This window comes from Haloquadratum walsbyi J07HQW2, assembly GCF_000415985.1.
Lineage (GTDB): Archaea > Halobacteriota > Halobacteria > Halobacteriales > Haloferacaceae > Haloquadratum > Haloquadratum walsbyi_B.
In genome coordinates this window covers 1,007,729-1,065,399 of record NZ_KE356561.1, presented here as the reverse complement: position 1 = coordinate 1,065,399, position 57,671 = coordinate 1,007,729, and the positions used below count along the sequence as shown (strand labels likewise).

Sequence of the window (57,671 nt, the reverse complement as noted above, 5' to 3'; positions counted from 1 at the left end):
CCTGAGCTGAGGATTGCGTCGGCATTGACCTCGGCGTCCAGAACTAGAACTACGTCTACATGAGTGACGGTGATAGTGAAAGTGTAGACTGGCTTGACCTCTCCGGGGAGTACAAGCGATTGCGTCGAGACCAACGCAGTCTCTCTCGGGAAGAGCGAGACAGCACCAACTGGGGCTGGGAGAAACAGCGACAAAACGTAGCCAAAGCAAACTGTCGGATGAAGAGGAAAGTAAAGTCAAAGATTTCCAACAGAAGCTCTCCACATGGCTCGGCAACAAGTACGACGCCGTGTTTGTGGAAGACGAGGACCTGACCGTTTCAGGGATAGTTCAATCTAGCGGGAACGCTCAGAACAAGCAGGATGCTGCGTGGCGTGGATTCATCGACATGCTAGAGTCAAGACAAGGGCGACCTGTACGGCACCCACATAATGCAAGTGCAAGTGGATCCACGTGGGACAACGAAAGAGTGCGCTGAGTGTGGTATCGAGACCGACAAGCGGTTGTGGGTTAGGGAACACTCGTGCCCGAGTTGTCGGTTTAACTCGGATAGGGAAGGGCAAGCGACTTGAACGCGTCATGTAATGTTCTGTCTCTGTCTCGTGGTCTTCGGGAATTAGACTGAGACTTAGGTCTGGGACAGACCGAAGTTACGCCTGTGGAGACTGCGACCGTGGTGAGGACTCTGTTCAGGAGTCGGTGTCTGCAAGTCGCGTCATTGAAACAGAAACAGGAAGCCTTGGAGTCTGAGGCAGTTCACAAAAATAAGTTGCTTTTATTGACGAACAAATATCAATCTCTGCTCTTATCCTCTGATATACTCAGTCAATGTATCGTATAAACAGTAATGCAGAATTCAATTATTGAACTAAAATAATTATAGTATAATTAAATGATCGTTGTGATGAATATATCATCTATCCTATCACACGTAATATATATTATATTTGTAACTATAATAATATATTAATATAATCTGTTATATTTTCTTTGCATACGGTGCTTTATTTTGAAACAAAAACGGGAAGATTCGCTGAAATACAACGAACTGTTAAGATGGATGCCACCGTGAATCGCCATATGGATGAGACAGTCGAAGATATTACGACACTGATCGGTAATAAAGTGTACTCAAATAGCGGTGTTTTTGTCGGCAAGATTGAAGATCTCCGCGTTGACCTCAAGGATCGACGGGCGATTACTGGACTTGCGCTTACGCAACTTAACGATGAGTTGTTTAGCGATCAGGTCGAACCTGGTACAGGCGTCATTGTCCCCTACCGATGGGTACGGTCGGTTGGAGATATTGTCCTCGTCACTGACGTTGTCGAACGACTGAAAGATAATGAAGATGATGAGGATGATAACACCGTCGTCGCATGATGTAGACGATGAGATGCTAAACTATCCCATCATACTCAGCAACGCATTACGTTGCTTTCTGAGAACAGAGATTTTGTCTCTGTGACCCGATTCGTACCCACAACAGTGTGTGATAACTCGCAATCACCGGTTGTCATGACGAGCACGGCTTCATAGAATCGAGAAATTCAACTCCTGCGTAATATATGTATGCTCGGCTTAGTGTCAGTGTTGATCTTTGTGGTCTGATTAATATCATCGAAAACCATACAACATTTTCTTACTCGCTCCCAGCTCGACGAGATGACATCATATATTGGGCTAGCCCTCACTCAGAATATTCGCGTTATTCTGTGATTGGACACAATCCAGTTCTCCAGCAATTGTAGCGCCTTACTCCCAATTAATTTCCATTAGTACTTTCGGACCCCTCAACACCCATCGCTTCAAGTAATTTCCGTCGGACAGCTTCCTCAGTCAGTTGCAACAGCGTGTCGCGATTTCTATCGCTCGTTTCAATCCCGGTAAAAATGCCGAGTGAGATCTCAACATCCCCCTGTGTAGAGTGCCCACCAGTTTCGCCAATGTCTGCAAATGCATCTTCAAGTATCTTTTCGATATCCATACGAACATCTTTCGAGCGTGCTGAAAGGTAAATTCGATTATCAGCGATACCAAAAACAGCTGTTGTAGTGATTCCTTCGAGTTTAAGTAGATGCTGTGCTGCCTGACCTAATGCATCTCGGTCACGAACAAAACCTGCGTTTGATACAAGATGACTCCCTTGGACCTCGCGATTTTGAATCCCTTCTGCGAGGATATCGAGTGTCTCCGGTGACATAGACGGCGATTCAACCTGCTCAAGTGTATCATGGTCCGCAAATGGATACAGATATGCTGCAGCTGTGAGATCTGCGGGCGATGTTTCACGTTTGAAATCAAATGTTTCTGACCGTATTCCATACAGAAGTGCTGTTGCAACCACGTCACTCGGACTCATATCGAATTCCTGAAGATATTTTGTGAGGATAGTTGACGTAGCCGACATATTCGGTCGAATATCACTAAATTCAGCATCAATTTGTTCCTCCGGTTCGGAGTGGTCAATGACGATGTCGACTGTCGTGTCTAATCCGGGGATTTCGAGATCAGCATGATCAACGAGTGCAATGACATCATATGAAGAAAACGTCTGGTTCTGTGACCCTGATGTCAGTTTAATTCCAAGGACATTCACAAACGCCCGATTTTCTTGATGCCCAATATCACCATCATACCGGATTTCCGCTTCAGCATCATGAGCTTCAGCGATTGCTTCTAATGCTGCTGCTGATGCAATTGAGTCAGGATCTGGATTTTTCTGTGTTAAGATTGCAACGGAGTCTGTTGATGACTCGAATATTGTCGCTAACTGATTGGCTTTATATTCAAGCTCACCCGATTCAAGTGAACGGAGTGCTGAATTGGCAATCACTTCAGAAGGATTGATGACAGCATCTGCACCGAGTTCAGCAAGCTCATCTTCTGTTACTGGGTCAGATGCTCTCGCAACAATAAACTGATCACCATTCTGTTCACGAATTGCTGCAACCGCAGCCTTGTTAGCCTCAATATCCGACGCAAGAATGAGAACAACATCGCGATCAGCTACAGCCTCTCCCACAGTCGAATCAGAAATATCAGTCTGTTGTGCATTCAAATCCTGATCGCGTAACGACTCAACACGGCTCTCATCCTTATCAAGAATGAGAACATCTCTGCCCTCCTCGATGAGTTCTTCGGCCACCGCGTAACCGACACTCCCGCACCCAAGAATAGCATACGCGGACATCGATGAGGTAGTGGCCTCTGTGCTCATTATGCAGGTCATTCTGGTCGGCCGCCACTTAACAGCACCCGTTCGGATTGACCCAATGTGGCTGTGTTTTCGTGATTATGCACATAAATAATATATTTATTAACAACCGATAATTCACCTGTATAAATTTTTACCCTCTGATATCACACATATTTGTATTTTGACTATGTGAGTCAAATTCCTGTCAGTATTAATCGACAACGCATAGGTTTCAGTATATACCTACCCATTCGTCAGTGCTATCGAGTCTATGAATTTATATCCGAATAAACACAAAAGTTAGTGTGCCTCTGCCAATGGAAGTTGCTATTGTCCAGCATAATCCCATGGTTGGCGATGTGTCTGGCAATTGCACTCAGATTATCGAAGCATATAGACAGGCTACCGATGCAGGTGCGAAATTAGTCGTCACACCAGAACTCGCATTATTCGGGTATCCACCTCGGGACCTCCTCCATCGACGACGGGTGCGTGATGCAGAGCAGACTGCGCTTGATGATCTTCGTCGTGTCACCGAAGAAGGACCCCCACTAATTGTTGGACATACCGCTTCTGCAAATCAAACGAGCGGTCCACCACTCACAAACAGTGCTACAGTCTTTGATAATGGGGAAGTCACTGGGCAGTACAGCAAGCGTCTTCTCCCGACATATGACATCTTTGATGAACATCGCTATTTCTCACGGGGCACCGAACCAGAAGTCGTACATATCAAGGATACAACAGTCGGGATTACAATCTGTGAAGATGCCTGGTATGATCATGAAGTGACCGGTCAACGGCGTCATCAAACAGACCCAATCGCACCATATGAAGACGAAGAGGTCGACTTACTTGTCAATTTATCTGCAAGTCCATACCGAGTGAACAAGCCTTCATCACGTCAAGAACGATTTGGACGCCACGCTGAGCGTATTGACGCACCAGTTGTCTTTGCCAATCAAGTCGGTGGCAATGATGACATTCTATTTGATGGCACGTCATTCATACTTGATGCCGACGGCTCTCCAATTGTTTCCGCAACGAGTGGTGAACCACGCGTATTAATCGGTCAACCGAAAAATAATTCTGCTACAGCATCAATCCCATCTGAAACAACACAACTTCGCCGGATGCTTGAGTTGGGAATTCGAGATTATCTCGACAAGACTGGATTTGACGACGTCATTATCGGGATCTCCGGTGGAATTGACTCATCAGTCGCGGCTGCCCTTGCTGCTGAAGCTATTGGACCAGCGCATGTCCATGGTATAACTTTACCGAGTGCGATTACCGCAGAGAGCAGTCGGACAGATGCAGAGCGAGTAGCTCAAAACCTTGGGATACAGTTCAATGAAATCGGGATTGAACAACTCTCGAAGTCTCTGCTCGACGCAATCAATGGGATCACACCAGGCGATGATACTCGAGGGATTACACGTGAAAATGTACAGGCTCGGGTTCGTGGTCTGTTATTGATGGGTGTCGCGAACGATCTCAATGCACTTGTATTGACTCCTGATAATAAAAGTGAAGCCGCAGTTGGCTACTGCACACTCTATGGTGATGCGGTTGGCGCGATTGCACCACTTGGCGATTGTACAAAGCGTCGTGTATATGCGCTCGCAGAGGATTTTAATACGGATCTACCAACGTGGACCGACTCTGCTCCAATTCCCTCTTCGGTCTTGGAAAAAGCGCCGACGGCAGAACTTGCAGAGGGACAGATTGACGCGGACGATATTCCACCATACGAGGTTACTGATGCTGTTGTTAAGCAGTATGTTGGTAATAAGCATAATTTAGATCAGATAGTGCAAGAAACCACTGCAACAAAACAACAAGTAAAAACGGTCATAGAACATATCACCAGGTCAGAATTTAAGCGACACCAAACGCCGCCAGCTCTCCGAGTCACAACAAAGGCTTTTGATAGTGGATGGCGATACCCGATTGCGGCATCATACGCTGAGATTCTTACAGATAGCTAAACACGAAATACTAATCATACTGATATCACAAAGCAAGATCAAAATATCAGACGCCACCGTCCTGGTTGGTTGGTTCGCTACAATAAAAAAGACGAATTGACTGCTCTATGTCATGGTTAGTTCATATCGATAAAGTCAGGCTCCAATCGTTTATTCTCATACTCGGATTGAAGATGTGAACGAAATGTGCTAATATCGACATCTTGTTGTTCACGCTCTTTCCGATCACGAACCGAGACAGTCTCAGCTGAAGCCTCATCCTCGCCGATGATGAGCATATATGGTACCCGTTCTTCTTGTGCTGCACGGATTTTCCGTCCAAGTGTCCACGCACGGTCTTCAATGCTGACACGGAAGTCACTGAGTTCATTTTTGATCCGATGTGCATAACCAAGTTGATCATCACTGATTGGCAGGATCCGGACCTGATCAGGCGCAAGCCATAGTGGGAACTTCCCGTTGAAGTGTTCAATCAACACCATGAAGAACCGTTCATATGATCCATACAGCGCACGATGAATCATCACTGGTTGGTGGTCTGCATTGTCTTCACCGGTGTAGCTCAACTCAAACCGATCAGGCATATTAAAATCTAATTGCACAGTCGGTCCATCCCACTGTCGACCAAGGGCATCCTCAAATGCAAAATCGATTTTCGGTCCATAAAATGCCCCATCGCCGGGTTCAAGATCGTACTCAACATTCTGTGATTCAAGAACAGATCGGAGTTGCGTCTCAGCGTCCTCCCAGATTTCATCACTTCCAACTGATTTTTCTGGTCGTGTTGCAAGCGCAACATGTGCCTCTAATCCAAATGTATCGAGAACCGAGTAGATAGCATCCATTACATGTCTGACTTCTTGTTCAATCTGCCCCGGTTGACAGAAAAGATGCCCATCATCGATAGTGAACGACCACACGCGAGAAAGCCCAGACAGTTCTCCGCGTTGCTCTTTTCGATAAACCTTCCCGTCCTCAAAGTACCGAACAGGTAAGTCACGATATGACCATGAATGTTGGTTGAAAATTGTTGCATGCCCAGGACAGTTCATTGGTTTCAGCCCGTACTCTTCATCACTAATGTCCAATAAGAACATATCATCAACGTAGTTCTCATAATGCCCTGATTTCTTCCAGAGCTCTGTTCGAAAGAGATGCGGTGTTTCAACGGGCTCATATCCGGCTTCAAGATTTAATGACCGTGCGAATGATGAAAGCTCATTGAGTATTTTCTTTCCATCTGGATGATACAACGGAAGGCCTGGTCCAGTGACATCCGGGATAGAAAACAAATCAAGCTCTTGACCAATCTTTCGATGATCACGCTCTTTGGCTTTTTCACGACGTTCAAGAAATGATTCAAGTTCTGACTCAGATTCGAACGCTGCTCCGTAGACTCGAGTCAATGTTTCATTATCCTCATCACCACGCCAATATGCTGATGAGATATTCAACAACGTGATTGCACCAATTTTTCCTGTTGAGTCAATATGTGGACCTTGACAGAGATCTTCAAAATCATCTTGAATATAAAATGAAATCGGATCTTCGCCGGCAGCCTCCGTCTCAAGAATATCACGCTTGTAAGGATTATTTTCATACTTCGAGAATGCTTCCTCTCGCGACCGATACTCCTGTTCGATTGGAATGTCGGCATCAATAATTGTCTCCATTTCACTTTCGATCGCTTCAAGATCGTCCTCATCAAGATCAACATCCGCGATGTCATAGTGGAATCCATCATCAGTTGGTGGACCGATAGTCAATTTTGCGTTCGGGTATTCACGTTTAAGCGCCTGTGCAAAAACATGCGCCGTAGAATGCCGAAGAACACGCTGATACTCATCACTTTCTTCGGTAACAATGACGACGCGTGCATCATCATATACAGACGCAGTGGTATCAACGAGTTCGCCATCGACTACTCCTGCAACCGTATCACGTCCTAATCCGGGACCAATTTCGTAAGCCACGTCCTCCACAGTGGCATCTGTTGGCACAGATAATTCGGAGCCATCAGGAAGCGTGACCGTAATATCGCTCATACCGATTAGAAATATGAGGTCACGAATAAGTGTTTTTGAGTGGCAAATTAAATTAATTTAGTAAAACACGAAATCGAAAGATGTCATAACTTCTATTTAATTGACGTAGATATATTGATATTTTCTTCTTACATTATGAAAATTTTGAGTCGTGGAAGTCTCATTTCATAGTCCCACTGAATGACTGCTCAGCGTGATTCTGAACGGTCTGTTGCGAGATGTGATCATAATTCGTTGATAATATTCGACTCAAAGATACAATAACCTCGTGTGTGCATGCAGGCGCCTCGAAAAGGAGATATATAATATGATCCAGTTTGGACGGGCTACTCCAGGGTACAGAGCAACAGTCATTAATTGCCGACACCGATGAACCCAGTATGCAATTTGATAGGCAGGCAGGCGTCTTCTCTCATATTACTACACTCCCTGGTCCGCATGGAATTGGTGATCTCGGACCGGGCGCACGAAGCTTTCTTGATTGGCTTGAAACGGCTAATCAATCGGTATGGCAATTCTGCCCACTCGGTCCAACAGCAAGTATTCATGATGATTCTCCATACCAGTCATACTCTGCGTTCGCTGGGAATCCACTGATGATCAGTTTGAGTGATCTTGTTGCTGAAGGATACCTCACGGCTGAAGAACTTGAGCCGGTTCCAGACTTCTCACCTCATGAAGTTGCATATAAGGCAGTACGAGAGTACAAGCACGACCGTCTTCGGATCGCTGCTGAACGATTTCAAGAATCTATTGGCGGGATTGAGATCAATGCTGATTCCGCCACCAGTTCCAGTACCGATGATCACACAGCAACTGAGGTCACTATCACATTGGGCGAAGCTATCGACCCAACCCAGCGTATGCCGGATGCGGACCAGACGGACCTGGATGCCACGGCATTCAAATCATTTTATGATCGAGAGAGTCATTGGCTCACCGACTATGCGCTATTTATGTCGCTTCGAACATCGTATGATGGTGCTTGGGTGGACTGGCCGTCGTCGATCCGGCATAGAGACCCAGATGCACTCACTGCTCATTATGAATCACTAGATTCAGAAGTTCTCTATCATCTGATCATACAGTTTATTTTTGATCAGCAATGGCAGTCACTTCAGGCAGCAGCTGCTGACCGTGATATTACATTTGTCGGTGATTTACCAATTTATGTTGCGCTTGATAGTGCAGATGTCTGGGCAACGCCTGAGATATTCCAATTGACAGATGATAATGAACCAGCAGCCGTCGCTGGTGTCCCACCAAGCGACGGCGATGATGGTCAGCGTTGGGGAAATCCAGTCTATGATTGGACATATCTTCGCGAAACAGGCTATAATTGGTGGCTTAATCGACTTGATCGACTTTTTAATCTCGTCGATATAACCCGTATTGACCATTTCAAGGGATTCGATGAGTATTATGCGATCCCTGTCGATGCTGATTCTCCTGCTGCAGGTGAGTGGCACTCAGTGCCTGGATATGACTTCTTTGAGACTGTCAGTGATCACATTGGGTCACTTCCATTCATCGTTGAGGATCTTGGATTTCTCGATCAGGCACTCCATGACATCAGGGAACATTTTGATTTCCCAGGGATGCGAGTTCCTCACTACGCTGATTGGTGTCGGGAAGGCGATATGTATCAGCCAATGCATTATCCTTCTAAAAGTGTCGCGTATTCATCAACACACGACACCAATACCATCAGTGGGTATTATAACTCACTTCCACAGTCACAGCGCGATTGTTTACATTACAATCTTGGAATTGATGGCTCAGAGATTAATTGGTCAATTATCGACGCTGTCTGGCGCTCAGACGCCAAAATCGGATTCACAACATTGCAAGATGTGCTCGGACTTGATTCACATGCACGATTTAACGAACCTGGGACAGCAAGTGGAAACTGGCAGTGGCGATGTACTGACAGCGGACTTGATACAGATCTCGCACGTCGACTTGCAGGGTTGACAATTGAACATGTGCGTGATTGAGCAATCATAACAGATACGTTGACAAACAGTGAATGCCCTGTCATTTTATTAACGGTTACAACAAGTGCCACAAGAGTCAATCTCAAGACAGTTCATATCTGCTGAGCCACAGGAACTGCCAGACTGAATATGAATTTTTTATATCTTAGATTACAGCTACGCGTTATGTCCATATTGCTGGATTGACATCCTCCTCCGCGTAACCGCGGAGGAATCCCACGGCACTGCACCGCTTGGGTTGGGATATTAGGGTTTGCAGTCCACCACCTCTATCCGAGGTTGGAATCCTCGGGAGAGGTCGTGAAGGGAGACTCCGGGCTGTGCCAACCAGCCGAGCCGGTACTCCTATCTCCACCCAAATCGGGTGCAGACTCGGAGTTACTTTGATCGATGTCGAGACGGATATTCTCCGCCCCCGCCCCGTTCACGTCTGCGTTGAACGCCGCCTCACACTCGTGACATATGTACAAGCCACGCTCGATGCGCTGGCTGTCGTCTTCTCTACCGCACATACAACACGTCTCGTCTTACTCGTGTCGCGCTCCGACACTTCCACAACTTCAATCCCCTCAACCTTCGCCTTGTACGTGAGTATCGACGTGAATCGGTCGAATGCCCACGCCGTGCAAGTCAAGCTTCCCGTGCTTCCCCCAGTTTGTCGACTCGCCGTTCTCTTCCTCACGGACACCACTGAGCTCCCCAATATTGAGTTGCCCAACCTTCTTCTCAACACACTGCTCGATGATGTGCTTCCCTAAGGAGTGGAAGAAGTGGGTGCGGCGCTCCGACCACTTCGCGTGTAACCGGGTCGGGTGGACCGTTCGCCACCCGAGTCGTCACACTTGGCTATTTTCGTCGGGAAGTAGTAGCCATCTTGTTTGAGGCGGTTGCCGGGGTACAGGTACAGGTCGGCTTCCTCGGTGCTGTACGCGACAGCGGCGAAGTTGCAGATACCGAACCGAGGTCAATCCCCGCTGTCTCGGTGCCGGGTGCGTCGGGAGTGTCGATGTTTTCGTCTGTGCAGACGAGGTGGAGTTCCCAGCGTTGTTTTGCCTTGTCGGAGACGGCACGGACTTGTTGCAGGTTGTCGACGGTGACGCCGGGGCGTGTCTCGTATTCGACAACGACAAGGATGTATTCCCACGCTTTCGGGTGTTGGTTGTGGTGTGGGCCCTTCGAGAGGCGAAGGCGAAGGCGGTTGTTCTTGGTGTCGTGTCGTGTTTGATGCCGTTCTGCTTCCACGTGACTGTTGAACGAGGGTGTTCTTCGTGGACGCGGCGACCCTGTTGGTCGTAGTAATTTTTCTTGCGGTAGCCGGGCGGGTTCGCTCGACTGTCAGAGTTCCTCTTACTGTCCCACGACACGAATTGAAGGCTTCAGCGAGTTCCTCGAGAACCCGCTGACTGGACTGACTGTGCAGTCTCTTGTACTTGTTGTGAGTCTTCACCTCGTCTTTGAGGTCTCCGTGGTCAGGAATTTTACCCGTTTCATCCCACAGTTGGCGGGAGTGGTAATGAGCGACGTTCCAGCGTAGAGCTTGCTGGCACTCCACCCGTGCCGTGGCTGTCAAGCGACTCTGCAACCTGTCCGTGGTTGCAGATCTTCGCTTGATGGGTACGGTGGACTTCTACCATTCTGAACGCCTGTATAATCATTTATACTCGCTTCAGGATTAACTTGTGGTGTTTGAGAACGGTGGAGGTGGAATATCCCGTCCAGCCATCGGCGGTGGTTGTGGAGGAGTTGTCGGATTCATCTCGCGCCTAAAGGCGCGGGTATTCTCCTCGAAATTCTATAATCGAACGAAACGCCAATACACATCGCGGGTTTGAATATCTTCAATGGATCATTCTGGGTTTGAATCGGGTAGCATTGATCTTCAGGATATTGCTGGACCATTTGATCTTCAAGCAACGCTCGAAAGCGGGCAATCTTATCTGTGGGATCGTAGTGATGGTGGGATGTATGATTCAATGTCAGTCAGTGGTGGTCCAAAGTGGTATGAGACGGTTGCACCACCAATTGACGGCATAACTGATAGTTCAATTATCATTCGTGTCCGTCAGCGTGAGGGTCAACTTGAGTGGGAAGCCACAGAAGACCCCGTTGATCTCTTAGAACACTTGCTCCGTTTAGATGATGATCTTGCGTCGATATATGATTCTTTTCCTGATGATGAACTAATCAAAACAGCTGTTGAGAGTTTCAGCGGACTGCGTCTTGTTCGCGACCCTCCGTTTTCAACACTTATTTCATTCATATGCTCCGCGCAAATGCGGGTGTCACGTATTCACCAGATGCAGATGTCAATGGCTAACACATTCGGGACCACACATACTGTTGCTGATGAGTCGTTTACCGCATTCCCAACGCCATCACAACTGGCAGCACAATCGGAGTCGGAGTTACGTGATCTCAGCCTTGGTTATCGCGCACCGTACGTCCAGCGAACAGCAAAGATGGTCGCAACCGATGAGGCACACCCTGCAACAGCCGGGGAATATAATTATGAGAAGGCTCGTGAGTACCTTACACAGTTTATTGGTGTTGGAAACAAGGTTGCAGACTGTGTTTTATTATTTTCTCTTGACTACACAGAGGCCGTGCCACTTGACACGTGGATTCAAACAGCGATTGCTGAACACTTTCCAACATGCGATCGCGATGGATATATACAGACATCGCGAGCAATCCGCGACCGACTTGGCAGTCAGTATGCGGGATACGCACAAACATATGTGTTTTATTATCTTCGTAGTGGTGGAGAGGTTTAATTACCTGATATAGCGAATCTTTGATGACATGTGCGGTCGTATGATATCATGATATGGACTGTAGTGTCGTCGTCGAGGCTGCTGTCCCGGTTTATGATGTCGAGTCAGCTGATGAAGCTGTGCGCATTGCTATTTCAAAAACCGGAAAGATGTTGAATCCTGATCTCAGCTATGTCGAAATTTCAATGGGCTCACGATCCTCACCTTCGGGTGAAGAGCTCCCTTCAGCATTTGTGGCTGCTGATGAAGCACTTGTAGCGCTTGAACTTGAAATGACCGTGTTTAATGTTGAACGCACTGAACACGCATCTCGTATTGCCCGGAAAGAAATCGGACAGCGTCTTGAAAATATTCCACTAAAAATTCTCCATGTTAGTCCGATGGCGGATGAAGAAAAAGAAAACGAGAATGAAAAAGAGACTACGGAAACAGAATCTGAGAGTGAAACTGACATTTCATCTGATGAGTCTACAGGTAATGTGAGCGATGATTCGGATGATGATAATCTCATTCCAGAATTTGATGAACTCGTTGAAGACTCCTGAGGATTGTGCGTATGTTACTCAAATATTAATTGCAGAATTTTGATGATACAGAAAAACTGAGGCTGTCCTGTTTTACCTCTGATGAGTGTAATAAGAGCACATCGCTAGGCGATGTATATGAAAGAGACGTCGCTTGAATTTGGTCAGTCAGCAGTTGGGGCGACTCGGTCCGGTTCGGATTCGTCCATTGGAGCGGTAATTCCCTCGATAAGTTTGAATACGGCCGCTTTATGATCTGTCTTAGATTTATGTATTGATGTTGGTCGAACACCAAGTTCGTCATATGCGGTGAGTGGAATGTCTGTATCTTCCCATGCCTCGACCTGTGTATGTACCTCCGCAAGCAGGCCGTGAAGGTGGATGAGTTCCTGCTTTTTCATAAGCAAACTTGTGTTAAAACCGGAGGGATATATTACTATCTTGAGTCACGTTATCATACATCCCTCAGATTCGACCGCTCTTGTGGGTGTATCGGATATTCTACATGGATGTTCATCTGGTTTCTAATACTGACCTATCTGTGATAAATAGTAAATCCCCAACATTAGTCCATACACGAGATGCAGATTTATTAACTACTATTCGACAGATATAGATTATAACAATCAACTGGATTGTGCATCTATAGATACTAGATTCCCCGAAACAGGAAGTCGATTCAAATCACTCATTGTACGTATTTCCATTGAAACCGCTCAGATAGGCAGCAAAATTCCGAAACAATATATTGAACGGAGTAATGTGGTATTTGTCACAAATATGAACCATCAGATACGCATTTTCTCGACTAACAGGATTCAACTGTTGTCGAATGTAGTAGTTGTGTCGCGGTCATACCAGTTGTAAACCCATATTGATATCAAGACGTATTATCTCTGCTAGATAACGTGTATGACCGTATAGCAGATTTTCAAATAAAAAACCGGCTCACTATGTTCCAATCAAATCACGCAAGGACGCCAGCACCGTCTGCTTCGAGAAGCTCCTTATATCGATTCCTGATGGTGACTTCTGAGACGTTCGCAACTTCACTTACCTCATTTTGTGTTACCTTCTCGTTAGTCAGCAGTGCAGCAGCATACACCGCAGCTGCGGCGAGTCCAACAGGTGACTTTCCTGAGTGAATCGCTTCTTCTTTAGCATTCCGTAGCAACTCACGTGCCTGTCGCTCAGACTCATCCGATAAGTCGAGATCAGACGCGAATCGTGGGACGTACTGTTCTGGATCTGCAGGTTCAATTTCAAGTTTGAGTTCCCTGACAACGTACCGATACGTCCGTGTCAATTCCATCCGGTCAACTCGAGAGACGCGTTCAATTTCATCGAGCGAGCGTGGCGTTCCAGCCTGCCGGGCAGCAGCGTATAATGCTGCAGTCGCGACTCCTTCGATTGAACGACCAGGTAGGAGATCTTCATCAAGTGCCCGACGGTAGATTACAGAAGCCGTCTCACGAACACTTTCTGGAAGCCCAAGTGCGGAGGCCATTCGGTCTATCTCGCCGAGTGCCTGTTTAAGATTTCGTTCTTTTGAATCTCGCGTTCGGAAACGTTCATTCCATGTTCGAAGTCGCTGCATCTGTTCACGTTGGCGGGCTGATAATGCATTTCCATACGCGTCTTTATCTTGCCAGCCAATATTTGTCGAGAGACCCTTGTCATGCATCAATTTCGTCGTCGGGGCACCGACGCGAGATTTTTGATCTCGCTCGGCACTGTCGAAGGCACGCCACTCTGGACCACGGTCAATTGAGTTCTCGTCAACGACAAGCCCACAGTCAGAACAGACTGTCTCGCCGCGTGCTTCATCTTGAATCAGATTTCCACTACACTCAGGACAACGATGCGTTTCCGTCTCTGTTTCTGTTTCGACTTCTGATTCAGTTTCTGGTCGTCTTTTTGTCTCTGTAGTCGAAGTCTCCTCGCTGTCGACCGTTTCTTCATCGTGCTTTTCCGATTCTCGCTCGGTGTACTCTCTTGTGCGTGTGTCACTCATAATGGGGACGGCGGTCATGTGCTGGCCGGTCAAAGAATACAGGAGAGCCTGAGCAGTAGACCTTATGATATGTAGCATACTAAGATATTTAAACTATTCGTCGGTGTGAGGAACAAAAATCGGGACACAAGACAGTGTTCAGCGCTAATAACCGAATATTTCCAACATCATACTGCGTGTTTTTCTTTTCAACTAGTCAATATGATTATACACTTATTCAATGCAACTGCAATCTTCATACCATTATGTAAAATCCCCTCAAGCGGAAGAGCCATCAAATACACCACAGCTACTATCGATGAAAATAAGCAGTGATTGTACATCATCCAAGATAAGATACGTTGACCGGATGTTCCTTTTTATTGAGATCGAGTGTTACCGTGTTCCATACGTCGGTCACGAACCGATTCACGCTATGCTTCAATAGCGGATTGGTACCATTCACGATGGCGTGATTGCGAATATGATCTTGCGGATTTTCGTAGCTCGTCTTCAACATCATCAACTGTTGGAAGTGATGGGATATCATCTATAAATCGCTCTGGACCAACGCTAATCGGCTCTGTTTCCGTTATATGTTCGTCTTCCGGTCGAATTACGTAATTATCTTCGTTATTATCTTTTTTCTCACTCGTTCTGGTATTTGTATCAACATAGACCATATGAAGTCGTGCTCGCATCCGTCCGGTAAACGGCGGCGTAACGCAAAGAGCAGTGATCTGTTGATCGCGGATAGTCGCCTCAAGTGCAGTTATAAGACATTCTGTTGTGACTGCAAGTGCGGTAATTCGTGTTGGGTCTGTCATCACATTTTACCAGTCAGTGTCGCTGACTGTGTCCGCATCTGGGCTAAGGCTACCACCACACTCCGGGCATGTGGCCCGAAATGCACTTGATGACACACGAGAACCGCAATCAACACAGACGAATGGTGGTCGTTGGCTCATATTAATACAATTACTGTTGGAATAAGTGTTAACTCTTATCATGATTTATCATACTGAATACAGATCTTGACACTGATTAAGTACTACCTACAAATTTCGATGAATAACACATAATTACTGATATTATCCCAAAGATCGCTGTGTACTGTGTAATATTAGTAATTACTACGCTGTTGTGAGCAAATCCGCCTGAATTATCTGTTCACTGCTTGAGCAAGGGAACTTAGCCCATGAGTTATTAATCAATATATGAGTGAGGAACAGTCCGATAACCCAGCATGGTTTAGTGATATTGATCCTACAGATATCGGTGCAGCAGCAACAGCCATAGCTGATGGAACAGCGGACCATCCACGGAATTGGTCAATGCAAGCCGTTGAATCAGGAGTTGTTGAGGATACCACCGCGTATTATCAATTATTACATGATGCTGCTATCAAAGCGACACAAACTGCTATTGAATCATATGAAGCTTCAGACGATCGGCAACTTCGGCAATGTCTCACAGCGATGGATGATGTCAAACGAACAGCAAATGAACTCACTGAACGACTGGTTGAGTGGGGTGGTTCACGAATCAATAGCTCCGACACGGAACTTGACAAGGTCCGTGAGCTTGCAGATATGACTGCGTCGACACCTGCAGAAACGCGACTTATATCACTCGCCACTCGAGTTTTGATGCTGCATGAAGAGGGGGATGACCTTCGAACATATATCGAGACACATGCTGCAACGGTCGCACCAAATCTGACCGCGATGGCGGGACCGATTCTTGCCACACGACTTATTGAACTTGCAGGAGGACTTGAGTCGCTCGCACGACAACCTGCAGGCACTATTCAGGTCCTCGGCGCTGAGGACGCATTGTTTGCACATCTCGAAGGGCGCGCCTCTGCACCAAAACACGGTGTGATCTTTACTCATGAGTACGTTCGAGGTACACGACCAGCAGATCGAGGATCAGCTGCCCGAGCCTTCGCTGGTAAGCTTGCACTTGCTGCACGTATTGACCACTATTCAGGGACGTACAAACAGCCGATTCATGATGAACTTACTAATCGAATTGAGACGATTCAGACTCGAGCGGGAGATGATGCCGAATGAGTTCACCATCACTTCCGGAGGGCATTCAACGACGTCAGTTTGATCATGAATCTAGGCTCTCCACGCAGGGAGAACCCGTGTACGGGGAGCCACGTGATACCGATGGATGGCGTCTTTGGGATGCTGGGCGGTCCAAACTTGGCGCAATGTTTGAACTTGATATTGACACCGGGTTCACGGGTGGGGAATCAATCCTATATCTTGGTGCTGCATCAGGGACAACTGTTTCTCACGTTGCAGATTTTGCCGGACCGACATACGCTGTAGAATTTGCCCCTCGGTCCGCGCGTGACCTTCTTGATGTTACGACAACCCGCCCGAATCTGATTCCGCTTCTATGCGACGCTCGCCGACCCGAAACATACGCACACGTGGTTGAAGCTGACGTTGATTATCTTATTCAAGATGTGGCTACACGAGGACAAGCGACTGTTGCGTTGCGCAACCGACAGTTTTTGTCACCTGATGGAAAGCTAATCCTCGCGATCAAAGCTCGAAGTGAAGACGTTCTTCGTGACCCTGAAGATGTGTTCGATACGGTCATTTCAACACTTCGTGAGGGATATTCCATTCAAACTCGAAAGCGACTTGACCGATTTCACGATGATCACCTAGCTGTTATTGCGACCCCCCGAACGGACAATATTTAAAATTTTGACTGGATAATTTATAAATCGCTTTCTATGTTATTAATATTGTATCGAGAATGATTGAATAGAGGGAGCAATCGAATATTCCAAGATTTGTAATAAACTGCGTTCAGACCAAACCTCGAGTCAGTACTATAGTTAACGTGGTTATGTAGCTGTGTTATGACAACAAAATCAGATATTCCGATTATCGGCGCATGAATATAATCTGATTTTTATAGGTTAATCTTGCTTTCGCCCGCGACATATTTAATTGGGGACCACGAATCATATATCGATGGACGTAGGCTCGGCCGATGCCTTCGACCGGATGGGTACCCTCGGCGTTGAAGAGGAGTTTTTCGTCGTTGATGATACTGGACGCCCAACGGCTGGAATCACAGAATTAGTTTATGATCATCCACCGACGGGAGTGCTCGCGGACCGACTAGATCATGAGCTATTTCAGTTCGTCATTGAAACCCAAACCCCGCTTCTTGAGGATGTGTCTGCGGTCAGTGAATCTGTTCAGGCTGTTCGTGATGCACTTGTTGAGCATGCTGCGGACCATGGCTATCGAATTGCGGCGGCGGGATTACACCCAACGGCGAAATGGCGTGAACGCAACCACGCACAGAAACCACGATATCAATCACAGTTAGACAGGATCCAATACCCACAGCATCGAAACACAACTGCTGGATTGCATGTTCATGTCGGTGTTGATGACCCTGATGCCGCAACATGGATCGCAAATGAGCTTCGCTGGTATCTCCCCCCGCTTCTTGCGCTGTCTGCAAACTCGCCGTATTGGAACGGATTTGATACCGGATTAGCGTCTGCCCGAGCAAAAATATTCGAAGCGCTTCCCAATACAGGAATGCCAACACGGTTCGAGGACTTCGAGGCATATCACCAACTTGAAAAGCGAATGGTTGAGACAGGATCAATCAAAGATCGTGGCGAATTATGGTATGACGTCCGACCGCACACTGGACATGGCACTGTCGAAGTTCGTACACCAGATGCACAGGCTGATCCCTCGCTAACAGTTGCGATTGTTGAATACATTCATGCACTCGTCATGGACTTCGCCGCTCGATATGCAGACGGTGAATCTAACACTAAAGTCCGACGTGAGATACTCGACGCAAACAAGTGGCATGCAATGCGATATGGTCGTGATGCAGAGTTCATCGTTCCTGGGTCTACGGAAACAGTCACGCTTTCGGAATTTGTCGATCGTGAAACCAACCGACTCGGTGTCGATGGACTCAATACATTACTCGCACGCGAGAACGGGGCAAAAAAACAGCGTCGACTTCACGCGGATGAGGGTACTGATACCTTTCTCGAATCGCTGTGTCTTGATAAAAGCCCATAGGAGCCCACATCTTCCGTTAATTAAATTCGTAACTTATAGATTAGATATTTAACTCGTATATTCTCAATTGGTATTTGATGAGTGTATAGCCGAGAGAGTGTATGATCAATAATTGGGTTGGATTCTATCTCGTTGACTACTGTATCATTTCGGACTCAGTCTTCCTCTTTATTGAGTAAATGAAATCTATAAGGAACAAAATGATATGAACGTACACCATATCCTTTGTATGATTATTGACTGTGCTGAAAGCCAAGTGAGAAGCGGGTATATCAATTATATCCAAAATTCCCGAACAGAAGAAAATATACTCCCATATTTTTAGCCATGGCAGATTATTTACCGATTATGCATGTGGCGCTGGGTGGGACCTTTGACCCGGTTCATGACGGTCATCACGCCCTTTTCGAACGGGCTTTTGAGCTAGGGAATGTCACTGTTGGACTTACAAGCGATGAACTCGCCCCAAAAACGAGGCAAGTAGATCGGTATGTCAAGCCTTTCATCGAACGGCGTCATTCACTCAGTGCAGAACTGAAACCGCTTGCGGAAGCACATGATTGTGAATTTGAAATTCGCACATTAGAAAAACCAACCGGAATTGCCACTGAGCCAGGATTTGATATTATTGTCGTTTCTCCAGAAACACAGACGGGTGCTGAGCGAATCAATGAGATTCGTCAAGAACGCGGTCTCGATCCTCTCAATATTGAAGTAGTAGAACATGTATACGCCGATGATGGCAAGCGAATCTCTTCAACCCGGATTGTTCGTGGTGAGATTGATCGTCATGGGCACTTGACACCTAATCAAACTGGGCGGTCATCAACCCGACCGACAGATAACTGCAGCACCGAGTGATCAACATTCAATATGACTCTGCCTTGTCTGGCGTCCACCATCTGATGCACTATCTGGCGAAGTCAGTCTTATCCATTATGCACGCTGATATGGCTCTCACCACGATGGTGGTCGAAATCCAGCCGTCTTGAGGACTGCTTTCCAGTGTTGTTGGACACTGAGCCTCGTGACGTTCATTGTGTCTGCAACCGTGGTTTGAGACCGCTCTGACCCTGTGATGAGTGCTCCAGCATACAGACTAGCAGCGGCAATAGCCTGTTTTGAACGATCATTATCTGGGGCTTGTGAAAGAAATAGATCCTCAGCAACAGTTTGTGTCTCTTCATCGAGATTAAGCGTTGCCGCAGCGGTTCGAATTTCCTCAAGCCACGACTCATTCTCGACTTGGTCACGAGCACTGTACATATCTCTTATATTGTATTGTGCATCAAGCAATAAGAATAGAGTGTCGCTGAGTCTCTGAGATCTCATTCGCTAGAACTACACTCTCGTCTTTATGCTCAGTCAAAATTGAAACATTAAATTAAAATCCAGATTGTTCCATATGTTTAATTCCTACGAGCTCACTTTGTTCGCTTCTTGAGTAAGGGCGTTTAGTACCCTACTTTTCAGCTAAACTGGTGGGAATTCATATTACTACCACTACCATTATTAGATATTACGATAACAACGACACTTTGATTTGGGCGGTGAGCGATTATTAACTGTGCGCGGGTAGCCAAGTGGTCAAAGGCGCAGCGCTTAGGACGCTGTCCTATAGAGGTCCGCAGGTTCGAATCCTGTCCCGCGCATTCATATAATTTATTTTTTGACCAGCAGAGATATAAAACACTCAATGCTGAGATGTTACACCCATAACGATTTATAAATACATTACATATGAACGTCATATGGCGGTGCCATCTGACCTTGTAGATGATATTATACTCGATATCCAAGGTCTTGTCATGTTTTCACCAACTGGATCACGATATGAACGTTTCGCTGATGCGGATCTTGAGTATCCAGTCATAGTTGTTGCTCCGGAAAATGATGTTGATGCTGCCGCGTATATTGAATTGCCAATCAAATTTGATGATGCCCGTGATCGGATTCGTTTTGGAATTGAAGGGGCAATAGAATCCGGAATCGTGGCAGAAGGAGACACCGTTGTTTGTAATCTCGGCATTTTTGAGGACGGTCTTGACTCTCTCGTGCGCGTTCGTGTTGGCGAATCACTCCGATCAGGTATTTATGATTTATTTGTAAACTCTCGAGCTGATTCAAGCGTTATTCGAGATGTCTTTAATGTTGCTATCGAACTTGGAAAAAAGGGTCAGAAAGGCAAGCCAGTCGGAGCGTTGTTTGTTGTTGGTGACGCAGGAAAAGTAATGAATAAATCACGTCCACTAAGCTACAATCCTTTTGAAAAGTCACACGTTCATGTCGGTGACCCAATTGTAAAGGTCATGCTCAAAGAATTCTCACGACTTGATGGTGCATTCATCATTTCAGATTCGGGTAAAATCGTCAGTGCGTACCGTTATTTGGAGCCGGGAGCCGAAGGGGTTGATATCCCGAAGGGACTAGGGGCGCGACACATGGCTGGTGCGGCAATCACGCGTGAGACGAATTCAACAACGATTGTATTATCTGAGTCAGATGGACTCGTCCGCGCATTCAAAAGTGGAGAGCTTGTTTTTGAGGTTGACCCCGAGGTATACTAATAATAACTCTCATGTGGGTACTCCAATCGCTTCCGCCTGTAGCGCGTGAATTCATCGCTGCTGTCCCACAGGCAATATGGGTTGCTATTCTCATTTTCATAGCAAGCGTTACTACTGCTATTATTACTGGCAGGATAACGACGCGCCTTCTGTTACAACTAAATATTCCGGCTGTGACCGAAGGAACAGCATTTGAACGAACAGCACAGGAATTCGGGACGTCAACTGTTAATCTCATCAGTGGACTCGTTAGATACTTTATTATTGCCGGTGGAGTCGTTGGTTCACTTTCTGTTACTGATGTACAGTATGGAACTACATTGTGGCAGGAAGCCGTTCAATTTCTCCCGCGTGTTTTTATTGCACTACTCGTTATCGTCACGGGCATTCTCGTTGGTGATAAAGTAGAACTCTTTGTAGATGAACAGTTGAGGCAAGTCAAACTCCCTGAGATAACCATTATTTCTCGATTAGCGAAAATCACCACCTTCTATATCGCTGCACTTGTTGGACTTTCGCAGTTAGGAGTTGCAACGCTTGCGTTGGTGGTATTGCTAGCCGTGTATCTATTTGCGGTTGTTGCTTTCGCTGTTGTTGCGTTTGTTGATCTATTAAAATCGGCAGCAGTCGGCACTTACCTTCTGTTACACCAGCCATATGCAATTGGCGATGAGGTTGAAATTGGTGATACTCGCGGTATTGTGCAGGAAATTGATCTATTTGTTACACATGTTGAAAATGATACTGAAGAACTCATTATTCCAAACACGCTTGTATTCAAGCGCGGCATCATTCGTATTCGATAAGACGTAGTCGCTGTGGATTGAAGACTATATGTAGCTATTAGTAAACATAGTTAGGTCACTCGGGAGTGTTATCTTACCCATCCTGTCTTGAGATCTCTTCTGCGGGAACACCAGCAAACGTTGTCCGTGGGGGAACATCTTGCGTTACAAGCGAGTTCGCTGCGACCTGTGCTTCCTCCCCAATTTGAACGCCTGGCAATATTACTGTTTTCGCGCCAATCATCGCCCGCTTACCAATAACAATCTCACCGGTTCGATACTCATCTTGGAGAAATTCATGACAAAGCAACACAGCGTCATATCCAATAATGGCATTATCTTCAATTCTGATCAATTCCGGCCAAAATACATCCGGTGTTGCCTCAAGTCCCCATGAAACACCTGTTCCAATATGTGCTCCGAGTCGACGAAGCGCCCAGTTTCGCACTCGAAGTGATGGGACCAACCGGGCGAGTGTAATGAGTATATAATTACCGATGACAATCCAGATAGGTTTCGCGTCTGTCCACTCCCACAGCGAATTTGTCGAACCTGGTGTTGAAATATTATTTAATCGACGATGTCTATCACTCATGTTGTATTAATCATGCTTATACTATATTGTATAATCGTTGACTGCTGTATTGAGACTGGATCTGATATTAATATTAGAGTCTCTACTCACAGATTATTGTCCATCATTTGAATAGAATCGAATGTGGCTATCTTTATTCATCGTATCAGTATCATAAGCATCCGTTTGACCCAGCTTAAAATCGTCATCATGGTTATATCGCGGACTTCGACAGACTATTCATCACGAATTGCATCCATATGATCAATCCTGCGTTGGAGAAGCGATGGTGTCCCAACATCATGTCGTATACGAACTCCGTCACTTGCTGCAGAGAGAGCGGTCTCAGCTTGTGATTCAGCCGCTATGATTGAGTCTGCGATCCCAACAACAGCAAAGGCGCGTGAGGTCGTTGTATATAATCCATTCTCGCGAGAGTCAACACTCGCATAATATACTCGTGCACCATCTATGGACTCTTCATCGACAGCAATCTGTACCCCGCTCTGTGGGTCTATTGGATATCCCTCAGGAACGGCATATTTACATACAGTCGCCTGATTGCTGAGACTGAGTGTTGGAAGTGACTCGTCACTTTCTGCTGCGCGCATGATATCAAGAAGTGATGTCTCCAAAGTCGGGAGCGTATTCATTGCTTCTGGATCACCAAATCGGGCATTAAATTCGATCACTCGTGGACCATCACCTGTGAGCATGAATTGACCATATAACACTCCTTTATACTCAGGTAACGCTTCAACCGTTGCTTCTAATATTGCGACTGCATCTTCATACTCCTCGGTACTCATGAATGGGAGTGCTTGTGTCGTGTCGCTGTAACTTCCCATACCACCAGTGTTTGGTCCCGTATCGCCTTCGTATGCACGCTTATGATCTTGAATCGCTGGAGTTGTCCGAAGTTCACCATTCGCGACGAACGCCTGCACAGTAAATTCTTCACCAACAAGTCGTTCCTCAAGCACAACCTGCTCATACTCATTTTCTCGGAGATATGACTTAGCCTCGCGTTTGGTTACTTGATCGCCAATTACCCGAACACCTTTTCCGCCAGTTAGCCCTGCAGGTTTGACTGCGAGGTCACTTTCGGCATCATCAATATATTCACATGCAGCCTCAATTTCCTCAAAAACAGCAAAATCTGGACACCCTGGAATAGACTTTGATTGCATAAACTGTCGCTGAAATGCTTTATTTGTTTCAATCTGTGCCGCCTGTGCTGTTGGTCCGAATGTATACACACCGACTGCGTCAAGCGCATCTACGATTCCCGCCTCAAGTGCTGATTCAGGTCCAACAATAGCGAGATCTGCATTGACCGGCTCAGTTGTTGCGTACTCAACGATTGCATCAACACTTGTCTCGGGTATTGATCTAAAATTAGTCGCGAGAGTAGTGATTCCTGGATTCCGATTGCCCGCGCAGGCATACAGTTCACATCTTGAATCTGCAGCTAACGCGTGCGCGATAGCGTGCTCACGACCACCACCACCGATGAGTAGAACCGAATCAGTGTTGCTCATACGGCGAGTGGGCCCATACGAGGGTGTAAAACTTGCTCTTCATTATCACATCTTGATGTCAATTACTCGAAAATAATAACGATAACTCGGCAGTTTGATTACGATTGACGTCCTCCTCCGCGTGAACGCGGAGGAATCCCGAGCGGTAGCGGTGGGAGTTGCAGGTTCGCAGTCCAATCACCGGACTACTAGCCCTTTCGGGCACGGGGAGTCCCACGGTATCGGACTGGTGGACTACTGACCATGCCAAGTGGCCGTTACCCCTATCCTCAACCGTGTTTGGCGTCCCGGTCCCGGTGTTGTTTGTGCCACAGGGACGCCAGCAGGCGTCAGGCGTCAGGCGTCAGGCGTCAGGCGTCAGGCGTCAGGCGTCAGGCGTCAGGCGTCAGCAGAGTCGGGCTCGGGGGTATCATCTGAGTTGAGTCGCTTCCGGCAGTCGGTACGGGCATACGCTTCTAGCATATGTGTTCACCGGCTGCGGTTTCGGATATTGTCTCATTACGTGGGTGGGACAGGCCACCTCCGAAGGACGAGACGGAATCCGCTCCGCTCCGTTCCGTTCCGACCGATTCCTGTCTGTTCACACATTTGCCAGTCAGATAAATTCGGTGGTAGAATATCCGGTCATGCTATTGTGGTGAGGTGAGGTTATGACTCACCCATGTCGGTTTCATCACCCGCCTGTTCGTCACTCAATTCCGACCGCAGCGGTCGGAACGCTCGTTCCTCACGGGAAGGGTGTATTCACCTCGTATTCTTATAAACATCTTTCCTCAATAGCAGATTCTACTCATCCCGATAGATCTAGATACTTCATATTCGAGTGTAAAACGCGCTATTCACCGTGATAAAGAGAGTATGAGTCGTCCGAGAGTCAACCCGTGCAGTGTTTGCCGTGACGGTTAGTAAGTTCTCATATCACAACAGCTGAGATATTTTTACCGTTAGGTGGAGACATATATCAGGATAATTTAAGATTTTTTCATCTCTTCACACGGCTTTTGCACTAGCATATCTAATAATACATATGTCGGATACACCAGTGCGGAATCGACTTGATACTGAGGCAAGCCCTTATCTCACACAGCATGCCGAAAACCCGGTCAATTGGCAGCCGTGGGATGATCGTGCGCTTGAGTACGCGGAATCGGCAGATAAGCCAATTTTTCTCTCTGTTGGATATGCTGCATGCCATTGGTGCCATGTCATGGCTGAAGAGAGCTTTGAGGATGATACCGTTGCTAGTATATTAAACGATTCATTTGTTCCGATCAAGGTTGATCGTGAGGAACGACCAGATCTTGATCGCATCTATCAGACAATCTGTCAACTTGTCACTGGTGGCGGTGGATGGCCCCTGTCTGTCTGGCTTACTCCGGAGGGAAAGCCATTCTATGTTGGCACATATTTCCCAAAAACAGAACGACCTGATCGTGGTGATACTCCTGGATTCTTAGAGATCTGCCAGTCGTTTGCGACCGCGTGGGAGAACGACCGTTCAGAACTTGAATCCCGAGCAGACCAATGGGCAGATGCACTTCAGGATCGACTTGAAGCTGATACGAGCGGTCATAGTGATGCTGATGATGTTCCAACTCCCGAGGCTGAATCATCTAATTCAGATAATGGCTCCAATACAGACCTTCTCACGTCAGTATCCACCGCTGCGATTCGTGCTACGGATAATGAGTATGGTGGATTTGGCTCACGCGGTCCAAAGTTCCCACAACCGGGACGAACTGAGGCGTTACTCCGTGCACACGCAGAAATTGATAGAGAGACTGCCCTCAATGCTGCGACAGCGACACTTGATTCAATGGCTGCGGGTGGTGTATATGATCATATTGGAGGTGGATTCCACCGCTACGCAACAGATCGTGAGTGGACGGTCCCACACTTCGAGAAGATGCTGTATGACAATGCTGAGATTCCCCGCGTCTATTTATCCGCGTATCAACACACTGGGCGCGATCGGTATGCTCGAATCGCTCATGAAACCTTCAGCTTCCTCTCACGCGAACTTCAACATCCCGAGGGTGGATTCTATAGCACTCTCGATGCACAAAGTGAGGGCAAAGAAGGGCGGTTCTATGTTTGGACACCACAAACGGTCCGGGATGCAATTGATGACTCACAAGCTGCAGATATCGCAATTGATCGTTTTGGTGTGACAGAGGGCGGGAATTTCGAAGGATCGACCGTTCTCACTGTTACAGCATCAATCTCGCAACTCGCAAGTAAGTATTCATCTACAACTGATGAGATTGTCTCACAACTTGCAGATGCACGCGACTCGCTATTTGATGCTCGAACAAACCGTGAACATCCGAATCGTGATGAAAAAATCCTGACTGCATGGAATGGACTTGCAATATCCAGCCTTGCTCGCGGTGGATTGATACTGGAAACTGACCAGTACACAGAACTGGCAACTGATGCTCTCTCATTCATCCGTACGCATCTCTGGGATAGCGACGCTGGTCGGCTCTCTCGACGATATAAAGACGGTGATGTAGATGAAACAGGATATCTTGATGATTATGCATTCCTCGCACGCGGTGTCTTCGATCTGTATCAGACTACAGGGAATGTCGAACACCTCAGCTTTGCAGTCACACTCGCTGAAACGATTGTGAGACTATTTTATGATGCAAGCGGTGAGACATTGTATCTAAGCCCTAAAGACGCTGAATCGCTCGTAGCTCGACCACAGGACCTTCGAGATCAATCAACACCATCGAGCGCTGGGATTGCAGTACAAACACTCAATGCAGTTGATCCATTCACGTCGACTGATCTTTCAGGCATTGCGGCTGCTGTTCTTGATACACATGCTGATGAGGTCCGTGGTCGACCACTTGAGCACATCTCATTGGCAATGGCTGCTGATTCTCGTGCCCGTGAGCATGATGAAATCGTCATTGCACACGATATTGACACCGGACTTTCGGAATCAATGCGCTCAGATATTGCATCGACATATCTTCCGGGTGTCCCTATTTCCCAACGTCCGGCGACTGCATCAGCACTTGAACCTTGGATTCATGAACTCGGACTTGACTCCCCACCAGCAATCTGGGTAGGTCGTAATCAACGCGATAATACGGCGACCGTCTACGCGTGTTCTGGTCGAGCCTGCTCACCACCGACTCATTCACTTACAGATGCCCTCGAATGGTTTGACACAGACATCATAGATAGTTCCTCTGACACTGACGCTGATACTGATACAGATACAGATACAGATACAGATACAGATACAGATACAGATACAGCTAATAATATTGATGCGGTTGAAGGAATTAATTTCAGTGAGGACGCCGCTAGCGACGGGAGCTAATATTGCCACATATTGAGATCCTCCTCATCTTCAAGACCGCAGGGTTTTAGCAGTATACAGGCGGTAAGCCCCCTCTCCCTTCCTCAAGGAGCAACACAGGGACACCGCGACCGAGTAGCGCAGTAGGGAGGGAATACACCGCCGCCATCACTCAAGCATTGATGTATACTCAGAATATACGCAATATGTACAGTGCAGCAAAAAAGTGTGAAAATCAGGGACGATCAAGAGGAGTGGCTTGCCGAAAACCACCTCAATCTCTCGGCGTTCCTGCGTGACCGACTTGATGAAAAAATCGAACAGCGGAGTGGAGTGACTAATCACAGATGAGAGACACCTACAGGTATCAACTGGAGCCAACTGATACCCACCGCGAGCAGCTGGATTTCTACCGTGATACCTGTAGACAATTGAACTGTATAATCACGCACTCAAGGGGTTCAGAGAAATCCCCGATTCGGCGGGGACGCTCAACCAACGAGTGCGACAGGTACGTGACCAACTCCCTGATCTCACAGACTGGTGGGACGACCTCACTGAACTGTATTCAACAGTTACACAAGCAGCTGTCATGCGGATCGAAGACAGTGTGACAGCTCTCTCCGAGTTGAAAGATCGAGGCTACAAGATTGGCAGCCTCAACTGGAAAACCCTACAGGAGTTCTGCAGCTTCACCTATATACAATCCGGCTTCGAGTTCGATAGTAAGAACGGTTGGACGGTACTGTCCCTTGTCCAAACTTGTGGATATTCCCGTGGTGAAACACCGCGAGATCCCAGAAAAGGAGACAATCAAAGAGGTGACACTGAAAACAGAGCCAACCGGTGAGTGGTTTGCCTGTGTGACTGTTGATTAAAAAGAAACGCCACAAAAACCTGAAAAACCCGAGCGATGTGTCGGGATTGATGTGGGGATTCTCAAGTACGCCCACGATACCGATGGTCGAGAGATTTACTCACTGGATCTCACCGCCAAGCGTGAGCGATTGCAGCGCGAACAGCAGAAACTCTCACGCAAGGAATATGGCTCAAATAACTGGGAACAGCAACGGCAGAAAGTGGCTGAGTGTCACCAGTAACTCAACCGAAAACGCCGGGATTTCTTCGATAAGTTGTCAAATTACTACGCCACCGAATACGACCTCGTGGCTGTTGAAGAGTTGAATATCAACTCTATGCTGGAATCTCCCAGTAACAGCCAAAACACTGCATCGGCAGCGTGGAACATCTTCACCACTCTGTTGTCGTACAAGTGCGACCGCGAAGGGACGCACTTCGAGGTTGACCCGACAGACACGACCAAAGAGTGTGCTAACTGTGGCGTAGCGACCGACAAACCACCATGGGTGCGGGAACATTCGTGTCCCGCCTGTGGGTTCACAATGGATAGGGACGCAAACGCAGCGATCAATATTCTTTCTCGTGGGTATGAGCAGCTAGGAGTGGGAAACTCCAAATCAACGCCTGTGGAGACTGCGCTCCCTATGTTTATCCCATCGGACTCTTCCGATGTTGTATATGTAAAGCGCGTCATCGAATCAGGAAGCCCCATCCTCAAGAAGCGAACGGCGCAAGCCGTGAGCGAGTAGGGTGGGGTAGTTCACCAACGTTCACACTGCTGCCCGTGGAAGAAGCTCGTCTTGACACTCTGAGCAAGCAACTAGATTATATGATTCTGTGCACAGAGTCGTTGTATTACATAACTCACACTCACACTCGACTTCCAATACCTGCCCGCCCCAGCGGTGTGGCGAGAGTCGTTCGCTGACGCGGATTGATCTAATCATCTTCTATATCTTTGTGTGAAAACCAAGCATAAGTCGCTTATTATAAGATTGGCACTTAGAATATATATTGGTAATATGTATATAATGGTCTATGATAGACAGTTCGCGTTGTCACCTACTGAGTTGCTCGGCAAGATGCACTGCAATCGGAACTGATGCAGTTTCAATAAACCGTGCCACTTCCTCATTTTCTCGTTCGACAACGACTGTTGGGATCCGGTCGATTCCGTATTCCTCGACACCCGGTCCATGTTTTTCACCATCAGCGTTCTTTTTTACAGGATATTCGTGAACCTGCTCACTTGGAACATCAGCGGCATCGACTGCGGCTGCGAAGTCGGGTAACTGCCTTCGACAGTCATCACACCAATCACCACCCCACACCCGAATCGTAATATCATCAGCACTGAATGCGGATATTATATGCGACCATGAGTCAGCATCCCACACAGGATTTGCTTTCATCGTCTCAAGTGTCTTATTCATATTCGTCTCAGTCATGTTTTGTAATTATTGTGAGTCGTCCTAAATCTACGGATATATACAATACCACAGCTATCGAAACAATATAGTGGCAAATGATACTCTCAGCTGGACCGAATTGACTACCAAGGACAGTATTTATAATTCAATACCTGTTTTGGTCGCCACTATCTTATCTATCACTAGCGAATATATGTATCAATGAACGCGAACATTTTGGAAACAATTGGAACACCGCTTGTCCGCGTTGACTCCCCGCCAGGTGCGACAATCGCTGCAAAGATTGAGTCGAAAAATCCCGGCGGTTCCGCAAAAGATCGACCGGCACTCGCAATGGTTGAGCGTGCTGAGCGCGCTGGTGATATTGAGCCAGGTGACGCTCTTGTTGAACCAACGAGCGGAAACACTGGTATCGGGCTGTCAGTCGCTGCCGCTGCGAAAGGATATGATCTCACGGTAGTGATGCCCGCCTCACAGTCGCCTGAACGGCGCGAGTTGATGCGAGCGTATGGTGCTGAAATAGAGTTGATTGAAGGCACCATCAGCGATGCTAAAGATCGCGCTGATGAACTTGAAAATGGTGGGATGACACAACTGAGACAGTTCGAAAACCCGGCTAATCCTGATGCTCACTATCTGACAACCGCTGAAGAAATTCTCGAACAGATTGAGGGACGGACTGTTGATGCACTTGTTGCCGGTGTGGGAACCGGTGGGACACTCTCCGGTATTGGGAGACGTCTTCGTGAAGAATTTCCGGATATGTCCGTCATTGCTGTTGAGCCAGCCGAAAATGCAGTTATTTCAGGTTCAGAACCCGCGAGTGATGATTTTCAGGGCATGGGTCCAGGATTTATCAGCCCAAATCTAGACACCGAATTAATCGACAGTGTCGAGACCGTCAGCATTGATGCAGCTGAGTCAGAATGTCGGCGTCTGGCACGTGAGGAGGGCATTCTTGTTGGACAATCTTCTGCAGCGTCAAACATCGCCGCAAAACGCATTGCGACACAACTTGCTGATCCCACTCAACCTTGCAATGAGCGAGAGCCAGGATACGTCATTGAGGATTTACCCGGGTCAGAACCCGCTGCGATATCATCATCATCTACATCTACGCCTACATCTACTGACACTGGTGATATCGATACGTCCGGAGTCACGGATGCTCCGGATACCGATAAAAAAGTGGAACATGAAAGTGGAATGGCTATAGATTCTGATGAGAGTGATCTGCGCTCTGACTGCCCGCTAATTATTACTGTCTTCTGGGATAGTGGAGAACGGTATATGTCGACTGGACTATTCAATGACTCAGACTCAGGTCAAGATCATAACTGAAAGTCAGTGTGCTAATTTCGTTATCGTTGAGAGCACAATTCTGAGTCATAGTGAATACAGTATCATGAGAATGGGTAATCTAGGTCCATCGCTAGACATCGTCTTAGCGGTCAGGAATGTCAGAAAATATTTTCAGTACTTCAATTGCGCTATCGTACTTCAGATGTTCTGATACTATATACTGTTATACTAACAGTTACTTAGCATCGTCCGCCGTCTCATCTGAATCTTCTGTTGCATCGATTTCGCTATCTTCGTCATTATCGATTTCAGATTCATCACGGTGCTCTGTTGTCTCTTCTGATGGTTCATCAGTCTCATCAATCGTGATATCGACTGGGTCAGCACTTGTCTCAGACGACGCTTCAGAGTCCATATCTGTATCTGTATCTGTATCTGTATCTGCATCTGTCAAAGTCCGCATCAGTGTTTACGTCCACGTCTGCGTCGCCATCCGTCTCAGATTGTGCTGCCGTGCCTGCGCCAACAACATATCCAACTGTCCCGCCAACAAGTCCACCAATAATCGCTCCACCAGGACCGCCTCGTTTTAATCCTGTAATTGTCCCGACAAATCCACTAATTGCGGAGATAGTGGCTGGGTCGACACTTTGTTCTGTCATTGTCTCAGTATCATATTGATCGGCTGTCATCGCTTAGTGTACTCACCGCAGACAAACGAATCTTTGCCACGTAGTGAGTGAATGTATTAAACTGACCGTAACGTGCAATTAAATTGCTAAAATTAGTAGGCTCGGATAGTCAGTATAGAGCTGTCCTCACTCAACCGGTGTTACATCTTCAATTAACTGCTTTCCAATAGAACGAGTTCCACCATCACTCAACTGTAACATAAACATGCTACCGACGTCCTCATATCCTGAGACGGTAATTGTTTTCTCATCGCCATCTGTAATCTCATGCGGTTCAGTCAGTGTAATCTGATAGGCTTCATCTGCCATAACATGCACATTCTGTTCTACATCTGTATTGGGTTGTCGGTCACAACAACAGATGACCATATCATCAAATTCGATGTGATTAATTCACAGTATCAATAGTATCGCGATTACTGCAGTCGTAATCGGAGTTGTAATAACTGTGATATTTTGCCACGTCGAGTCTTGTACGACAAACGCTCCGGCTTCACGGGCCTCAGCTGGATTATTGATAATTGCGATATCACCAACCGATAAACTTGCCGAGAAACTTAATAACAGAATAACTGGAAGAATTGCTGCTGTATCGACAGACATGAATATTCCAGTCAATGCAGCAACGCTGAGATACACCGGTAATGGCGCTGCTGCAACTGCTTGTATTGCCCATGTTGGTGTTGATGTATCGATTTCAGCGTTAAATTGACCTAGTGGTACTGCTGTCCCTGACCACTGTGGAAGAATACGAATCACCGGGTCAAGTCCAAGTAGTACCGCAATAGCCGCGTGAGCGAGTTCATGTGGAAGCACAATCGGTGCAACAAGCACTCGAGCAACTGTTCGCCCCCAAGTGCGCGAGTCGTCTGTCACTGTTGAGCGGTCAGGATACTCCACCAGCCGGTCACTGATTTATCGAACATATGCTCCGGCACCAATGGTGCTGGAACCGGTTGAAATCCATTGTGACGCATGTCGGCAATTCCACCGTATCGCTCCACTGGTCGTCCCGCAAAATCGAGTACTCGAATCTGCTTATCATCATCGCGGTGGTACGCATATGGAAATCGCTCCCGCGGTGGGCATGCGAGTGCGTCGACGTTACTGAGTCGCACAAGAACATCACCATCGGCACGAAGTTCAACCCATGGTCTATTCGTGTTCGTATCTGCGTCTGCATCCGAATCTGTGTGTGAACTTGGACTTAGATCATCATTCACCCTCGTCCCTGCTGACGGGTTCATATCGGCAGCCATGCTTTCCTCAGTATCATCTTCATCTGCATCTGAGGTCGATCCCATAGATGTCCTTTCATCCGCTGATGTCGACTCTGCTTTCCCTTCTCCTTCGAGATTAGCGTTACCGGTCTCTGTCGTTTCCGTAAGGTCATCACTTGAGATGAACTCTGGGGAGTTATCTGAGACCGTTGCAACTAGACCAGGCTGTCCTGATACCGTTCGAGATTCATGCCACGAAAGAGTCGCTGATGTCGGAACGGCGGCATATCCTCCTTCATCAAGTGGGACTCGGTCCGGTCCAGCGTAGAACTGCCGTCCATCGGTAGTAACGTCTGCAACGCCAACCGGTGAGGTTAAAATATTTGCAATCTTTGATGCTGCCTGTTGAGTTGAGACGACAAATAACGTTGCTCGGTTATTGGATTGATTATTCCAAACACGTGAGAGCACCATTGTCGGATCAATTTTGCGTATTGTCTCAACTGCAATAGCCCATCCTGAAGATAATAGCGTCTCTGGCGTTGGGGGTTTTGATGAACAAGCATCCGTCACTGGACGTTCAGTATGATCCACCGATTCATCAGATGATATCGCCGCATCATTACTAGTCGTGCGAGCGATTACCGGAGGCGTCGCCGCATCATTTGACCGTGAGGTGGTCAAACCAGCACGGTGACACCGATCAATACCTGCGGTCAAAAGCCTCTCATTCATTATCAGTGATATGCCCCCAGTTAGTAAGTGAATTGTGGGCGAAACTGAAAGTCAAAATGATCGAACCGACACGCATCTGAATACACCAATATCATATTGGGCTGTATGTCTCACTCAAACGTGTGTTATATTAATAAGCTAACTGTGACTCATTTAGCCTGACTAGCATGCATACAAGCTAAATGCGTCAGGAACGCTCGCATTCAGAATTATTTATAGATGTAATTGGTGATTCAATATTGCGTCTTAATGAGCCGAATAAGTAAATAAATTGATTAAAATAAGTATGTATTCAAATATCAATACTGATCCAAAATAAAATATATGATATCGTTAAATCCTCGAATAGTGGTAAGTGTTAGAAGCCTCCCGGGACGATGACATATGCGAACAGTAATGTCAACAGTCCGGTCGCAACGCCATAGTACAACACCGGAATTAACTCAAGTCTGATTACGCGACCTTCTTCACCAATGAGTCCAACGACAGTGAGTGCGGCGACAACATTATGAATTGCAATAAGATTCCCAATTGCTCCGCCAACAGCTTGTGCGGCAACGACAATCACCGTCGGTGCACCAACATCCTGTGCGGCTTGGAACTGGAATAATCCAAATAGAATGTCGCTCACGGTGTTTGACCCAGCAATGAATGCGCCAAATGCCCCAATGAATCCTGAGAAGAATGGGAATGCAATACCTGTCACATTAGCCGTCAGCTCTGATAGTAATCCAAGCATGCCAGCAGAGACTGCAGCATTCTCAAGAACAATACTACTCCCTGATCGCTGCATGATCATGACTGTTGCAACAGCAAACCAAAGCGCGATGACTGCTGGGGCGATGTTTCGAAGTGCTTCACTCCATGATGCTTTGATTTCATCAGTGCTCATCCCATGAATCGCATATGTTATTACTGCAACAAGAATGAACAATGACCCTGGAAGATACAGTAATTCGACACCTTCTGAGAATGGTGTCCCAAGAATGTTATTCCATGTAAGAACACCTGTTGAGGCTAAGAAGGACTGTACCGGTCCGATAACACGAGTGGCGATCAGTAGTGCTGCAACAAGGACATACGGTGTCCATGCTGTCAGAAGCGACATGTCCTCATTATGTCTGTCGGCTGGTGATGCCGATGCAGTCCCGCCATCAGCGGCAACCGCTCCGTCGCTTGACGACTTTGATCCAACGCCTTGCCCAGGTTCAATTGATCCGACCCAATGATCAGGCCACCCGGACCGCGGTCCAAACTCCCATGTATCATCTGGGATGAAGTATCCAGCCCGAAGCGTGGTTGTAACAATAATTAATCCAACCATTGCCCCAAGTAGCGCCGGGAACGTTGGACCAAGATAGATTGCTGTCAGATTGTATGGAACAACAAATGATGCCCATGCGAATAGCGTCAACGGTAACACTTCAACCGCGGGTTTGATTGATCGTTCTTCACCAAAGTACCGCGTCATCATCGCAACACCAATGAACGGGATTGCAATCCCAACAATTGAATGAATTAGAGCCGCCCAGACACCGATCTGTGCGACGTATGCTCCCGTACTCTCATACGCACCAGAGGTGACAACCTGCTGAGCTGCAGTTGTTCCTTCTGCAAACACAACGTCACGAAGACCGATAATCAAAGGAGTTCCAACGGCACCGAATGTGATTGCGAGAATATTACCAGTCAGCGCAACAACAACAGCGGCTAATGGAGGGAATCCGAGCCCAACGAGCAGTGGACCAACAATTGCTGCCGGTGTTCCGAACCCAGCGGCACCCTCAATAAACGAACCCATGAGGAAGACCAATAACACAACCTGCACACGTCGATCATCACTAATTGATGAAAATCCGGCATTAATGACATCGAATGCACCGGATTGTCGTAACGTGTATAGTAGTAAGATTGCACCAAATACAATAACAAGGATTCGAGTCGCCGTCAGTGCCCCGCGAATTGATGCAGCAGCAATCAACGTTGGAGTCATCTCCCATCCGACATATGCGACACCCACAGCGATTAGCCATGCTACAGGCATCGTTCTCGTCGCTGGCTGATACAATCCCACCATCAATACAGCGATTGTTATTAACGGCAGTACTGCCAAAGCAGCAAGTGTGATATCTACCATACGTGCACCGATTCTACGTTATCTAGTAAACTCAATTTTATTGTCATTTCATTCATTTTATAAATCAATATATTTGATTCATCATTGATTGGGTATCAATACACAACAATGCATATTGATCCTGATATTTACTTCTCAACTCTACGCAACTTCTATTCTACACTATTGTTTATAGTTAACTGATTTTATCCACTGAGTAGTTTGTTAGCATATATCATGTAAAATCACTATCGAACTTTCTTATCATGTCTCAAGTATAAAATAGAAGTCAGCATATAGCAAATAAATATCATGAATGTATCGGCAGATATAGTGTATGTTTTTATGAACGGAGATAATATAATTCACATCAACAATGGCAACAAATACGCCATCTACGATAGACGAGCACTCACCGGGCGGTGAGTCTGATCCTGCTGTTGAGGGCACATATGATTATGTCAGTGATGACATCGAGCGACCGGGGCTGATGGAAGATCTCGATGCTCGTGTCGATGGAGATGTTCGGTTTGATACCTATTCACGGCAACTATATGCTACTGATGCATCAGCATATGAGCAGACGCCGATAGGGGTTATCATGCCAGCGCATACCAACGATGTTTCTGCGGTAATGAATTACTGCGCAGAGCAAGAAATTCCTGTCCTTCCTCGTGGTGGCGGTACAAGCCTTGCTGGACAGACAGTAAATGAGGCTGTTGTTCTCGATCTTTCACGGTACATGGATGATGTCGAGAGAATCGACTCAGACGATGAGACTGCAACTGCACAAGCCGGTGTTCGGCTTGGCGATCTAAATGCAGCAGCTGAACCACACGGACTCAAGTTTGCACCTGACCCTGCATGGGGTGATAAATCTGTCTTGGGCGGGGCTATTGGGAATAATTCAACCGGTGCACATTCATTACGATACGGAAAGACCGATTATTATCTTGAGGCAGCTGAGGTCGTTCTCGCTGATGGGACTGTTACGACCTTCGGTGAGGTTAGCATAGAAACTCTCCGTGAGCGCGGTAATCCTGACGGTGATCTTGAAGCACAAATATATGCTACAGTCGCACAGACGCTGACCAACCATGCTGATGAGATCGCCGATCAGTATCCGGATCTCAAACGAAATGTTTCGGGATATAATCTCGATATGCTCGTTGATGAGCTCCGCGGAGAGCGCCGTCTCCCCGATAACTCTGACATTGACCCTCAGAGCGAACCTGGTTCGGTCAATCTTGCTCGTCTTCTTGCTGGATCAGAAGGAACACTTGCCACGGTCACAGAAGCGACTGTCTCACTAGCATCCATCCCGGAAACAAAAGCAGTCGTATTACTCACTTATGATAACGTATTAGGTGCAATGAAAGACGTGGCACCGATACTTGAACATGACCCTGCTGCTGTTGAGGTAATGGATGATGTTCTGTTAGATCTTGCTCGAGAGACTGCCGAATTTGAAGATGTTGTTGGGCTTCTCCCAGACGGAACAGACGCTATGCTTCTTGTCGAGTTTTATGCTGAGACTGATGAACATGGGCGTCAACAAGTTGCTGATCTCGTTGCTGATCGTGTTCCAGATGATGACACGGAGGCTAATCCAAGCCCTGAGGCTGCATCGATCACGACCGCAAACCAAACTGCTATTCAATCGATGGAAGCACATGATGCTGAGACTCGTGAAAAATTCTGGAAAATGCGAAAATCTGGACTTCCAATTCTTCTCTCACGAACGAGTGATGAAAAACATATTGCGTATATCGAAGACACAGCGATTCCGGCAGAAAATCTTCCAGCATATGTCTCTGATTTTCAGGACATTCTTGATGAACATGATACATTCGCATCATACTATGCACATGCCGGTCCAGGAGTACTTCATATCCGACCATTAATTAATACAAAAACTGCTGAGGGTGTCGAGACATTCGAATCAATCGCTGATGAGGTAACTGATCTTGTGGTGAAGTATGGTGGCTCCGTCTCAGGCGAACATGGCGATGGCCGTGCACGGACACAGTGGAATCGAAAACTCTACGGAGACGAACTTTGGGACGTCTTTCGTGAGCTAAAATCCGCCTTTGATCCTCAGTGGTTATTGAATCCAGGGAATATCTGTGGCGACCACGAACCAACTGCAAATCTCCGATTTGACCCTGAATACGAGTTTGACGCTGGATTTGAGCCGACGATGAATTGGGAGGTCGAAAACGGATTCGAAGGAATGGCTGAACTCTGTCACGGGTGTGGCGGGTGCCGTGGTCCACAGGAGACGACAGGCGGTGTAATGTGTCCAACGTATCGAGCCGCTGAAGAAGAGATTCAAAGCACTCGTGGTCGGGCGAATATGCTCCGTCAAGCAATGAGTGGAAGTCTTGACGAAGATGAGTTGTTTGACGATGAGTTTGTTGAGGAGGTATTAGATCTCTGCATCGGATGTAAAGGGTGTGCAAAGGACTGCCCAAGTGGAGTCGATATGGCGAAGATGAAAGCAGAAATCACGCATGAGTATCATCAGCGAAATGGCTCGAGCTTTCGTGACAAATTATTCGCGAATGTTACCACAGTCTTAGAACTTGGATCAAAATTCGCTCCGATTTCAAACCTCGCCCAACAGGTCCCTGGAAGTGGTATTCTTCAAGAGAAGCTATTAGGAATTGCGCGTGAGCGGACACTTCCACCGTTCCATCGTCAGAGCTTTGTTGATTGGTTTGAGCAACGCGGTGGTGCGGCTATTCCCGCGAGTGAAGCAACTCATCGGGTCTTATTATTCCCAGATACATACACGAATTATAACCATCCTAAAGCGGGTCGAGCGGCGGTCCATGCACTCGAATCACTCGGCGTCCACATACAGATTCCAGATGACGTGACTGGGTCTGGACGACCACCACACTCTAAGGGATTTCTTGAGAAGGCTCGAGAGAGGGCACAAACAAATGTCGATGCTCTTTCACCCCGTATTGCAGATGGGTGGGACGTCGTTGTAGTTGAGCCATCTGATGCCGTCATGTTCCAACGTGATTATCTTGATCTTCTTTCAGGCTCGGACGTTGAACGCGTCGCGAAAAGCACGTATGGAGTGATGGAATATATCGATACATTCCGGCTACTCGATGATACAGGACACACTGACATTGCCAACGCAACAGCACCATCGTTGACATATCATGGACACTGTCATCAGAAATCAACAAAGAAAGATCATCATACTGTCGGTGTACTACGGCGTGTTGGATATGAAGTAGACCCGCTCGACTCAACATGCTGTGGAATGTCAGGCAGTTTCGGTTATGAAGCAGAGCATTACTCAATGTCACAGGCTATTGGCGAAATCCTATTCGACCAGATTGATGATAGCAATGGAGACGTTGTCATCGCACCTGGAGCATCATGTCGATCACAAATTGGTGACCGACCAGATGGGGATGAACCACCACATCCTATTGAGCTACTTGCAGACGCGGTCGCTTAATAATTGTATTGCTCTGTAGGTGCATTACCCATCGATGATTGAATAGCGAACTCATTTTAGTCTATGAATAGATTGCTCATTACCTGAAGAATTGTTCATGTAGTGAGTTAGTGCATCGTTGAATGAGTATAAATGGAGTCATATCCTATCCCTACCTGCCGGGGTGCCTCTGACAACCGGCATTCATGTGAGGGCTTCTCATACGAGATATCATCATTGACGACGGCTCTGCCCGAACCGGCGCGATGATGTGTATGCTAATGTTGAAATTACCCTCATATGATTTCAATAATATACGATCTTATACTAATACCATAGCCTCTAGTGACATTGTTAGTAGCCGTGAGTGACGGTAGATGATTCAAAAGCTAATTAAATATTATACTGGAGTTCCAGTGTACACTCATGTCTTTATGAACTAATAGAATCTTATTGATAAGCTCATTTCTTAGATAACAACCTCTCATTCGCTGTGGAAATACTGGGCTTACTTAACCAAATTGATATGCGCGTTGTCAGCTATCAGCTGACTTCGCTCGCATGAGCATTAATACATATTCACATCAGGGAATCTCAGTTATTTCACCCGTTTGGTGGGGTCAGTTCCTGAATAGCAGTGACAGATTGTTCACGTATGTCTGCTGCAGAGGCTGATCTGAAAAGGTGTGTCATACAGGTGCAGTCGGATGAGCCAAACCCATCTAGCGGTGACTGCTCCACGTGGTTGAGTAACGATGATGCAATAGCACATTCAATATCAGCGGTTGGAGCTGTGACGATGGCTGTAAGTGATACATTCTGGTGACTGGCAAGATAATCAATATGCCAGTGTGTCACATCGTGTATCCCTGCAGCTACGCGCCGATGTCGATCAACACGTCCGAGTCCATTTGACCCGAAGGCACTGCCAACGTATGCGTACCCACCTTGGGGAAATAATCTGGTCTCGTTAACACCAACCGTCAATGACGTGGGGGAGTCCAGATTCATACACAGTACATAGCTTCCTGGCGGGGCAGTCCCTGCTCCGATTCCAAGCGGGTCGGTCTCCGATTGGATTGCTGCTGGTGTAATAACAGCTACATTCATTTGAGTGATATAACATATTATACGAGATTTACCTGATCATTTTGATTCTTACACAAAAGTATTAATATACAAATTAAGATTAGGGTTACTCGAAATCCAAACTCAGATTGATATTATCTGGATGCTTGTGTTTTTGAGGACGCAGCAAGCGCATTAAACGCCGAAACGGCTGTCTCACGGAGGGGATACATTTCATGATAATCATCGGGATCACGGTTTCGCCCAGTTGCAACTCCCACAAGAGTTGCAATCTGGTCGTAGTTTTTACCTACTAACTGACTCACGATGCCCGGCATACTCGCTCGCTCAGCTATTTCCTTAGCAGCTGCCCGCCCTGCGTACACCTGATTACGACGGCTATCAACGAGAAACATCGCAAATGGTGTTTCATCGAACTGTGATTCAAGAAACTGCTGTGCTGTCTCATCATACCATGAGATAGCGCCGACTGTATCAAGCCGTTCGAGTGCTCTTGCGGCGATTGAGCAATATGGGCATTCTCCGTCATAAATTAATACAGACTCATACTGGGTCATACATATACTAATGCTGTGAGACTCAAAACTATGCTGGGCATCTGCACCGGCTTAATGTGATTAATATCTTATAGAACTTATCAATGCAACTATCTCAGTGGTTTACTTCGACAGTAATTTTAGGCTTGCCTAAACATTGAACATAATGCGCTCAGACATCTGCGTCATTGTTCCCACCATCCGCACGTATGATCGAATGAAGTCATATTTTGAGAACGCTCGAGATCACGGATTTGATCTCGATCGACTGTTTATGCTTCTTGTCACCGAAGATAACTGTGACACTGCTGGCATGAAGAGAATGCTTGATACGGCAGGCATCGATGGGGCAGTATACGATGAGACTCGTCGTGAGTCATGGTTTGACGCTCATGGACTCGATCAATACGCACATATCATTCCAGCGAAATCGCACGCGCAAACAAGTTTTGGGCTTCTCTACTTATGGGCAAACGACCAGTTCACACGAGGGGTATTTATTGATGATGACACCCGACCGCACTCAGAATGGGACTTTTTTACCCGACATCTCAACAATCTTGATAGAGATGACATGGTTGAATCCGTTCGCTCAGATGAGCAGTGGGTCAACGTATTATATCAACATGCCGATGAACACGGGCTGTATCCACGGGGATACCCATATTCAGCGATGAATGAGACTGTCGAAACAGATCAATATCAAGTAAGTGATGTCGTTGCTTCGCAGGGACTTTGGACAAATGTTCCTGATCTTGATGCTGTTCGGATTCTTATGGACGGTGATCTTGATGGACAAGCACAAACTCGAACAAAAAATGCACATTTTGATGGAGACTTCATTGCAGCCCCGGGACAGTACCTCACTGTTTGCTCGATGAATCTTGCATTTGAACGGGAAGTGATCCCAGCATTCTATCAACTCCCAATGGACGATAATAACTGGGATGTGGGACGGTTCGACGATATCTGGTCGGGTCTCTTTCTTAAACGTGCTGCAGATATCCTTGGAAAAGAACTGATTAGTGGATATCCGCTATGTATTCATGATAAGGCTGCCCGCTCAACATTTGACGATCTGATGAACGAAGCACCTGGACTCGAACTCAATGAACATGTCTGGAGCATTATTGATAGCGCTGGTGCGGATGCAACAACATGGACTGAGGCGGCAACAGCAATGGCAGAGGAATTATCCGAGGGTAATTTCGATCAATTAGCTAATGGTGCATTTCTAAACCATTGTGGTGAATACTGGCTTGATTGGCTTGATTGCATTAATAAACTATCTGAGAGGGCAACGCCGATCGAGCATGCACCACGCGCTGACACTGCACGGGTGGGCGATTGAATCTCATCATGAAAAAATGACAATCATGAATGCTTCTGTCCTTGCTCTGAGTTAGATCAATAGAAGCCTGAAATACCACAGAAAGTATATTTTAATCATACTCCGATCTTCGTTTCTCTTCGTGCATGTATCTGTTACCGACCTTTGCCAGCAAAAACTCTCTTTTCGCCCGCTAAATCGCAAGTTATATACGATTTAGGCGGACCTAAAACAGACATGGGAGATATGCGTAGGACCGACGAAGGAACAAAAGTTGGTACAAATTCTCGCACACGAAGGCGGTTCCTCCAGGCTGCAGGCGTTGCCGGAATCGGGTCTATTGCCGGTTGCGGTGGTGTCAGTAATGATGAGGTGGGAACATCAACAGAAACTGAGATGTCATCGCCGATTGGGACATCAGACAGCGAGCAAATTGGGTCTGGGCGTTCTCCCTTCGGTGATCGTGATATCTCTGATGGCGTTTCAATGTCAGAGATGCCAGATCTCGCTGGTGAACTGACAGTATATTCAGGTCGTGGTGAAGCACTCGTTGGGGAATTACTCAGCTTTATTGAAGACCGATATCCTGAATTAACTATTCTCCCACGATATAGTTCAGCAAGCCAACATGTCAACCAAATTATTACAGAAGGACAGAACAGCCCAGGGGATGTATTCTATTCAGTGAACGCCGGCTCATTGGGTGCACTGGCGACCCGTGGGCGGGTACAATCGCTCTCAAGTGAGGTACTATCATTTGTCCCTGATACATTCCAGTCACCAGATGGATCATGGATTGGCACCTCTGGACGTGCACGGGCTATCCCATACAATACGGATATGCTCACTGAATCATCAATCCCAACAGATATCATGTCATTTCCAGATACAGCCGCACTTGATGGGCAATTTGGCTGGGCGCCGACGTACTCATCGTTTCAGGCGTTCATCACAGCGATGCGACTTCTTGAGGGAGAAGCTAATACGCGGGAATGGCTTCGTGGGATGCAGGAACTTGGCGCTGAATCATACGCTGATGAGTTCCAGATTGCTCGAGCAGTTGCTGACGGTGAGGTTGCCGTTGGTCTCACAAACCACTATTATATTCAACGCGTCCTCGCCCGTCGTACGCTTGATGCGCCGCTTCGAACAACGTTCACTCAAAATGATGCCGGAGCAGTATTCAACGTTGCTGGTGCCTGTACGCTCGATACAGCGAGTGATACTACTCTTGCATCGAATTTCATACGTCATCTGCTTTCTGCAGAAGCCCAAGATTACTTTGCTCGGACGACATTCGAGTATCCGCTTGTTCCTGAGATTGAGCCAATCGGACGACTCCCATCGATTGATTCATTAAATCCACCGGAGGATGTCGATCTAACACAACTGTCAAACTTGGAGGGAACCATCACGCTGCTCCGAGACACGGGTATTCTCTGATGGTAAACCGCTACATCAATATGATAGCAGGGCTCAACCACTGACACCGAAGACAACTGAACACTGTATACAGTATACGACATATCAAGGATAAAATGGCAACCGAATATCAGGTCGACGTTGATGCTGGTCCCGATGCTGCTGATGATGAGTCATCACTCCCCTTTGGGATTACTGTCGCCGCAGGTGCGGTTGCTGCTGCAGTCGTGATTCCATTTATATGGCTTATTCGAACTGGCAGTAGTGTTGGATTTGAACCTGCCATTGATCTCATAACACGACCAACGACAGTACAAATATTTGTCAATAGTGCTATTTTAGTCGTATTGACAACCACGGTCTGTGTTCTTCTTGGGGTTCCATTAGCGTATCTGACTGTTCGAACAAATATTCCGCTTAGCCGCGTCTGGACCGTTGCGGTGTCATTGCCACTTGTTATTCCGAGTTACGTTGGTGCGTTTGCTTTTGTGTCAGCGTTTGGTCCTCGTGGAGGGTTCCAACGACTCCTTTCACCGATTGGAATCGAACAAATCCCAGAAATATATGGACTCACTGGAACTGTGCTAGTTCTTAGCCTATATACGTATCCATATGTGTACATCACCACACGAGCATCGCTCAAATCAATGGACACAACTCTGGTTGATGCGGCTCGAACGCTTGATCATGGGCGCTGGGCGACATTCCGTCGAGTTACTGTCCCACAGATCCGACCAGCAGTCGCTGCTGGAACACTTCTTTCATCATTATATGTGCTTTCGGATTTCGGAACACCCTCAATTATGCGTTATGACGTTTTCACCCGTGTTATATACGTTGAGTTCGGAGCCTTTGGTCGTGACACAGCAACACTGCTATCATTACAACTCGTTGCAGTGACACTGTTTATCCTCTGGGCTGAATCACGAATTCGTGGTGAGGAACGAACGTCTGCAGGTGGACGCTCCCGTGACATTGTCTCACTTGGGCGCTGGCGACTTCCAGCAATGATACTGCCAGCTGGTGTCTCTGCACTTGCACTCGCTGTCCCTATTGTTATCCTTCTCTCATGGCTTGGTACAGCTTCATCAACAGCGGGTGAATCACTTGCATTTCAATGGACATATATTGGTAACTCCGTCACCGTCGCTGCCGCAACTGCTGTTATTGCTGTTATTGCTGGAATCCCAGTTGCCTATCTTTCAGCCCGTCATGATGGATTTCTCCCAGCAGTTTTTGAGCGGTTTACATACGTTGGATACGCTGTTCCAGGTGTTGTCATTGGACTCGCGCTCGTCTACTTTGGGACCTCATATGCCGCTCCAATCTATCAAACAATTTATTTGCTCACCTTTGCATGTGTCGTCCGATTTATTCCACAATCAGTTGGATCACTGCGGGCATCGTTTCTCGCTGTTGATCCATCGCTTCCTGAGGCGGCACGAACGCTTGGAGAATCGTCTGTTGGAGCATTTCGATATGTCACACTCCCACTCGTAGCACCAGGACTTCTCGGTGGCGCAGCACTGGTCTTTTTAACGACGATGAAAGAGCTCCCGGCAACGCTATTATTACGACCTGCAGGATTTACGACGCTTGTAACCCATATCTGGGCAGCATATCAGTCTGGATACTTTGGACAGGCAGCTGTCCCAGCACTTGTGCTTTTATTCGTATCGGGAATTTCGATGCTTGTTATCCTCACACAGGAGGGGTATGATGTCAAATAGTGCACAATCACGCACAAACTCACACTCAGACGGACAGGCGAATAGTACAAGAACAAACAAACATACATTCAACTCATCCGCAAGCGATGAGGGTGATAACACAGATGAAGTGCTTGAATTGTGTAATCTACAGAAACAATATGGGACAGAGACTGTAGTTGATAATCTCTCATTATCAGTAAACGCTGGTGAGATTCTGACCCTATTAGGACCGTCAGGATGTGGGAAGACAACTACGTTGAGACTGATTGCTGGTCTCGAAGCTGTAGATGGTGGAATGGTGCGCCTCAACGGAAAGAATGTTAGTGGATCCGCGTTTGTTCCACCGGAGCAACGTGGTGTTGGAGTTGTCTTCCAAGAGTTCGCACTCTTTCCACATCTTACTGCACGCGAGAATGTTGCTTTTGGATTGACGGAATATTCCTCTGTTGAGACTGACAATCGTGTTGATGAACTACTTGAATTAGTTGATCTTCCAAATCAGGGTGAAAGTTATCCTGATGAACTATCAGGTGGTCAACAACAGCGTGTTGCACTTGCTCGTTCGCTTGCTCCTGAGCCCGATATTTTATTACTTGACGAGCCATTCTCAAATCTCGACGTTGACTTACGAGTTGCTATGCGGGAGGAAGTACGCCGTATCTTGAAAGAAACAGGCGTTACAGCTATTTCGGTGACACACGATCAGGAGGAAGCGCTCTCAATCTCTGACCGTGTCGCAGTAATGAGCAATGGTCATATCGAACAGGTCGGTAACCCAGAGACTGTATTCCAGCATCCAGAATCGCGGTTTGTTGCCAGTTTTCTTGGATATGCAAGTTTCATTCCGGGATATGTATCCGGTGATGTAGTCCAGACTAAGGTTGGAACTGTGCCACGCGAGCAGGTTCATGGACTTGCCTCAGAGTACAACCAAACACGCGTTGACCTTCTTGTCCGTCCGGATGATGTGAGCGTCTGTCACGGCAATCCTGATACATCTGGAACGCAATCCGGAGATCAAAAACGATGACTGCTGATGATGCCAGTCATACACAATTCACAGATAAGACAGCTAGTTCCAACAATCCCGATCCTGACCTTGGGACAGCAAAGAACGGACATGTCGACACGCAGACCGATGAGTGTGGGTGTGGAGAGGTTGTTGCCCGACGATATCTTGGTCCGACATTCCTGTATGAGGTCAAACTTGAGACAGGTGAATCTGTCCAATGTATGCATAATCATGATGAGAATATTCCAGAGAGTGGCGTTGTTGATATCAAGATTAACGCCGATCATGAGCTTGCGTGGTTCCCCCGTGAACAACGACCGGATGAAACGGATGAACGATACCCGCGCGGCATCTGAGCATATTCCACTGATAAATCCGGCTCAGCGTCTAGATTCTTACTGAGCTTATGTGGAAAATTAACACCATACTTACTCGTCTTCAAAACCGTCTTCAAATATCCATTTGGACGCTTCTTGCGGGGATATTAGCTGTTGGAACTGGATTATTTGTTGCTCTCATCGCTGTGGAGGTATTCCCGTATCATTCAGTTAATGATGATGAAGCAGTGTATCTTACACAGGCAGCGTTACTGCTTGAGGGGGCGTTTTTTATTGACCCAACACCGTACCCTCCAGAGGCAGTTCGTCCGTGGTTTTTCATCCTCGACGATAGCGCTGTGGGGACTCGGCTGTACAGCAAGTATACCCCTGTTGTTCCAGCTATGTTCGCACTTGGATATCGTCTTGGTCTCGGGACCTGGACAGTTGGACTCGCACTTGTCGCAACAGGGACTGCTACTAGTGTCTATATTCTCGCTACACGGGCTTTTGATCGAACTATCGGCGTGTGTGCGATTATTGTCCTTGCAGGGTCGCCGATGTTTTTACTCACCTCAGCAACATTCCTTTCATATGCTCCAACGACTTTTCTAAATGTCATTTTTGCTCTTGCATATCTTCATTCATTCCGTGCGCATAATCAGCGTTTATTCACCTGGGGATGGGCTATTATTGCAGGCTTTGCAACCGGCATAGCCTTTTTTGCTCGACCATACACTGCGGTATTATTTGCCCTTCCATTTATTTTCCATACACTGTTCACTGTTTGTCGTCAGTTACGAAATACGGGATGGTCACATCCACAAACACACATCGCAGTGACCAGAGCATCTCTTACAGCAACCGCTGGGTGTGTTGTTGTTGCAATTGCGCTCTGGTATAATGCAATCGTGACCGGTGATCCGCTCGTTTTCCCATATGCTGCTTTTGCCCCAGCTGATGGACTCGGCTTTGGTCCGCATGAGTTACTTTCATATGAAGCAGTATACACACCTGAAATAGCACTGGCAACGACAGTAACAGCTGTTCAATCACTTGCCACCGAATGGGTCGCTGCAGGGCTTATCGGGACTGGATTTGCCATACTCGGAGGGGGTGTTGCTGTTCATCGTATTATTACTGACTCATCACAATCCAATGGATCATCGCTCTCCAAATCAACTATCTCGCTGCTCTTGCTATCGATTATCCCCACCGTTATTATTGGTGAGGCGTATTTTTGGGGAACGTATAATGGATTACAGAACGGGCTTATTGATCTGTTAGGACCGTTTTATCACTTTGATATACTTATTCCAATCGCGATCTTTGCTGCTGCTGGGTTTGTGACTCTATTTCGTCGTCTCTACGTAGTATTATCAGGATTTATGACAGTACGTTGGGCATGTATTACTGTTGTTGTCATTCTCATCATGGCTGCACCGATCATTGGAGTCACTGGAGAGTCCGTTCTTATGGGTCCAATTGAGACAAATGAGGAACGGAGTGAATCTCTTGCAGCGACGTATGAACCGATTGAGAAACAATCGTTCAATAATGCTGTTGTCTTCACCCCAGATACGTATGATGACTGGCAAGCACATCCGTTTCAGTATCTCCGATCGGATCCTACTCTTGACGGACCCGTTGTGTATGCAACAGATGGTCCACCAAGTCGTGATATGGCTGTCATTGATGCGACCAACCGAACGCCGTATCGATTCACGTATCGTGGGGTATGGACCGCTGCAGCGGAACCAGTCACACCGACGCTTCAGCAACTTTCAGTCAAACGTGGCGAAGTCATACAAATCCAGACGACTGTTGGACAGCCACAGAATCTTCAGTCTGTGAGTATTCGAATTGAAACTGCTGATGGTTACGTGCGATACCGGGCACGACCGGTCATACAAACACGTAATCAACAGACAGTGACAGTGCGGTGGTCAATCAGTCAAGATGGCGTCTGGGCTCGAAACCTTCCAGCTATATCAACTGGCGGAACAACCATACCACTGAATGCTACCTCTACAATCAATTCATCAGCGACTGCATCACATGGTTCTGATATGAGCAGATATAATAACGAATCCAAAGCCTCACTCAACGGTACAGTCAATATGACACAGACCGCTGTGTCGCTCCCATCAGGATCATCAGAGGTTGATTTTGTAGTGACATTTGTCGGTGCAGGTGGTGCAAGTATAACATATCGACAACATGTTACTGTTGAGACCATGGTTACTGAAAATAACATAGAATCATCAACTCAGGCAATCTGGCCGCCAAAGACACGCGTCTGTCGACTCACAACCGATTGTGGTCATGAGGGGGCATGGGTCGGACCAACGCCTGAAACGCTCACTGGAGTCTCAATAAATACGTCAGCGACGGGTCACTCATACACTAACTCCTCGTCTGCGAGTTTAGCCAGACCACCTGATGACTCCGGTTGAATTCCCCTATATGAACTCATGGGAATTTCTCTATGAATTTTTGTAAACGTGTAAAAATTGAATTGATTCTATTACATTCTGGTTGCTATCATAATTACCACCTTGCGTTCATTCTTCCATTGGACCAGTGAGGTCAATCTCAATTAACCCTTCACGAATTGCATATTGCATTTGTTCGTCAACAGCCATCTCTTCCCACCCACTAGGGCGTGCATCCTTAGGAATCGCCTCAAGCTGAGAATGAAATGATGTATGGAGGAACTGTCCATTCTCATCACATACCGGACATGTTAAAATTATCAGACGGACACGATATGGTCGATCCTCTGTGTGCCCACACTGCGGGCAAGTGTACGACTCTGTCACTATTTACCTGTACGTGCCACAGTAACTCGAATGTATGGGATACTCGACGACATGAGTCACGAATGATAACTATCGGACAAAAACTTCTGTCTCTTTATTACTGAATAAAGACGTGTCAGTTCTCACTCGACTCAGTGGTGACTGCAAAAACTCCAACAGTATCAATATTAAGCCCCTCAGCAGTTCTAACAGATGTGTCTGTAACGAGGTTCTGTGCGTTGACACTGACACTGACAGATTCATCGCTCTTAGCGTCGCCGTTATGCGCAATTATACTCGTTTCTGCGATTGTAATAACGGCTGGCTTCTCTCCGAAATTGAGAACACAGATATATGATTCCTCATCCATTCGCCTCTCATATGCAACGACGCGTTCAGCATCGACTGATGGCTCTGTGTCATTCATGATGGTATAATTAACAGGATTAATCGACCCATCAACGCCAAGAGCTGATATATTATTACGAAGTTTGATTAATCGTTGATAATGTGTATATATTTCTTCACGAGCATCATCCCATGCGAGTGCATCACGTCGTCCTCTTTGTCCCATTTCCTGCCCACCATACAACATCGGAACGCCTGGAAGTGTGAATAACGCTCCAGCAACAGCCATTGCAGCATCTTCGCCGCATTCAACAATATATCGGGTCTCATCATGATTCTCTGCATATAGCATGAATGCAGCGTGTGGTGGGAATCCGACTGTCTCTCGTTGATCGATTGCATCAAGAATTTCTATGGCGTCAGCATCTCCGCGACCGATCTCACGAAGTGTCGAGTAAAGCGTCGTGTCAAAATGCATGTCGAACATTCCGCCGTGGAAGTCTGCAATATATGGAATCGTCTCGTCTAAGAGCAGAAAGTCCTCATCACGCGTTTTGACCCGATCACGAAGTTCCCGCCAGAAACTGTTTGGAACCGCCCATGCCATGTCACATCGGAACCCATCAGCTACCTCCATCCATTCATCAACTACATCAAGTAGGTGACGACGGACCTCGAGGTTTTGAAAATTCCAATTGGCAATATACTCCCATTCAAAATACGTCTCTGGCTCTCCCTCACTACGCCAGGCGTACCAGTCGTGATACGGTGAATCTGGATTTCCAACGGCGTCCTGATAGAATGGATGATCACGCGCAGAGTGATTCAATACTAGATCAAATAATACTGTCATCCCTTGCTCATGTGCCGCATCAACAAAGGATTTATATGCCTCACTATCACCGAGATCTGATGCAATGTGAAAGAAGTCTGTAATATTGTACCCATGCGGCGCATGGTCGTTCTGCAGCACTGGCGTAAGCCATAAACAATCGACACCGAGTTCTGCGAGGTAATCAAGACGCTCAGTGAGTGCCGTAAACGTTGAATCTACATCTTCACCATCATCATCTACAAACCCTCGAATATAAATCTCATACAAAGTGACGTCAGTCGCCCATTTTGGGGGCTTGTTTGGATGTCGAATGTTGAATGAGTGATTTACGTCTGTTCGCTCAGGATGATTCTCTACCGTATTACTCTGTCTCTGATCATTACTACCGCCATTGATGTCAGTGTCATCATTACTATTACTATCACTATCGGCAGCGTTGGTCTTCGTTTCAATGACTACTTCACCTCCATCAGATTGAAGATCCCTGATAAATTCAACGCTGTCTGGAACACTGTATGCATCAGTTACGCCAACAGCATGAACACGAACACGTTGTCCAACAGCCTCCACTGGAATCCGCATCTCGCGGTCTGTGGTACTAATGACATCTGAGCTGATGTCATCACGGTCATCGACAATGAACTCAACGTCAATATCTGAATGAGCCGTCTCATCATCTGGTTGTGTCTGGGGATCTGCTTTGATGACTAATTCATCTCCTTCGATATCTCCATGAAGTTGAATCCGCGGTCGACCGCGATTCACCGTATCATCACGTATCCCAGAGCCTGATCCTGAGACACCGCCACTCTTTGTAACTGGTCGAGCTGAACCACTCTGGCGACCACTCACCGCACCCGAACCGCTTACACCTTCAGCTGCTGTAACCGGCGCGAGCGATCCAGGAAAAACACGAACAGTGAGTGAATGGTTGTTCGCTGGGGTTTCAAGCCCTATTTGGAATGTCCCAGGCGTGTCAGGGGTAAACTCGATAACTGCGTTCTCTGAGGGCAGTTCAATTGTACTTGATGCCGGTGCACGTTTGACATGCCACTGATATGATACTTCAGGATCTGGGTCACGAGGAGATAGCTGCAGCGACTCCCCAACTGCCATGAATCGTGGCGGACCTGGATGCTGCATATGCCTACTAATGCGGGCAACTGTCTTTGTCTTTACTCTGCAATTTTGCTGTGACCTGCGAATACTTATGCCGGCAGTTACTAATTTCTGTATATGAGACTTCGGACCGCGCTGAATGAGTACAAGCGCGACCGCGCGCGGCAATTCCCTGAGGAGTCCCAGACGACAACTGGTGCGTTCTCAGGGCATGGAGACCGACTTGTTCACGTCGGTCGCGATGGAGCGATTCGGGATTATTCTGCGGCGCTTTCTGGACTTTATGGTATTGACCGCTCGCGGTTTGCAATCGAAGCAGATGGCGATGTACAGTGGTTTGACGAACTTGAGCTTGTTCGCCAACATTATTACCGAGAAACGAGTCTCGTCGAGACTGAATTTGATGCTGGTGGATACACAATCCATCAATTTGATCTGACGATAGGGCGTGCACATCTGACACACGTTGAACTTCAGGGAGCTATCCCAACAGACGCCCACCTTACAGCGTTTATCACACTCGCCCCGGAGGGTCGTGAAACCCGGGTTGGTCGACTTATTCACGAGGATGGAGGTCCAAATGATACCCACGCTGTTGAGGTGTATCATCGCAACGAACACGATTATATCACTGCTTCAACCGGTCTTAGTGATGTTCGGGGGCAAGTTCCTGAACGATTTGATGAAATGCTCTCAGCTGAGTCATTTACTTTCCCTCGCGAAGCAGCGATTGAACAGTATGAGGACACACACCTCAGTAGTGATATTGTCGTTTCAGCACCACTTGAACGCGATGGTCGGGCTGTGCAAACAACACTCGTAACACAGCTATCAGATCATCAAGAGGTCTCCCGTTCGGAGGCACTTGATGACCTCTGTAACTGCGCACTCGAACACGAGACAGCGGATGAGATTCGAACAGCAGCTAGAGAACGCGCAGAAATTTCCGTTTCAAACCATATTCCACGACAACAGACTGTTCGCGCCGATCTTCGAGCGCTATCACTTCTTGAGGCACCTGCTGGATCACACATTGCTGGACCTGAATTTGATCCGTTTTATGCACACTCTGGTGGATATGGATATACGTGGTTCCGTGACGAAGCAGAAATATCGAGGTATCTCCTAAATGCAGGGTCGATGCTCGATATTGATGTTCAATCACAACTGAAGACTGTCGCGACGTTTTTTTGTGATACGCAACTTGCAGATGGATCATGGCCACACCGAGCCTGGGCTGTTGATGGGTCCCTCGCCCCCGGATGGGCAAATGCACGTGTTGAGAACTCCGAAAAACCCGAATATCAAGCCGATCAAACTGCGAGTGTAGTCACTTATCTTGCGACTGTTCTTGATGAACACAGCGACGCGTTCGATCAGAATGAGACTGAGCGAATTCAATCAGCCATCGCTGATGGGATTCGAGCGCTTGATGATTCACTTGCAACTGATGGACTCCCGAAACCATGTCAAAATGCCTGGGAAAACATGGTTGGTCGATTCGTCCATACAACCGCAACATTCCTTGAAGCATACGCAACTGTCGCCAACACACCACTTGACCCGACGCTATGTAAACACGCAACAGACCAGGCGATGACCGTATATCAAGGATTAGATGCGCTGTGGAGCCAAAGCGACGAGCAGTATGCACTGAGGCTTGATGACGGTGAACGTGATGTTCGAGCCGACTCCGGCTCATTTGCGCTTGTTAAGGCATTTACTGAGTATGACGAACTCACTGGAATTGATGACACCGGCCTTGACCGGCTTGAATCACATCTTAAGACAACGCTTCGTGCGCTCTACCGAACAAACTCAGATGCAGATAATATTGCTGGACTTATTCGATTCAGCGGCGATTCCTGGCGAAGTGGGGATCAAGAGAATGAAAAGTTGTGGTCAGTCTCCACCGCGTGGGGAACCAGTGCAGCGGCTGAAGCAGCAGTACTATTTGAGACGCATAATCGACCAGATGCAGCAGAGACGTTGTTTGGATGGGCGTCAGACCTCTATGAAATTCTCCGTCCTGATGGACCATTTACATCTGAGATGGGCTATTTCGCCGAACAGATATTTGATGATGGTGAAGTCGATAGCGCGACTCCAATCGGTTGGTCACATGCACTCCGATTATACTCAACGGCTGTTCTTGAGGAACATGATGCCTTACCTGCACCGAAGTCTGCACCATCTGGTCCTAGTCAGCAACCGCGATGGACAACTGGCGAGAAATACGGGGTTGGAACTGTTGCTGATCATACTGCTTCCGACTCATCACGTGTTTGGTTTACACTCACTGAAGGGTCACTGACCGAGCTTCGGTACCCGCGTGTCGATCTGATGAATTTCCGAACGGTTGATTTTCTTATTACTGATGCTGCTGATGGCAGCGAATACACGGCACGGACACATAATGAAACGCGGCAAGACGATCAAACGGATACAATCGAACGACGTGCAGAAGCCATTGATGATGAATCATTACTGTTCCGTCATGTGATCACAGAGACAGGCGACGGCCGCGGTCATCAGTGGAATTTAACCGTCGAGTACGCGAGTGATCCTGCACATGACGCACTCTTGGCTAATGTTAAATTCGATGCTCATGACGACAATGAGTATGAAATATATGTCATTGCGAATACAGCACTCACAAACTCAGGGGCAACAGACCGTGGGATTCGGCTTGGAGATGATGAATATCAACTTGTTGCGCGTGATACGGAAGCATATGACCAAACTGGTGAAACAAAGCCACTTCTTATCGATGAACACGGTCAAGAATACAGTGTTGCAGCCGCAGTAACATCTACAAGTCGATTTGACTGGGCTACTGTCGGTGTCGCCGGGTCAGCATACCTCTCAAAACTGTTCACCGAAGGAGCGGTTTCAGAGCAGATCACAGCAGTTGATGATGAAAATGTCGTGCTTGTTGGTCGAGTCGGGACGGGTGCAGCGGTTACGGAGACACTTGCATTTGGATTTGCCGAGGATGCTGATACGGCTGGTGCGCTTGGAGAGGCAGCCGGAGCCTTAACTCGTGGATATGAAACTGTTCGCAGCTCATACATTGATTCATGGAGAACATTCCTTGCTGACAAGCAGCTTCCGGACTCTGTCGCGGATGATCCAACACTCGCTTCGCAGTATCGGGTAAGTCTCATGACACTCAGAGCTGTTGAGGATAAAACATTTCTCGGCGCTGGAATTGCCTCACCGTCTGTTCCATGGGGAGAGGCTGTAGCTGCTGATGAGGCAAAAGGATATGGATATAATTTCGTATGGTCACGAGATCTCTATCAGGTCTTCACCGTTTTTGATGCGGTTGGCGATATTGAAACGGCGACAGAAGCCCTCGAATATATTTATCAATATCAGCAAGATGACTATGGATTCATTCCACAAAATACCTACCTGAACGGTCGAACACGGTGGGGTGGTGAGCAGATGGATAATATCTCATTCCCACAGGTGATGGCATGGACGCTTCGTCAGCACGGCGTCACGTTCAATGATGTGAGCTATGGATACCGGAATATCAAATCTTCTGCAGATTACGTCGCTCGTAACGGACCGCCAACTGCACAGGAGCGATGGGAAGAAGAAGCAGGTTATTCCCCATCATCAATCGCGGCTGAGATTGCTGGATTAGCCTGTGCAGGTGATATTGCTATTGAACAGGGACACAGTGCGGATGCACTCACCTGGTTGGCACTTGCAGATAAGTGGACAGAAAACATCGAGACATGGACTGCGACGAATTCGGGGACTGATCGGCATCCAAACACTCCATACTATGTTCGTGTCACGCGCGATGGTAACCCGGATGCAGGACAGCTTCGGACACTTGCGAATAACGGACCGACGCTTGATGAACGAGAAATCATTGATGCTGGATTCCTTGAATTAGTCCGGCTTGGAATTAAGCCTGCGACTGATGAAATAATTCGCAACTCTATCAATGAGGTCGATAGCACAATTCGTGTTGACACGCCACAGGGTCCAGCATTCTATCGATACAATGGCGATGGATACGGTGAACGCGCTGTTGGCGATGAAGGCGCTCCATGGTCGGTTGAGTCAAAGGGCAAAGGACGATTGTGGCCTATATTCACCGGTGAACGTGGTGAATATGAATTGATGCATGGGACCGAGACCGGTGATCTCGCACCACAAAAACTTCTTGAAACAATGGCTGAGTTCGCAAACTCCGGACGAATGATAGCCGAACAGATTTGGGATCGTGAACATGGGACCGATTATAATTGGGATTTCGGCGAGGGCACTGGTGCAGCGACACCACTTGCATGGTCGATGGCGCAGTATGTTCGGCTTGCACATGGTGTCGATGCTGGCGAGCCGATTGAGATGCCTGCTGTTGTTCGGAATCGATACGTTGAGTCTGATCGACCAGAGGGTCCACTACTACAGGTAAGCACCCGATTCGCTGGTGACGATGTGATTGTGTCTGGACGAACTGATGGGGCGGTCATCGCAATAAAGACAGGAACAGAAACAACAATAATTCATCCGGACCCTGAAGAGGAATCATTCGAGCTTGCACTTCCAGCTGAACATGTCGAAGATCAACTCCTTGTCGCCGCAGCTACGGATACGGATCTCCGGATTGCTGGGACATCTGTAACTCGATCTCGTATTTGAGAGTTCTGCCGTGAAATCCGCAATATTTCATCTTGTAATAATCTATCAAGAACTCCTGTATAAGCTATAATAACACGGTTGTTAGTAGTATACTGTGATTGAAATATGATATCTCATCTCCCTGCTCGCCCGGCGTCCTTTTGTCTGACAAGGTGAGTTCATTATGTATGGCCACATATTCACGACAAATTCGTATTAATGCACCACTCGAGTCAGTTTGGGACTTTCACTCACAGATTTCAGGCTTAGAAGCATTGACTCCTTCATGGATGAATCTTGACATCGAATCAGTTACCGGACCTGACGGTAGTGCTAACCCAGACGTGCTTCTCGAAGGATCGACAATTGAGATGGCTATGCAACCACTTGGTATTACACCACGACAACAATGGACATCAGCGATTACTGCCCGAGAAGCAGGCGACGGAACCGCGATGTTTCGCGATGAAATGCGTGGGGGCCCATTCTCGACGTGGGTGCATACACACCGATTTTTTGCTGATGGGATGGAGACAATTCTTCGTGATAACGTCCAATATGAGTTCCCAGGTGGAGCTCTTGGCAATATACTCTCCAAATTTGGGGTTATTGGATTTGAACCAATGTTCCGCGGTCGACATCAGACGACAAAACAACAACTAGAGTGACCACATCTAGATTGACATAGTATTTAATTTATACTTAGAAATCACGAATTCTAAGTAACTATATCAAGTTATGACCTTGGCGCTGCATCATGCGCCCTTATACAGAATCAAGGAGAATACCTGCGCCTAAAGGCCTGTCTCTTACCCACAACTCGAGTCAGGATTTTAGCGGAACGGGATCGGTGAGCACGACTGAAATCCTCGGTATCTACAGTTTCAACACCTCTTTGGAACAATTGTAGTGGGCTTGATTACCGGCGTTCTGTAACCCCCACAGCCGATATCACTGTCTGAATCGCTTCTCGCTTCTCGCTTCTTTTCGCGTTCAAAATACCTCTGAGAACGTCTGAAACGTCCGGTTACGACTCCACGAACTTATGGGTAAAAGACAGGCCTTTAGCCGCAGGATGAATCCGACACCCGAGTAACAATCCACGTTGTGATAGCCAGCCCGAGATTGCAACATCCATCGTTTCAAGCGGCAGGCAATCATTCTGAAAGAGACGAATCAAGCCAGAACAGAGTGATTCTGCTTACTCCTCCGATGGCGGCCTGCCCGCCCCGCCCCAAGCAATAATCGAATCGGACCCAGTCGATAACCAGCGTATTCTCACAGAATACG

The 57,671-nt window shown here is 47.2% G+C and carries 41 protein-coding genes, 1 tRNA gene and 4 pseudogenes (1 of these 46 cut by a window edge); 25 read left to right on the top strand and 21 right to left on the bottom strand.

Features of this window, described 5'->3' with window-relative positions:
* Both J07HQW2_RS19895 and J07HQW2_RS04835 read left to right on the top strand, forming a co-directional pair.
* Positions 1–750, top strand: a pseudogene (locus tag J07HQW2_RS19895) (RNA-guided endonuclease InsQ/TnpB family protein); it begins 605 nt to the left of the window's first position.
* Positions 751–1,080: 330 nt separating this feature from the next.
* Positions 1,081–1,383, top strand: a complete 303-nt coding sequence (locus J07HQW2_RS04835; RefSeq protein ID WP_021054263.1) for a PRC-barrel domain-containing protein — start codon at positions 1,081–1,083, stop codon at positions 1,381–1,383.
* Positions 1,384–1,765: 382 nt separating this feature from the next.
* On the opposite strand, the gene J07HQW2_RS04825 is transcribed toward J07HQW2_RS04835, so the two are convergent.
* Complete coding sequence (locus tag J07HQW2_RS04825; protein WP_048075151.1) at positions 1,766–3,220, bottom strand: DHH family phosphoesterase; 1,455 nt, start codon at positions 3,218–3,220, stop codon at positions 1,766–1,768.
* Between the two features lie 284 nt (positions 3,221–3,504).
* On the opposite strand from J07HQW2_RS04825, the gene J07HQW2_RS04820 reads away from it, so the two are divergent.
* Positions 3,505–5,190 carry an NAD+ synthase gene (locus J07HQW2_RS04820; protein WP_303703969.1) on the top strand — a complete coding sequence of 562 codons (1,686 nt, stop codon included), beginning with the start codon at positions 3,505–3,507 and terminating at the stop codon, positions 5,188–5,190.
* Between the two features lie 116 nt (positions 5,191–5,306).
* Here the strand turns inward: J07HQW2_RS04820 and thrS are convergent, their stop codons facing one another.
* Positions 5,307–7,235: a threonine--tRNA ligase gene (gene thrS / locus J07HQW2_RS04815; protein WP_021054259.1), complete on the bottom strand. Its 1,929-nt coding sequence runs from the start codon at positions 7,233–7,235 to the stop codon at positions 5,307–5,309.
* Between the two features lie 380 nt (positions 7,236–7,615).
* On the opposite strand from thrS, the gene malQ reads away from it, so the two are divergent.
* Complete coding sequence (malQ, locus tag J07HQW2_RS04810) at positions 7,616–9,232, top strand: 4-alpha-glucanotransferase (protein ID WP_021054258.1); 1,617 nt, start codon at positions 7,616–7,618, stop codon at positions 9,230–9,232.
* Positions 9,233–9,478: 246 nt separating this feature from the next.
* Here the strand turns inward: malQ and J07HQW2_RS19535 are convergent.
* A pseudogene (locus J07HQW2_RS19535) lies at positions 9,479–10,866 on the bottom strand (RNA-guided endonuclease InsQ/TnpB family protein).
* Positions 10,867–11,073: 207 nt separating this feature from the next.
* On the opposite strand from J07HQW2_RS19535, the gene J07HQW2_RS04800 reads away from it, so the two are divergent.
* Positions 11,074–12,006 carry a DNA-3-methyladenine glycosylase family protein gene (locus J07HQW2_RS04800; protein WP_021054255.1) on the top strand — a complete coding sequence of 311 codons (933 nt, stop codon included), beginning with the start codon at positions 11,074–11,076 and terminating at the stop codon, positions 12,004–12,006.
* A gap of 53 nt (positions 12,007–12,059) precedes the next feature.
* The gene (locus J07HQW2_RS04795; protein ID WP_021054254.1) at positions 12,060–12,551 is read left to right on the top strand and encodes a DUF555 domain-containing protein; all 492 of its coding nucleotides are present in this window, start codon (positions 12,060–12,062) and stop codon (positions 12,549–12,551) included.
* A gap of 143 nt (positions 12,552–12,694) precedes the next feature.
* Here the strand turns inward: J07HQW2_RS04795 and J07HQW2_RS04790 are convergent, their stop codons facing one another.
* The 4 genes from J07HQW2_RS04790 to J07HQW2_RS17765 all read right to left on the bottom strand — a co-directional run bounded on the left by J07HQW2_RS04790 (position 12,695) and on the right by J07HQW2_RS17765 (position 15,491).
* A complete protein-coding gene (locus J07HQW2_RS04790; RefSeq protein ID WP_021054253.1) occupies positions 12,695–12,931 on the bottom strand; it encodes a UPF0058 family protein in 237 nt (78 codons plus the stop codon).
* A 566-nt stretch (positions 12,932–13,497) separates the two neighbouring features.
* Positions 13,498–14,544 (bottom strand): transcription initiation factor IIB, encoded by a 1,047-nt coding sequence (locus J07HQW2_RS04785; protein WP_048075485.1) that lies wholly within the window; start codon positions 14,542–14,544, stop codon positions 13,498–13,500.
* Positions 14,545–14,957: 413 nt separating this feature from the next.
* Positions 14,958–15,350, bottom strand: coding sequence for a DUF8009 family protein (locus J07HQW2_RS04780; protein WP_021054251.1), 393 nt, complete (start codon positions 15,348–15,350; stop codon positions 14,958–14,960).
* A gap of 6 nt (positions 15,351–15,356) precedes the next feature.
* On the bottom strand, positions 15,357–15,491 hold the full coding sequence (locus J07HQW2_RS17765) for a rubrerythrin-like domain-containing protein (RefSeq protein ID WP_303703967.1): 135 nt from the start codon (positions 15,489–15,491) through the stop codon (positions 15,357–15,359).
* Between the two features lie 249 nt (positions 15,492–15,740).
* Here J07HQW2_RS17765 and J07HQW2_RS04775 point away from each other — a divergent pair, with 249 nt between their 5' ends.
* From J07HQW2_RS04775 to J07HQW2_RS04760, 4 genes are all read left to right on the top strand, one after another.
* Positions 15,741–16,598, top strand: coding sequence for an NOP5/NOP56 family protein (locus J07HQW2_RS04775; RefSeq protein WP_021054250.1), 858 nt, complete (start codon positions 15,741–15,743; stop codon positions 16,596–16,598).
* Positions 16,595–17,248 (top strand): fibrillarin-like rRNA/tRNA 2'-O-methyltransferase, encoded by a 654-nt coding sequence (locus J07HQW2_RS04770; protein WP_021054249.1) that lies wholly within the window; start codon positions 16,595–16,597, stop codon positions 17,246–17,248. Before J07HQW2_RS04775 ends, J07HQW2_RS04770 begins: the two co-directional genes overlap by 4 nt.
* 277 nt (positions 17,249–17,525) lie before the next feature.
* Positions 17,526–18,611 (top strand): glutamate--cysteine ligase, encoded by a 1,086-nt coding sequence (locus J07HQW2_RS04765; RefSeq protein ID WP_021054248.1) that lies wholly within the window; start codon positions 17,526–17,528, stop codon positions 18,609–18,611.
* A gap of 348 nt (positions 18,612–18,959) precedes the next feature.
* Positions 18,960–19,472 carry a phosphopantetheine adenylyltransferase gene (locus J07HQW2_RS04760; RefSeq protein ID WP_048075484.1) on the top strand — a complete coding sequence of 171 codons (513 nt, stop codon included), beginning with the start codon at positions 18,960–18,962 and terminating at the stop codon, positions 19,470–19,472.
* 96 nt (positions 19,473–19,568) lie between these two features.
* Here J07HQW2_RS04760 and J07HQW2_RS04755 read toward each other — a convergent pair whose 3' ends face one another.
* Complete coding sequence (locus tag J07HQW2_RS04755; RefSeq protein WP_021054246.1) at positions 19,569–19,877, bottom strand: transcription initiation factor TFIIIB, Brf1 subunit/transcription initiation factor TFIIB; 309 nt, start codon at positions 19,875–19,877, stop codon at positions 19,569–19,571.
* Between the two features lie 303 nt (positions 19,878–20,180).
* On the opposite strand from J07HQW2_RS04755, the gene J07HQW2_RS04750 reads away from it, so the two are divergent.
* The 3 genes from J07HQW2_RS04750 (at position 20,181) to J07HQW2_RS04740 (ending at position 21,984) form a co-directional block, all read left to right on the top strand.
* Positions 20,181–20,263: transfer RNA gene (locus J07HQW2_RS04750), tRNA-Leu, on the top strand.
* A gap of 99 nt (positions 20,264–20,362) precedes the next feature.
* Positions 20,363–21,178, top strand: coding sequence for a diadenylate cyclase DacZ (gene dacZ / locus J07HQW2_RS04745; protein WP_021054245.1), 816 nt, complete (start codon positions 20,363–20,365; stop codon positions 21,176–21,178).
* An 11-nt stretch (positions 21,179–21,189) separates the two neighbouring features.
* On the top strand, positions 21,190–21,984 hold the full coding sequence (locus J07HQW2_RS04740) for a mechanosensitive ion channel domain-containing protein (RefSeq protein ID WP_021054244.1): 795 nt from the start codon (positions 21,190–21,192) through the stop codon (positions 21,982–21,984).
* A 73-nt stretch (positions 21,985–22,057) separates the two neighbouring features.
* Here the strand turns inward: J07HQW2_RS04740 and J07HQW2_RS04735 are convergent, their stop codons facing one another.
* Positions 22,058–22,558: an acyltransferase gene (locus tag J07HQW2_RS04735; protein WP_021054243.1), complete on the bottom strand. Its 501-nt coding sequence runs from the start codon at positions 22,556–22,558 to the stop codon at positions 22,058–22,060.
* A gap of 215 nt (positions 22,559–22,773) precedes the next feature.
* Positions 22,774–24,078: a phosphoribosylamine--glycine ligase gene (gene purD / locus J07HQW2_RS04730; protein WP_021054242.1), complete on the bottom strand. Its 1,305-nt coding sequence runs from the start codon at positions 24,076–24,078 to the stop codon at positions 22,774–22,776.
* Positions 24,079–25,105: 1,027 nt separating this feature from the next.
* Between purD and J07HQW2_RS04725 the strand changes: the two genes are divergently transcribed.
* From J07HQW2_RS04725 to J07HQW2_RS04720, 3 genes and pseudogenes are all read left to right on the top strand, one after another.
* Positions 25,106–27,418: a thioredoxin domain-containing protein gene (locus J07HQW2_RS04725; RefSeq protein WP_021054241.1), complete on the top strand. Its 2,313-nt coding sequence runs from the start codon at positions 25,106–25,108 to the stop codon at positions 27,416–27,418.
* 207 nt (positions 27,419–27,625) lie between these two features.
* Positions 27,626–27,748: a hypothetical protein gene (locus tag J07HQW2_RS17760; RefSeq protein WP_303704352.1), complete on the top strand. Its 123-nt coding sequence runs from the start codon at positions 27,626–27,628 to the stop codon at positions 27,746–27,748.
* Positions 27,745–29,007: pseudogene (locus tag J07HQW2_RS04720) on the top strand (RNA-guided endonuclease InsQ/TnpB family protein). The gene J07HQW2_RS17760 and the pseudogene J07HQW2_RS04720 overlap by 4 nt, the downstream one beginning before the upstream one ends.
* Before the next feature lie 309 nt (positions 29,008–29,316).
* Here the strand turns inward: J07HQW2_RS04720 and J07HQW2_RS04715 are convergent.
* On the bottom strand, positions 29,317–29,706 hold the full coding sequence (locus J07HQW2_RS04715) for a hypothetical protein (protein ID WP_021054236.1): 390 nt from the start codon (positions 29,704–29,706) through the stop codon (positions 29,317–29,319).
* A gap of 183 nt (positions 29,707–29,889) precedes the next feature.
* On the opposite strand from J07HQW2_RS04715, the gene J07HQW2_RS04710 reads away from it, so the two are divergent.
* On the top strand, positions 29,890–31,029 hold the full coding sequence (locus J07HQW2_RS04710; RefSeq protein ID WP_021054235.1) for a PLP-dependent cysteine synthase family protein: 1,140 nt from the start codon (positions 29,890–29,892) through the stop codon (positions 31,027–31,029).
* Between the two features lie 196 nt (positions 31,030–31,225).
* On the opposite strand, the gene J07HQW2_RS17755 is transcribed toward J07HQW2_RS04710, so the two are convergent.
* The 6 genes from J07HQW2_RS17755 to J07HQW2_RS04685 form a co-directional block, all read right to left on the bottom strand.
* On the bottom strand, positions 31,226–31,405 hold the full coding sequence (locus J07HQW2_RS17755; RefSeq protein ID WP_303703966.1) for a hypothetical protein: 180 nt from the start codon (positions 31,403–31,405) through the stop codon (positions 31,226–31,228).
* On the bottom strand, positions 31,395–31,682 hold the full coding sequence (locus J07HQW2_RS17750; protein ID WP_021054233.1) for a hypothetical protein: 288 nt from the start codon (positions 31,680–31,682) through the stop codon (positions 31,395–31,397). The genes J07HQW2_RS17755 and J07HQW2_RS17750 overlap by 11 nt, the downstream gene beginning before the upstream one ends.
* 126 nt (positions 31,683–31,808) lie before the next feature.
* Entirely contained in the window at positions 31,809–31,991 is a 183-nt protein-coding gene (locus tag J07HQW2_RS04700) for a hypothetical protein (RefSeq protein ID WP_048075149.1), read from the bottom strand.
* An 84-nt stretch (positions 31,992–32,075) separates the two neighbouring features.
* Positions 32,076–32,558 (bottom strand): hypothetical protein, encoded by a 483-nt coding sequence (locus J07HQW2_RS04695; protein ID WP_303703965.1) that lies wholly within the window; start codon positions 32,556–32,558, stop codon positions 32,076–32,078.
* On the bottom strand, positions 32,555–33,637 hold the full coding sequence (locus J07HQW2_RS17745) for a hypothetical protein (protein WP_021054230.1): 1,083 nt from the start codon (positions 33,635–33,637) through the stop codon (positions 32,555–32,557). The genes J07HQW2_RS04695 and J07HQW2_RS17745 overlap by 4 nt, the downstream gene beginning before the upstream one ends.
* Before the next feature lie 358 nt (positions 33,638–33,995).
* The gene (locus tag J07HQW2_RS04685; protein WP_021054229.1) at positions 33,996–35,774 is read right to left on the bottom strand and encodes an L-lactate permease; all 1,779 of its coding nucleotides are present in this window, start codon (positions 35,772–35,774) and stop codon (positions 33,996–33,998) included.
* Positions 35,775–36,129: 355 nt separating this feature from the next.
* Between J07HQW2_RS04685 and J07HQW2_RS04680 the strand changes: the two genes are divergently transcribed.
* The gene (locus tag J07HQW2_RS04680) at positions 36,130–39,237 is read left to right on the top strand and encodes an FAD-binding and (Fe-S)-binding domain-containing protein (protein WP_021054228.1); all 3,108 of its coding nucleotides are present in this window, start codon (positions 36,130–36,132) and stop codon (positions 39,235–39,237) included.
* 582 nt (positions 39,238–39,819) lie between these two features.
* Here J07HQW2_RS04680 and J07HQW2_RS04675 read toward each other — a convergent pair.
* Both J07HQW2_RS04675 and J07HQW2_RS04670 read right to left on the bottom strand, forming a co-directional pair.
* Entirely contained in the window at positions 39,820–40,326 is a 507-nt protein-coding gene (locus tag J07HQW2_RS04675) for a GIY-YIG nuclease family protein (RefSeq protein ID WP_021054227.1), read from the bottom strand.
* 113 nt (positions 40,327–40,439) lie between these two features.
* Positions 40,440–40,862, bottom strand: a complete 423-nt coding sequence (locus J07HQW2_RS04670) for a DCC1-like thiol-disulfide oxidoreductase family protein (protein ID WP_021054226.1) — start codon at positions 40,860–40,862, stop codon at positions 40,440–40,442.
* A 145-nt stretch (positions 40,863–41,007) separates the two neighbouring features.
* Here J07HQW2_RS04670 and J07HQW2_RS04665 point away from each other — a divergent pair, with 145 nt between their 5' ends.
* The 5 genes and pseudogenes from J07HQW2_RS04665 to J07HQW2_RS04645 all read left to right on the top strand — a co-directional run bounded on the left by J07HQW2_RS04665 (position 41,008) and on the right by J07HQW2_RS04645 (position 49,090).
* Positions 41,008–42,192 (top strand): glucan-protein synthase, encoded by a 1,185-nt coding sequence (locus J07HQW2_RS04665; RefSeq protein ID WP_021054225.1) that lies wholly within the window; start codon positions 41,008–41,010, stop codon positions 42,190–42,192.
* 216 nt (positions 42,193–42,408) lie between these two features.
* Positions 42,409–43,614: an extracellular solute-binding protein gene (locus tag J07HQW2_RS04660; RefSeq protein ID WP_021054224.1), complete on the top strand. Its 1,206-nt coding sequence runs from the start codon at positions 42,409–42,411 to the stop codon at positions 43,612–43,614.
* A gap of 95 nt (positions 43,615–43,709) precedes the next feature.
* Positions 43,710–45,323 carry an ABC transporter permease gene (locus J07HQW2_RS04655; RefSeq protein WP_021054223.1) on the top strand — a complete coding sequence of 538 codons (1,614 nt, stop codon included), beginning with the start codon at positions 43,710–43,712 and terminating at the stop codon, positions 45,321–45,323.
* Positions 45,313–46,673, top strand: a pseudogene (locus J07HQW2_RS04650) (ABC transporter ATP-binding protein). Before J07HQW2_RS04655 ends, J07HQW2_RS04650 begins: the two are co-directional and overlap by 11 nt.
* Before the next feature lie 50 nt (positions 46,674–46,723).
* Positions 46,724–49,090 carry an ArnT family glycosyltransferase gene (locus J07HQW2_RS04645; RefSeq protein ID WP_021054220.1) on the top strand — a complete coding sequence of 789 codons (2,367 nt, stop codon included), beginning with the start codon at positions 46,724–46,726 and terminating at the stop codon, positions 49,088–49,090.
* Positions 49,091–49,198: 108 nt separating this feature from the next.
* Here J07HQW2_RS04645 and J07HQW2_RS04640 read toward each other — a convergent pair whose 3' ends face one another.
* Together J07HQW2_RS04640 and malA are read right to left on the bottom strand one after the other, a co-directional pair.
* Positions 49,199–49,456 carry a hypothetical protein gene (locus J07HQW2_RS04640; protein WP_021054219.1) on the bottom strand — a complete coding sequence of 86 codons (258 nt, stop codon included), beginning with the start codon at positions 49,454–49,456 and terminating at the stop codon, positions 49,199–49,201.
* Between the two features lie 115 nt (positions 49,457–49,571).
* A complete protein-coding gene (malA, locus tag J07HQW2_RS04635; protein WP_021054218.1) occupies positions 49,572–51,761 on the bottom strand; it encodes an alpha-amylase MalA in 2,190 nt (729 codons plus the stop codon).
* Positions 51,762–51,854: 93 nt separating this feature from the next.
* Between malA and J07HQW2_RS04630 the strand changes: the two genes are divergently transcribed.
* Positions 51,855–56,402 carry a DUF7997 domain-containing protein gene (locus tag J07HQW2_RS04630; RefSeq protein WP_021054217.1) on the top strand — a complete coding sequence of 1,516 codons (4,548 nt, stop codon included), beginning with the start codon at positions 51,855–51,857 and terminating at the stop codon, positions 56,400–56,402.
* A 167-nt stretch (positions 56,403–56,569) separates the two neighbouring features.
* Complete coding sequence (locus J07HQW2_RS04625) at positions 56,570–57,049, top strand: SRPBCC family protein (protein ID WP_021054216.1); 480 nt, start codon at positions 56,570–56,572, stop codon at positions 57,047–57,049.
* The last annotated feature ends 622 nt before the right edge of the window (positions 57,050–57,671 follow it).

Bases quoted from the DNA above. Each gene is read 5' to 3' on its own strand.
- malA (WP_021054218.1), bottom strand. From the start codon at position 51,761: ATGCAGCATCCAGGTCCGCCACGATTCATGGCAGTTGGGGAGTCGCTG.
- J07HQW2_RS04665 (WP_021054225.1), top strand. From the start codon at position 41,008: ATGCGCTCAGACATCTGCGTCATTGTTCCCACCATCCGCACGTATGAT.
- J07HQW2_RS04775 (WP_021054250.1), top strand. From the start codon at position 15,741: ATGAGTGAGGAACAGTCCGATAACCCAGCATGGTTTAGTGATATTGAT.
- J07HQW2_RS04725 (WP_021054241.1), top strand. From the start codon at position 25,106: ATGTCGGATACACCAGTGCGGAATCGACTTGATACTGAGGCAAGCCCT.
- J07HQW2_RS04765 (WP_021054248.1), top strand. From the start codon at position 17,526: ATGGACGTAGGCTCGGCCGATGCCTTCGACCGGATGGGTACCCTCGGC.
- J07HQW2_RS04735 (WP_021054243.1), bottom strand. From the start codon at position 22,558: ATGAGTGATAGACATCGTCGATTAAATAATATTTCAACACCAGGTTCG.
- J07HQW2_RS04630 (WP_021054217.1), top strand. From the start codon at position 51,855: ATGAGACTTCGGACCGCGCTGAATGAGTACAAGCGCGACCGCGCGCGG.
- J07HQW2_RS04755 (WP_021054246.1), bottom strand. From the start codon at position 19,877: ATGTACAGTGCTCGTGACCAAGTCGAGAATGAGTCGTGGCTTGAGGAA.
- J07HQW2_RS04680 (WP_021054228.1), top strand. From the start codon at position 36,130: ATGGCAACAAATACGCCATCTACGATAGACGAGCACTCACCGGGCGGT.
- J07HQW2_RS04780 (WP_021054251.1), bottom strand. From the start codon at position 15,350: ATGACAGACCCAACACGAATTACCGCACTTGCAGTCACAACAGAATGT.
- J07HQW2_RS04685 (WP_021054229.1), bottom strand. From the start codon at position 35,774: ATGGTAGATATCACACTTGCTGCTTTGGCAGTACTGCCGTTAATAACA.
- J07HQW2_RS04625 (WP_021054216.1), top strand. From the start codon at position 56,570: ATGGCCACATATTCACGACAAATTCGTATTAATGCACCACTCGAGTCA.
- J07HQW2_RS04800 (WP_021054255.1), top strand. From the start codon at position 11,074: ATGGATCATTCTGGGTTTGAATCGGGTAGCATTGATCTTCAGGATATT.
- J07HQW2_RS04670 (WP_021054226.1), bottom strand. From the start codon at position 40,862: ATGACCCAGTATGAGTCTGTATTAATTTATGACGGAGAATGCCCATAT.
- J07HQW2_RS04710 (WP_021054235.1), top strand. From the start codon at position 29,890: ATGAACGCGAACATTTTGGAAACAATTGGAACACCGCTTGTCCGCGTT.
- J07HQW2_RS04785 (WP_048075485.1), bottom strand. From the start codon at position 14,544: ATGAGTGACACACGCACAAGAGAGTACACCGAGCGAGAATCGGAAAAG.
- J07HQW2_RS17755 (WP_303703966.1), bottom strand. From the start codon at position 31,405: ATGGACTCTGAAGCGTCGTCTGAGACAAGTGCTGACCCAGTCGATATC.
- J07HQW2_RS04835 (WP_021054263.1), top strand. From the start codon at position 1,081: ATGGATGAGACAGTCGAAGATATTACGACACTGATCGGTAATAAAGTG.
- J07HQW2_RS04645 (WP_021054220.1), top strand. From the start codon at position 46,724: ATGTGGAAAATTAACACCATACTTACTCGTCTTCAAAACCGTCTTCAA.
- J07HQW2_RS04760 (WP_048075484.1), top strand. From the start codon at position 18,960: ATGCATGTGGCGCTGGGTGGGACCTTTGACCCGGTTCATGACGGTCAT.
- J07HQW2_RS04700 (WP_048075149.1), bottom strand. From the start codon at position 31,991: ATGGCAGATGAAGCCTATCAGATTACACTGACTGAACCGCATGAGATT.
- J07HQW2_RS04790 (WP_021054253.1), bottom strand. From the start codon at position 12,931: ATGAAAAAGCAGGAACTCATCCACCTTCACGGCCTGCTTGCGGAGGTA.
- malQ (WP_021054258.1), top strand. From the start codon at position 7,616: ATGCAATTTGATAGGCAGGCAGGCGTCTTCTCTCATATTACTACACTC.
- J07HQW2_RS04825 (WP_048075151.1), bottom strand. From the start codon at position 3,220: ATGAGCACAGAGGCCACTACCTCATCGATGTCCGCGTATGCTATTCTT.
- J07HQW2_RS04660 (WP_021054224.1), top strand. From the start codon at position 42,409: ATGGGAGATATGCGTAGGACCGACGAAGGAACAAAAGTTGGTACAAAT.
- J07HQW2_RS04740 (WP_021054244.1), top strand. From the start codon at position 21,190: ATGTGGGTACTCCAATCGCTTCCGCCTGTAGCGCGTGAATTCATCGCT.
- J07HQW2_RS04795 (WP_021054254.1), top strand. From the start codon at position 12,060: ATGGACTGTAGTGTCGTCGTCGAGGCTGCTGTCCCGGTTTATGATGTC.
- J07HQW2_RS04715 (WP_021054236.1), bottom strand. From the start codon at position 29,706: ATGACTGAGACGAATATGAATAAGACACTTGAGACGATGAAAGCAAAT.
- J07HQW2_RS04655 (WP_021054223.1), top strand. From the start codon at position 43,710: ATGGCAACCGAATATCAGGTCGACGTTGATGCTGGTCCCGATGCTGCT.
- thrS (WP_021054259.1), bottom strand. From the start codon at position 7,235: ATGAGCGATATTACGGTCACGCTTCCTGATGGCTCCGAATTATCTGTG.
- J07HQW2_RS17750 (WP_021054233.1), bottom strand. From the start codon at position 31,682: ATGACAGCCGATCAATATGATACTGAGACAATGACAGAACAAAGTGTC.
- J07HQW2_RS04770 (WP_021054249.1), top strand. From the start codon at position 16,595: ATGAGTTCACCATCACTTCCGGAGGGCATTCAACGACGTCAGTTTGAT.
- J07HQW2_RS17745 (WP_021054230.1), bottom strand. From the start codon at position 33,637: ATGAATGAGAGGCTTTTGACCGCAGGTATTGATCGGTGTCACCGTGCT.
- dacZ (WP_021054245.1), top strand. From the start codon at position 20,363: ATGGCGGTGCCATCTGACCTTGTAGATGATATTATACTCGATATCCAA.
- J07HQW2_RS04675 (WP_021054227.1), bottom strand. From the start codon at position 40,326: ATGAATGTAGCTGTTATTACACCAGCAGCAATCCAATCGGAGACCGAC.
- J07HQW2_RS17765 (WP_303703967.1), bottom strand. From the start codon at position 15,491: ATGAGCCAACGACCACCATTCGTCTGTGTTGATTGCGGTTCTCGTGTG.
- purD (WP_021054242.1), bottom strand. From the start codon at position 24,078: ATGAGCAACACTGATTCGGTTCTACTCATCGGTGGTGGTGGTCGTGAG.